The sequence below is a fragment of the Coleofasciculus sp. FACHB-542 genome, from assembly GCF_014695825.1.
Classification (GTDB): domain Bacteria; phylum Cyanobacteriota; class Cyanobacteriia; order Cyanobacteriales; family FACHB-T130; genus FACHB-T130.
In genome coordinates, this window is record NZ_JACJPB010000026.1 from 115,344 (window position 1) to 159,509 (window position 44,166).

Genomic DNA, 44,166 nt, shown 5'->3' on the forward strand with positions numbered 1-44,166 from the left:
AGAAACTAGCTTCTTTACTTCATTTAAGTCTCGATAGCCAATAATAAAGTGCTGACCCAGCTTTTCTATTTGGGATGGGTTGGCGTGGAATACACTTTGTTTCAGTAAATTGAATCTTATTTCAACTGTTAAAGCTGTAAAAAGACTTAGGCAAGCAATCACTAGGATTGTTTTATTTAAAAAATTTTTTTTGAGCTTCGAGGGAGTAAAGGCTTTGATTTCAGTAAAAATCAAAGCTAAATTGATTGCGATTAAACCTAAAAATAAATAAAACTTTATGCTTGGGAGGAAAGGCGCTCTTAAATTAAAGGCAAGGAATTGAAGTGCGATCGCTAAAAATACTTTAAGTATTTTAAGTAAATTAACCATTTAAACAAAAAAGCAAAACTAGACATAGTTTGACGATTATTTATCTTGATTGAGCGATCGCTCAATCAGTTCCCGAATCGCTTGGGCGGTGGCGGGTGCGAGTAAAACGCCGTTGCGATAGTGACCTGTGGCGAGAAGAACATTGCTGTAACCGGGCAGAAGACCGATAACAGGGGCGGGGCGTCCTTCGGGGCGGGGACGCAATCCCGACCAAGTTTTAAGGATTGTGGCTTCTTCTAGACTTGGGCAAAAAGCGATCGCTTGCTGTTTCACCTTCTCCAAAAGTGCTGCATCTGCCACTATCTCATCCCCATTGTTGGGAAACTCCACCGTCGCGCCGACCCAGTATTCTATGTCCGTTACGGGCACAATGTGGACATCATTGCCTGTAATTGTCGGCTGGAAATCTGCACGCCCCATTGGCTGCGCTAGGCGCAAGTGCAACGCTTGTCCCAATACCGGGCGAATATCAATCGGTTGTTTTAAAGACGCTGTGAGTGGGGTGGAACCAAGCCCCGCTGCCACAATTAACCAATCAACATCAACTTGCCCTGCGGTTGTTTGAATGTGGCGAACGTCCGTATTTGTTGCTTCCTCTTCTAAAACGGTGACGCCAAATTTAAAGGTAACGCCGTTGCGTTGGGCAGCATCAACCAGCGCTAAAGTCAGAGCAACCGGGTCGAGTTGCCGATCTTGGGGAGAATAAATCGCGCCGATTATCTCATGACTCAACTGAGGACAGCGAGACTGGAGTTGGGCGGCGTCCCAAATTTCTAGGTGCCAGCCTTGAGTGTGGCGAATTTCCACCAGTTTTTCCCAACGAGATAAATCTTCACCGGCAAAGCAGAGCATCAGAATTCCCTGGCGGTTGAAGGGGATCTGACGGTTTAAAAGCGCTTCTAGCTCTGGAATCAGGGTTTCATAGCGCTGGATGCTAGCCTGCCGCATTTTCCAGGCATTGCCCTTAATTTTGTGACTGATCGCGCCCATCAAGACGCCCAATGCAGCGCCAGTGGCGGCTTGTGCGGGTGGTTGCTTGTCCAAGACTGTAATTGTTAGCCCTGGAATTAGACTGAGTTCATAAGCGATCGCAGCCCCAACAACGCCGCATCCAATAATTACAACCTGACTCATCTGAGAGCGCATCAGAAAGAGCGCATGAGAAATGGGTAATCGGTAACGGGGTAATCGGTAATGACGATCAGCCCTGAATTCTGAGTCAGTAGCAACGAACTCATGACAAATGACCCAGGACTAATAACTTTTTCCCAATTACCCCTTAATTGGCTATGCCTTCGGAATCAAGTTCATAAAGGCGTCGAACTCTTGCAATACAGAGCGGAAATTTGTCACCGCTTGCTGATAATCCGCCTCTTTCGCAGCCTGATCGATTCTGACCAGATCGCTGAACAAATCTTTTGCTGCTTGACGCGCCGCCTGTTTGTCCTTAGGAGCCAAGCTATCCGCCACACGGTTCATATTCCGTCGCAAATCTCCTAGTGGCCCGTGAATAAATGTACCCACATCTACCCATCGCCGTTGTTGGATGAAGGTTTGCAATGTGTTAAGGCGATCGCGCTGTTCTTGAATTCCCGGAAGCGATTGCTGAATCTGCTCAATCTGAGCCGCCGTGTAGCTAGGAGCCGATTTCGTTGCCGCAGTCGCACTACCGCAACTAATCATAAATGTGGCTACCACTGCCAAAATTAAACCCAAAATAGACCGATAACGTGCCATCATGCTATTTTTTGAAACCATGAATCAAATTTCCCCTGTTATTTTAGAGAAAAATCGGGAAAACGCGAGAGGAGAAGAGAAAAAGAGATGATATCACCCATTATCCAATTGCCTGACGACGCAGAAACCCTTGAATCGCATCGCTGACTTTGTCCGACCAATGGTCTTGAGGATAATGCCCGACTTCTTCCATCTTCATGATTTCTGCCCTCTGGATGGAACTCGCCAGCTGTTGCGCTTGAGTGAAGGGAAGCCAGGGGTCTTTCATCCCCCAGGCAATTAAAGTTGGCTGCGTCCAGCTTTGAAAACCGGATTCTATTTCTGCCATCGACTGCTGAAGCTGGAGATTCCGCACGGTGTACAGGAGACTTCGCCCCGCATCCGAACTTTTGAGGTAGGGACGGCGGTAAACGTCTAAATCCTTATCTGGGATGACGTAGCGGCTACCACCTTCTAAGGTTCTGTCCACCAAGAGCGGGTCTTGCGTCATCATATCGCCGACAAAAGGCAGACCCAGTTGTTGAATCTTCCAAGGCAGCTTGGCAGTCGTTGCCACAGGTGTATTGAGGATAACCAAGCGCTCGATTTTGTCTGGATGACGCAGGGCGTACTGGAGTCCCACAGAACCCAAAAATCCCTGAACAACCAGATAGAATCGCTCGATTTCCAGGTGTTGGATGAATTCTGCTAGTGCGTTGATGAAGGTATCGGGTGTATACGCAAAGTCCCGCCGCTCTGGTTTCGCCGAGAAGCCAAAACCAATCCAGTCAGGCGCGATCGCTCTATACCCTTTCTCTGCTAATCCGGGCATGACCCCGCTCCAGCTATAACTCTGCGACGGCAACCCGTGCAGCAGCAGAACTGGCAGGTTATCACTTCTACCAATCGGATTCTCTTCTCGGTAAAACCATTCCAAGGAACCGATCTTGATTAATTGCTCATTGGTTGACACTATCTTTGCCTGCACATCTCCCGGTTGCTTGAGCTTACCGCAAAAGCGGGAATCTCCGGCAAAGCAAGTCAAGTTTTAATTTTAGTATTCTGGTTAAAATTGCATCTACAATTCTGCTGTTGAAATATTAGAATTTCAAGAATTTCATGATAATTTAGCAATTTTTTCTGGTATATTATTTGTAGTTTATATTTATTCTATATCTCAATTCTTTATAATGGACATTTAACCGCAATTTTAAAAAATGCACATATTTCTATTATTTAAATATACCTTAAAGAATCGGACTTGTATAGTATCCAAATTTACCATTCTTATCGCCTCAATGAATAAACTTAAAGAAGGATGCTCTACCAAGTTGCGAAATAGAGAACATCCTGTTATATTTAAACGCCAAAACAACTGAAAAAGCGCAAGTTTAGGGGAACCCAAGCGAAGTGAATGCAGCTGAACAGGCCACAAACATACAAGTCGCTAGTAAGATTGCTGCTGTTGTCAATCTCTACAAATCTGAGTTTCCTGATGCAAGAGCAGATTTAAAACCTTGGGCAAACGACCCGGATACTAGAGAGTTAGTCGATCCGGATTCAATTGATATCGGCTTCCATTTTCCGGGCAGAAGTCGCTTATTTCAAAGCCGCAGCATCTTGGTACAGATTCGCTTTTACGAAGACCCCGTGACTGGGATTCGCCGTGCTATCGGTGTCGAATTAGCAGGTTTTGACCATAAAGGCAAACAGTGGCTACTCTCGACCGTAGAGGAGTGGCAGTTTGTTGGAGAATCCCAGCCAGTGCCTGAAGTAGGAGAAAAGCTGAAGCACTTTTGTCGGCAAATATTTGAACTGTTCAACAGCGAAGAAATCGCTTAAGTCGAATGGGTAATCCCTAAGGAATTACTCGATAACTTGGGTTGTCTGAGCAATGACTACCGGCTTGCCTTCAAATTCGGCTTCCATTTTCTTCTTTACATTTAAATCATTCGTTAAGTTGTACTCTTTCTCAAAATCATCCAGGACGAATTTCCGAACTTGCCCTGTCACCGTAACATTCTTACCTTCAGCGATCGGAACTGTGGCAGAAACTGCATTCAAAACCAACACTTTTTCGCCACTGAATATTTTGTCGTCTTCTAACTGAAACGCTTTGGGACCAATAATTTCTTCAACTTCGCCACTGACCGTCACTGTCTGACCGATCAGTTGATCCGTGTTTTGAGCAACTTTTTCAACGGCTGTGGTAGGTTCAGGGGCAGCCGCTTCTTTCTGGACAGCTACGCAACCAGGAAGAAGCATGGCAAGCAGCGCTAATGCGATCGCGCCGCCACTGTTGCAAAATCCTTCGGAAAAGCTCTTTGTTCTATCGGCAACCCAATTATTCGTAAATCTCTTGTTCATTGCCCAAATCTCCTAAATCTACTTCGCAGCTAGTCGCTACAGCAGTAGATAACCCCCCGATCAAACCTTGATAAAGCTTTTTTCCCGCCCTTGTTAAATCACCGCCCCAAGCCAGCAATTGTAAAACCAAGCCACCAGCTTTTAAGCGGCGACTTTTCGCAACAGGACAGCGATAGCTAACTATTATTTTAAAAACGAAAACTACTGCCTAGCGTCTACCTGGGGAAGGAAAGCTTTGGCGAGAGTATCCCAATGCTTCCCCTCTACTTTTAGGGTGTTGCCTTGTTTGGGCGATCGTTTTCAGTTTCCCACCAAATGTTTTTGTGAGTTCTTATTCAGTAACACATCCCGTAGAACAAAAACTAGCTGGGTAACTAGATTGATAAGTAGAAGAACGTTTGCCAAAGATGGTGTAACGGTTATCGCGGATTTGTTCGTAAGTGCGATCGCCCATCCACTTCACCCCCGGTAAAGCTCGATATGCATCCACAAATACGCTCCCCATTGGCAACAATCGCCCAATTTCTTCTGCTGCATCACTTCCCTGCCACCGTCTCTCAGGCGTATCGGCATCAATCAAGATCATTCCCATTTCACAATCTTGGGATGTAATTCCAAAGTGCTTGAGGGCTTCTATATCTTGCATCGGGATGTACTGAAACATCTGCCCCTTATCTAAACTTTCCAGCAGTTGCACAAGGGTGACGCAGAGATTACAGTTGCCGTCATAAATTACGTGGTAAGTCATTGAGTTAACAGATTTTTTTATAATTAATTTGAGGCATACTTTCGGAGCGTATATCTAAGCTGTAGAGTTGATTTAACTTCAATGACTCAACATTTGAATAAGGAAGATACATCCTTTGATATCCACTAACTTGACGGTATCGGCTACGACGCAGTCGAGCCAATTTCTAGAGAATTACTAGGATAACCTAATATACCAGGTTGCTAATTCTCTCGAAGGGAAGACCTAGTCTTGAAACTAACCCATAAATAGTCATTAGAGCTAAAGTTCCCCAGGAAAAGCCGAAAAAAATAGGTAGCCATACCAAGCAATCCGTACGCGCAACAGCGCAAAAAAGAACTGAGTTTGACATCTTGCACTATTCTCAATTAGCTCCAAAACCCGCAAAGAAATCGATTTTTTGACAGATTTTCTTGGCGAGTTATCGTAAGTGGTGCTAAATCTAAAAAATTTCACAGCGCGATCGCCTGCATGGTGTATTCAGCGATCGTTCCAACCGCCTGAAGACAAGCAATGTCTTAGCGGTGTATACGGCTACAGTCCTTTGAGCGGAACTCAGTAAGAATATTCAATTGCACGAATATTTAGGCAGTGATTAGGCGGGATGAAACCCAAAATTATTGTCTGTGGCTTAGGTTTGACTGGGTATAAAATATTTTCCTTGCTAAGACAGCAGGGAGCCAGCGTGATTGGCATTCATGCCGAATCGATTCCGGGTGAAGATTATGATGTCGTAATTGGAGAATTACGGGCAGCTTCTACTCTAAAAGCAGCGGGGATTCAGGAAGCCCAAACGTTAGTGCTGGCTGGGGAAGACGAGGCGCTGAACTTAGCGATTCTTACCCAGGCAAGAGTTCTCAATCCTCAGATTCGGATTATCAATCGGTTGTTTAATACGAGCTTAGGCGATCGCCTTAACCAGACGCTTGCAGATCACGTCACCATGAGCGTTGCTGCCCTAGCCGCGCCCGTGTTTGCCTTTGCCGCCTTAGGAAGTCGAGCGATTGGACAGTTGCGGCTGTTTAACCAAACTTGGCCCATCCACGAAGAATATATCGATGAAGTGCATCCTTGGATCGGTCGCAAGTTAGCTGACTTGTGGGATGACCGTTCTCGGATGCTGATTTATTATTTGCCGGTAGATGGTGAGATGGATCTCATTTCTGCCGTCGTGTATGGGCAACTGTTACAAGCAGGCGATCGCTTAATTGTTGGTACCCAACCCAGCGTCCGCACCTCCGGCAAACCCGTACTTCCGAAACTTTTCAAAGTCCTGACCAACTTCCAACAGTTTCCGCAATACGGTCAACCGATAGCAGTTGTTACCCTAGTCCTCCTGATCACCGTTTTTGTTGCCACCCTCACTTATGTTTGTGTCGATGCAAAAATATCTGTCGTTGACTCCCTTTATTTTTCGGTTGGCATGATTACAGGTGCCGGTGGTAACGAGAAAGTCGCAGAACACGCACCCGACAGCATTAAAATCTTTACCGCAATGATGATGCTGCTTGGTGCCGGTGTAATCGGGATTTGCTATGCTCTCCTCAACGATTTTGTTTTAGGCACCCGGTTCAAACAATTTTGGGACGCCGCACGAGTTCCAGGGCGAAGTCACTACATTGTGTGCGGACTCGGTGGTATCGGAGTTCAAATCGTCAACCAACTCCATACCCACGGACATGAGGTAGTTGTCATCGAACGGGACGCCAACAATCGCTTTCTCAACACCGTTCGCGCTTTGAAAGTGCCCGTAATTCAAGGAGATGCCAGTTTATCTACCACCCTAAAAGCTGCCAATGTGGAAAAAGCAGACGCCCTCTTAGCTGTTACCAGCGACGATATGGCGAATTTAGAGATTGCCCTTAGCGCCAAAGGGATTGCACCAAAGTTAGCCGTCGTGGTGCGGAATCAAGACCCCCACTTTGCATCCCAAGCGCAAAAGGTATTTGAATTTGATGCCGTGTTGAGTCCGACTGAATTAGCCGCACCTTCCTTTGCCGCAGCGGCTTTAGGAGGACGAATTTTAGGTAATGGGATAACTGGCGATAGTCTTTGGATCGCCTTAGCCACCATGATTACACCAGGGCATCCGTTTTGTGGCAAGCGCGTTCAAGAATCGGCAATGGACGCCGACTTTGTACCTTTGTATATCGAAACCAACTGTCAAACGATTCACGGCTGGGATGTTTTGGAAACTTGCCTCAGTCCTGGCGATATTTTGTATTTGACGATGCCAGCAAATCGACTAGAGCAATTGTGGCGCGTGAAGCCTTCTCAACTTCTAGCCACTTGATGAGTCTGTACTAGCTAGAAGCTTTAGTCAATTATGTTTTGACGCTTTGTAGGGACGTACAGCCCTGCGTCCCTACAAAGCATCAAATTAACGTTGATAGAGTCTTAGATTAACGCAGCAGCACTCGACTCCGAGGCCCAATGGGTTGCTCAGATGTCGTCAGCTCCATGAGACATCCTGCCGTCTGCTCGTTGACAGAGGACGAGACATTAGTTGAGTTGCTGCCTTGATTGGGCGTACAACTGGTTGTGGCTGTCGTGGAATCTAAGACCACATGATTGACCGCAGTAGAGTCATTGCGGCTGAAGAGTGAGGGAGGCACATTTGTCCCGGATGGTGATGGGGATGGGGTTCCTCCACTGCTGACGGGTGCTGGGGCAGGTGCTGTGGCAGGTGCTGCGGCAGGTGCTGGCGCTGGCGCGGGTGTTGAGGAAGTGGGTACTGGGGCAGGCGCTGGTGCTGGGGCAGGTGCTGCGGCAGGTGCTGGCGCTGGGGTCGGACTAATCAAGACGGCATCCGCAGGCACTTTCACCTGTAATTTCACCGGCATACCACCGGCAGGGATAGTAAAAGAAGGGAGCGGTTTCGGCACGGTAGGTGGCAAGTTGTTGCCGAAATTGTATTCAGATCCAAAATCAAATACTGTGGGACTGGTGCCTCCATTGGCATCGCTATATCTAGGCCCTTGACCCCTAATTTCAAATACACCTTGATACTGTTGCCCGGTTTTTGGATCGGTGACAACGCCTTCCCAGAAGCCTCTGGCGACAAATTCATCCTGAATTGTTCCAAATAAGGTGGTTCCTTCTTGCCCGGTTTGCTTTTTGGGTTGAAGATTGCCGCTAGTTAGAACCGGAGAGGTAATCGTTCCATTCGTGGAGACAACGGGAATACCACGAAAGTCTACATAATGAGTGCCATCGGCTTTGGTTCCTACATAGCCAGGATTGGGTGCAGTGTAGACGAGGACGCCGTTGCGGAAATATTGCCCTGCGGCATTGGTGTCAACTCTAGTCGTGCTTTGGTTGAAGTTTGGGTTAGCCGGGGGAAGGGTAAAGGTACCTGTGACTGTGCCATTACTGTTAATCGTTACTTGGGCAAACGCCCCATTCGCTCCCAAGCCGACGATCGTAGCGGTTAAACTACTGCTAATCAGTAAGCTCAAACTCAGCTGAGTTTTGGAAGATAGCGATCGCATAAATATTCTTTCCGATTGGTATTAGCCAAAAAATAGAGCGATCGCATCATGGCAAAGCAAAGCTTCCGCCAGTTTGTGCCTCACTCAATCACATATACTGGGTAAATTTGCCGAAACCGCAACGGGTTATTTCATTTATCAGAGCTTTTTCGCTTTTACTAGCTTTTCTCCTTAAAACCGGAAAGTTGCTCTCATCGTTCCCACTACTAACGTGTCATTTGCCGCATTATGGTCGGGGTTGAAAACCACCAACACCCCTGGAGTCAGGAAAATGTTATCCGTCAATCTGGCTCGATAAAACAGCTCTAGGTGCAAAGCCGTGTCACGACGCCCTCCCGGCGTCCCACTCAAATTGGTCAAAAAGTTGGGAAGATTGAAGCCATCCGGCAAGGTACTGGAAGTAATTTTCGGCGGCTGTCCAAACAAAATTCCCCCCAAATTTCCTCTACCAAACAAGTCAGGAAACGCAGAAAATAACATCCAATTCGTAGTTTCCACAGAACCCGAAAGATTGACCGGGTCTGAAGAAGTCCACCCTCCCCAAGTCCCTAAAGTCAATCTAGGGTTGACGCGCCAAGCCAAAGTCCCTCCCACGGCGTGAGTATTAAAGGCAAAAGAAGTCGATGGCGAAATAATCGGTGCCAAGGGCGAAATGAGTTGATTGTCGCCGGTGCCGATACCCAGCAAACCATCGGGAGAGTGTGAATAGATATAGTGCAACCCGATATCTAGATTATTTGTAGGTGCAATGGTGAACTGCACGCCCGCACTGGTTCTACCGCCAAATAGTCCACCTTGGCTGCTATTACTGGTAAAGCCAGGAAGTTCAGCGCTGTAGACGGCTTGTAAACTCAGGCGTTTGTTAATTTGCCAGTCAAATCCAATGCCGCCCGTGCCGTTGCCAATTGACAGAATGGGGTTGCGCTGACCTAATAAGGAAATCGAACCATCTCCCGAACCTTCTAAAGGATTGATACCGCGAAATGTATTGGCAGGGTTAACACCAGCCGGACCAACAATAACGCCGAAGTTATCCGTGACTGGAAACCGATAGGAAAGGTCGCTCAAAACCAGGTCGTTGTTAGTTTCTAACTCAGTCGATAATCGACCCATATTGGTAAAGACAAAGGGTGCAGAAGAGGCGAGATTTCCACCCTGAAGCCCCGTCAGCAGTAAATCCTGTCCTGTAAAGGAGGTTGCCAGAGACAGTTGAACGTTACTTGCTAGAGTCAACTGAGCTTTACCAGAACGTTCCGGCACCCCATCTCTGGGGAACAAATCCACATCTACTTGATTGCTTCCCTGCAAGCCAACAATTGCTTGCCCAAATAGTCGAGTATTGGTAGAAAATTGGTGATTTTCGAGCTGTGCTGTACGACTTTCTAAGTTATCGACTCGACCTTTAACTTCCGCTAGTTCGGCAGCATAGTCTTGTTGAAGCCGTTGCAGAGTCGCTAAATCATCTTGAGGAATGCCTTGGGGTTGCGTGAAAATTTTTTCCAGGGCAGCATTGAGGGCGGCGGCAAATTCGTAGCGGCTAAGGGAACGGTTGCCGCGAAAGCTGCCATCCGGGTAGCCGGAGATGAGGCCATACCGTTCTGTCAGGTTTTTTAGGGCTTGGTAACTCCAATCTGCGGGAGTAACATCGGTCAGTTGATCGACGGATGTTAATTGACTCATCGGATCGGCTGATTCATCGCCGTCAGCGATATTTTCTAAGCCAGCATCGTTCGGCTGAGTTGCTGCGGGTATTGGTTCCGAGGCATTCCTAGAACTCATTTCCGCCAACACACCTTTGCCCCAACCCCTCTCTTGCAAGGCGGGGGGAGTCCTATTCCCCGTTCCCGCACTTCGTGCCACTTGACCAATAGAGGGAACGGGGCGGGGGGTTAGGTTCTCCAAGCGACTGTGAGAAGTCAAGCGATTGGAAGTTGAGAATTCTGGCTGCGTGACTTCAACCGTGACAGAAGAGGGCAAAATGGGTTGAGGCTCAGTTGCATTTAGCGATCGCGATCGCTCGGATGGCTGAGGCATTACTGCTGATGGCACAGAAGAGTTTTTCCCAGCAGTTAACAGTCCGACAACTACCAGGCTGAAGTCGCTCATGAGATTCTAGTCATTCTGGATACATAGCCGTTACCTTTGACAGCCGAAATTGCTAACTTCAGGAAATCAAGTCAAAAAAACGGCACCCCAGTTAGTGGGACTTAGGCATTTTCTAGCCCCTTTAGCGGCTGAAAACCTCTCTGAGCAAGGAAAAGAGGTCGATGACCAGAAAATGCCTGAAACCCTTGTGAATACTGGATTTATGCTCTTTCGAGCTGAGAGTCTTTCTCTGTCTAGGTTTGAAGCAATTTTTTTATCAGTTTTTGTCTAAGTCCCGATAGGCAGATTCCAAACAGTGCGCGATCGCTAAAGGCATCTCGCAATCATTGAGTATTGATCACGAAATGCCTTCTCCACGTCCGTTCTATACTGTCCGGATCTCCCAATAATAGGTAAGGTTGTACACTCCGCCGTGTTCACGGAATTCGACCGTTACCTCCGGGGACAGCTTAGTTCCGTCTCCCCAATAAAAGTCAGCCGAAGGGATCTCTAGAGAGACCTCTTGGGAAGGAAACACGTCATCCCTGATCCCTGCCGCGATCAGACCCTTTATATACTTGGTCACGCTAGGTTTGACTTCCGCCCAGATGAGACCCACAGCGATACTAGAAAGAGCGAGGCTCCTGCCCATACCTTGCTGCTTTTTGGCTGCTACCTCCTCAGTAATCTTTGTATAAGCTTTTTGTACAAAGTCCTTGAAGCCGCCCTGATCAATCTCAGCAAGAAATAAAACGCCAATGCAAGTTTTGGGAAACGTCCCACCATCCGGCACGTTCAGCGTCAAAAGCGTTTTTACTGGTGAGAATTTTTTCGTCTCGCGGTCATCAAAATTGTTGTAGACGGTGAAAGGGGACAACATGACAGTTTTCCCAGTTGCGTCAATCCCAACGCCCGCTAATGAAATTTCATCGTTTCCAGCTCTTTCAACATACTTACCGCCTGTTTCGTCCCTACAATAAACCCTATCAAGTTGAAGAAGAAGTTGTTGACCACTCATAGTTATATTAGCTCCTTGTTTGTTTGCTTAAGTTTCGTGTAACGGGACTTAGACATTTTATAGTCCCGTTAAGACAGCCGTTTTTGTACTAGGTTTACCAAAAAAATAACGGTAAAAATCAGATAAACCTTATGCCATCAACAAGATGCCTTTTCTTTATAATTTGTAACTGTTATTCCAGCAAGCCACCAGTCACTAATTCTTGTGAAACACATTTGTGGTAGCTCATCTGAGTGCCACTAATAGGTGCGTATTGACTGCCAAATACATATCTCTCCACTATTCTGTATTTGGCAATTAACACGTGACGTATTCTTACCTTACAAAGAGGGTTTGGGCTTGATTTGGGCTTGATATCTGTTTAATCCCCGTTAGAATGCCGTTGCAAAATCAGCTTTTCACGTCAAAAGTTACACATTTAGGCGCTATCTTTCTTCTGCGCTGTGCTTTTAACCCCCTTGTTCAAGAGGCGGTGGAGAAATCAAAAAGGGAAATCAAAAAAACGCTAACGCGCTTCCATCCAGGTAATACACTGCTGCATCTGCTGGCGCATCGTTTCGGCGTCAGCCTGGTATCGGCGTCCGTGACCGGGTAGCACCCACTCAAAGGAGTAATTCGCCAGTTTTCGCATTGATTTAAGCAATTCAGGCCAGGAGTACCAACAGGCATTGCGGAAGGCATACAGGTGGTTGAGACTCGGCGACCAAGCGAGATGATCTCCCGTGAACAGAAATTTATTTTTGTACAGTAAAACAGTGTGACCTTTTGTATGACCGGGCACTGGAATAATTAACAAATCTGGCTCCAACTGTACTGGCTCTAAGCCAGTTAGCTGAATTTCCACATTGCGAGTACCCGAAGAGATTTCGTCGGTGTGGAGAATTCGCTGACACCCAAAATGCTCGGCATACTTTTGATGATCCGCTACATCATCTCGGTGCGTCAGATACATATAGCGAATCTCTCCCATTTCCTCTAGCCGCTTCACCAGAGGAGGCGTAAAGCGGGGAGAATCAACTAACACATTGCCTTCCGGTCGCACAATTAAATAGCTAGCAGCGCCATAGGAATTTTCAGCATGATAGCCGCAATGATAGACATTTTCAGCGACTAAAATTGGAAAACTGTGCTGAGCATCTTTAACGTCTTTTGGCTTCTCCACAGTCCCAATGGAAGCCGTAGGACAAGACAAAAGAGCCTGCATTGCTTTTAATCTTTCAGCCTCATTTTCTGGCTGATGATAAACTGCTGACTGCTCATCGGTGCGATAAAACACCTCTGGAGTCATCCAACGACAAGTATCGCAATCAATACAAGTCGTATCAACGTAAAAATCGCCACTAATATTTTCAGGGTGACGCTGATTTAAGTGAGCCATAATCTAACCTAATTGGTTGTTTAAAAAAATCTTGTGCAAAATAAATGCCTTAAAGTGGAAGCTCGAAAAAGGGAGATAGAAAAGGCTCAATTTGCAGATCAATTTGCCGACATTGTTCAACTTCCTGTACTTGAGTCCATTAGTTCAAAAAACCTAACTTTAGAGAGATGATAAAAATAAGCTACTCATCCCTTTTAAAGGTGGGACTACAAAAATTGTAGGAACGCACTTGCTCGCGTCTGTCTAACCTAAAGCAAATAGATATAGAAATGGGATGCGATTGTGCTTACCAATCAATGGGTTGGCGATCGCGGAAAAAACCACTCGTGGGGCCATCATCTGGAAGAGTAGCCAGCCACACAATTGTTTCAACCCCTTGCTCTACAGACCGGGTAGCATTTGGGCCACCCATATCGGTTCTTACCCAGCCAGGACACACAGAATTCACTAAAATATTGGTGCCTTCCAACTCATTTGCAAAAATCCGGGTAAGGGCATTTAATGCGGTTTTGGACATTCGATAAGCGGGAAATCCAGTGTTCATGTCGGATAACTGTCCTGCACCCGATGATACGTTCACAACACGCCCATACTGATGCTCTTTCATCAGCGGAATTAATGCTTGGCAAAGCAGTAATGGGCCGTGTAAATTCGTCTCCATCGTTTCGTGGATGGTACTAACCTTGGTGTTGAAGATACTACTCTCTGGATCTCCTAAAGGATCTCTAGCAATTCCAGCATTGTTCACTAGAATATCTAATCGCCCGAATTGATTGCGGATGAACTGAGCAAGATGCTCAATACTCTCTGCACTGGTGACATCAAGCAGATGAGAAACTACATCTAAGCCTTCAGCTTGCAATTTCTCAACGGCTGCTTTCCCCTGTGCTTCGTCACGACTGGTCAGAATCACTTGGATATCTTGCTTTGCGAGTTGTCGGCAAGTTTCAAAACCCAGCCCCCGATTGGCACCCGTGACAATTGCGACTTTCTTCATCGGATTTTCTATACTTCCACTGCTCCCTCTATTTCTACTCTAGACTTTTTTGCTTTTATTGAGTGTTCTGCAAAAATTTCAGGACTGATTTATCAATGCAGTCTCAGCAGCTTTCTTAGGAAGTTGCTCAGAATCTGGTTAATTTCTTGTCATGGGTGGATGAACGTACAGAAGCAAAATTAGCAACGCGGGTACAGTTTCCTGTACGCATTAGGGCGCAAGCCACAAAGCAACATTACGCACATAAGTCTTGATATTTTCTAGGGCGCGTGGCTCTTGGTTCATGCCATCGCCGGGAGCCTCATCCACAAAGCTAGGACAACCTTTTTCGATGTCCCAGTTGTAATCGACAAAATGGTGAAAACTCGATGCAGCAACTGCACGCCCTAGGGTATTGCCGTCAGTGTCTTTTTCACTTTCGATAACAACAGCCAGATTAAAGGGACGACCTGTAATTAAGCTTTTGCCCATTGCAATCACACGAGCATTCTTTGCGTCTGTGGGAACTCCGATTGCACCCTCGTGGGGATGGGTGGGAAAATATTCGATTAATCCAGAAGGTGAATTGGGATTGCGTAGAAGTTCGTGAATGGGTTCGGTGGGGGTTATTTTTTGATAGTCGCCGTTGCGCCCAGAATGATAGTTAGGCCAGGAAATATAGGTTGTGTAGGGGTCGTCAATGCACCAGCGAGATTCGTCGGGGTCTGGATTTTTGGTGTTGAAAAAGTGGATCGCGCCGATGTCACCCAGACCGTACATGGAGCAACCCATATCTTGATGATCGCGGGTGGTGAGGATACCTCCACCGCGTCGGCGAAATGCATTAATTCCCGCACAATCTTTTTCCGTCAGACCTTCGCCAGTATCTAATGCAAATAGCCATAGCTGGTCAAAATCCGAGCGGTCGAGGGTACTTAAAATTGGGTCGTTGCCGTCTGCATCTGACACGCGATCGCGTTCCGTTACTTCAAACAGGGGATTCCCCGCCTCATCTGTCAGGGATGCGAGATAGTCGCGTAACAAAGAGAAGCGCCAAATGCTCCAGTCATCTTCTGTTGTCGGGATGGTTGTCTGGAGCAAAATGCGAATGGGTTGTGTCATCGTTTTTTACCTAATTCTTCTGGATCGGAAATCATCCAAATTTGGGGAAAGTAGACGGGATTAGTTTCAGAGAAATTAAATTCACGGTGGGTGATGCCAGCGCCAGCACTCATCATCTGTGCGTCTCCTGGATAAGTACCTGTCCGATTCCCCAAGCTATCTTGATGCTCCATAGCACCTTCTAGGACGTAGGTGAGGATTTCCATGTCATGATGGCTGTGGGCACCGAAACCAAAACTGGGTTAAGACTCTATCTTCGTGAATCAGCCTGAGAGTGCAAAATCTCATTGGCTCCGGGTCAAGCAAACCTCCTAAGGAAAAGGTGCGATCGCTATCCAGCCAACCTAGCTTGGTATAACCGCGATTTTGCCTGTCGTGGATTAAATTGAGCGTATCTTGACTCATCGCTTGCACCTCGGTTTGAGTAGTCAGACACGGATGTCAGTTCATGCGATCGCCTAACGCTAGCAGCTACATTGGCATTGTTGAAATTATCAACGGTTATTGTAATGAAGGCAACAGTTAATAACTGTTGTTAGCGCTACTAGGCACTGTAGCTTTTGTGAGGAAAGCGAGATAGTTCCATAACGAGGAATGCTAAATACTCTAGTTATCTCCTCGGATCTAAAGGGTCGTTTGCAACAAAAGTACTCATAGACTTTTCTATCGCCCTGCCAGCTTTAGAATGAGCGTGAATCTAGCTGATTTCCCAGATTGTTAACATTTGATTAATTGCAGAGGAACACTTATGGCAAAATCATCTGACAAAGAATTGGTTGCTAAAGCATCCCCGGCTCTTGTGGCTTTCTATCTTAGTCAACAGCCTGATTCAGAAGGACGGATGATCGACGAGATTTGGTCATGGAATTACGAAAAACTTGAACGGATTCATGACTATGTTCAGTGGCTTTTCCCCCTGAAAGATAAAAGTGGCTACAACCCTAATGCACTGGTTCTAAATGATGAAATTGTTCAAGCTTTTCGGACAGATCCCTTACTTAAAACACGTCTGCAAAAGTCATTTAAAATAATGCTCAGGTTTTACGGATTCAAATGCAACGAAGGAAACATCAATAATATTCAAATAACCAAATCTGACCAATATCAAGATAGAAAAAGGGCTTGGATTCAGCCTCTTAATCATAATTACCTCCGGATTACCAGGATTTTAAAATGTTTGACAACTCTGGGATTAGAAAATTATGCCCAAGCTTTTTTAAAATGTTTAGATGATATCTATTCAGAAGATAGTCAAAAAATTGGAAGTGACACTTATGCTTTTTGGAAAAGGGCAGTTGAAATGAGTTGATTTTTCGGGGTTTATTGCCTAAACGAGCGTCGCAATGAACCCCGAACATTCTCCTGAAAAACGACAATAAAATTACCTGTCCTTGGATAAGAGAGCGGGCAATCTTCATCTTCCTTGAAAGCCAGTCTAGTAGGAATATTGGGTAAAAAAAGCAAAATATAGAGTCAGCATAGGCAAAGCATTTGCCCCTACTGACTTCTTTATGGGTAAGCACAATATGTTGCTTTGATGAATACCGATTAATTACATAATCCAGTCGGTGCTTACACGGGATGCAGGTGAGTTTTAATCGTCACCCAAGGTGCTTTCGCGATCGCGTTCCGCATCGTCTCCTCGTCTGGGAAGGTTTCCGATAGATAGCGTCCTTCGCAAACCAGCGTCACCGCATTCTCTGAAAAAGGCCAAGGGCTTACCGCTACCTGAGTTGGATCGCCTGCTAGTGGCGTCAGCTTCAGGGTAATTTCACCCTCAGCGGTGGGAACCTTCTCTACTGAACGCTCTTTACTTAACTTCATGCACAAGATCAGCGATAAGCAATCCCAGATTCCCACTAACTGCCGATTTCGGGCGATCGCTTCTGGTGTGCTGTAGGGTGCGTAATCCGGATCGTTGCGGAGGGAGTCAATTAATTCCTTCTGGAAAGCCTGTTCGCGCCCTAGGAAGTCCTGCACAAGCTGGATATCTTCTGCGGAGTCGTTACTAGAGTCGTAATGCTCGTAGAGGCGCGTACCGTGCAGGGAAGCCAACAGCGCTGGATATCTTCCTTGGGCGATCGCTAATTGTCCGGCTTTTGACCAGATATCTATATGGATTTTTCTCGGTAATTCCGTAAAACTGTGCGGCAAACCAGTTTTTGGGTTGAAGGTGGGCGTCCTTTCCCAAGATAGCCAGCCAATATCATGTTGTTCGGCACCTAAGCAAACCTCTTTTCTAGGTTCCAACTTCCCAAAATACTCATTTCCCCACGCTTGTGCCAATTGACCCGATACCCACGCATGGGCAAGCTGCGCGATCGCTATCAGCCCCTCTGGTTCTTTGCGATATAGCATTTATGGTTCCTACCGCATCTTCCTAACTATAGTCGTGATGAGTTGGATGCTCCTCATCACAGCAAGCCGTGCTTTATCCATTTAAACCGCTCGCGCCCCACGAGTCTGTCCGCTCCGAGATTGATTTCCACGAACGGGATCGGCGGTGAATGGAGTAATCCTAATTTCCTTTTTTTTCAAGGAAGGCAAGAAAGGATCGGAGAGGTTGGATGTAACTTTAGGTGAATCAGACGCGAGGGGACGCGATCTCGAAGCGAGTGCGATCGCGTTCCCTCAAATTCAGCACCTTAAATTCAGCACCTCAAATGCACAAGTCGGCGCAACGACAGTTGAACCAGAAGTTTTACTGACTAAGTTTTATTGACTGCTCAGCTGCGCCAACCAATCCAAAATCAAAGGATTCACCACGTCCGGTCGTTCGTCATGGGGACAGTGACCCGTTTTGGGAATGCCGACAACCTTCACGGGTTGCCCATTCTCACTTAGCTCTTTATAAATCGTCGCACCTTTAATCGGCGTCCAGGGGTCATCTTCTCCCCAAAGTACCAGCAGCGGGTGTTGTATTTTTGGCAACAACTCGGCTGGGCTAGGGCCAGGGGGTGCCGTGAGAATTGAGGCAAAAACCTGCTGAGCGCCCGTGTCACAAGAAGGATCGTAAAGCATATCCACCAGTTCATCCGTGATAGCTTCAGGGTTCACGTAGACCTGTCTGAGCGTGCGACGGAGACGATCTTTGTGGCGGATGCGGTTAAATAGGAACGGGCCAGCGACTTTGGAACTGACCAGCTTCGTGAAGGCTCCCATCACCAGCCGCAGGGGGAAATTCAGCTCATCAGGGCGATGATTCAAGCCCCCGGCGCAGTTAATCAGCACGCCACCAGCGGAAATTTCTGGAGAATTCACCACTACCATCAAGCTGAGTAATGCCCCAATCGAGTTGCCGACAAAGACTGTCGGTTCCTGAATATGAGTTTCCCAGAAATCCTTGAGTAGTTCTTCCCACAATTCGAGAGTGTAATCGAGGGCTGGCTTGTCCGAACCGCCGAATCCGAGTAAATCTAGGGCAAATACTCGGTAGCCCTCAGCGGCGAGGACTGGCATATTCTTGCGCCAGTGTCCAATGGAAGCGCCAAAGCCGTGAATCAGCACTAGAGGGCGACCTGTGCCCATGACTGTGTACTGAATCCGGTAGCCGCGCCAAGTCCAGTTGAGTTTTTCAAAAGTGCTTTCTGTTTTTAGCTGCTGAGTCGTCACGATAATTATTAAGATTCCTTAACTATTTTTCTATCGTAATAGTCTCTATCATTAAAAAGAGATAAACCAGGGAACATCTAACCGACTGGAAAAGTCACGCTACCCGTTTTGATTAGGTGTGAGAAGAGATTAATGAAGCGAAGTTCCTTGGTATTTTTAGGCAGCCTGGTATTTGCGGCTGCCGGTTTAAGTATGACAACGGTTGCCCCTGCGATCGCGCAAGTTGGACAAACAACGGGCAATCTGCCTTTATCGGGTCGAAATCTGCTCAGCCAAGCAGAAGACGATACCGCCCAGCTGCCAACAGCGGTTGCTGAAGCTGTTTTAAAGGATGCTGCCCAACGGACAGGAATGCAAAGTTCTGACTTAACCATCCTTCAGGTGGCGAAGCAAACTTGGTCAAATGGTTGCTTGGAGTTAGCAGAAGCAGGTGTTGCCTGCACCGAGGCACTGGTTCCCGGCTGGCTGGTACTGGTCGGTAGCGCCAAAGAACAGGGATTTTGGGTTTATCGCACCAACGAATCTGGAACGGTGGTGAAGTGGGATGAAACAGCGACCCAAACCTTGACGGCTCGACTCCGGTCGGAAAGTACCACCACTGGGCAACAGACAACAACCCGTCGCACGGAAACCACCGAGCAAAGGAGTACCGTCCGCACAGAACAGCGGTCTACGGTGGCAATGACCGAATCCGCAGGCAACTTTAGTCTTGCCGTTCTGCAACCCGCAGGCAGCCTCACAGAGGTGATTACTCGCGTATCGGTGAAGTCGAAACAAGGCAACAGCTATTCCCAAGAGCAGTATCTTGGCGACTTCAGATACAAAATCAAGCAAAAAGCGAAGTTTGTCAAAGGTGTGAATCCGGGTGATCGCGTGGTCGTGCGTCTATACGACCAAAATCGCTTGATTGGGTACAGCGAGTTTGAATGCTTGTCTGAAAACGCCGCCGTTAACCTAATTTTGTCAGAAAATCCGTCTGAAACCCGCGTAGTCCGGACTGTGTACGGCATTGATGCCGACATGGATGGCAACATCGACAGCGGTACCACCGCCTACAACTACTACACCCAAATCGACTCTCAGGAACGGGTAACATTCCTGAGCAGCGTCGAGCAAATTAACGTCAGCCAGTTCCAATCGAGCGAGATTTCGACTTCGGCGGCGACTAGCGTTTATTCCAGCTCATTTACCAGCGGTGAATCAATGCTGGCGGGTGAGACGATGAGCGTTTACAGTTCAGGAATGGCTGCCTTATTGACATCAGCTCCCGGTCAGTTGGTGCAGGTGATTGGGGTAGAAGCCGAGAACGCGACCTACGAAGTCAGCCAGCTGCTGGCAAGATATGCAAACGTGGGAGTCACTCGAAACATCCAGACGAGTTTTCCCGATGTTCCGCAGGGATACTGGGCAAAAGATTTTATCGCCCAACTGGCGGAGTTAGAAATTATCGAAGGCTTCCCCGATGGTCGCTTCCGACCGGATCAGCCGGTGACTCGCGCCCAGTTTGCGGCGATGCTGCGGAAAGCGTTTGAGATGAATAAAGTGCGGAATGCGATCGCCTTCCGCGATGTCTCCTCTGATTACTGGGCGTACAGTGCTATCCAAGAAGCCTATGAAATGGGCTTTTTAGGCGCTGTTTCCAGCAATGCATTCAACCCCACCCAAAAGCTTTCTCGTCTGGATATCTTAGTGGCATTGGCAAAGGGAATGAACTACTCTTCTGCCAGTACCACCACCCAGACGCTACTGCAAGTTTACAGCGATGCCGCTAGCATCCCTAGCGACGTCCGCAGTTTGGTTGCGGCGGCGACAGAACGGGGTCTGGTGGTGAACTATCCCAATGTCCAGTCACTCAAACCCAATCAAGTTGCCACCCGTGCAGAGGTGTGTGCTTTCCTCTACCAAGCCTTAGTCAGCACTGGGAAGGCTCAGAACATCGCCTCGCCATACGTGGCGGGAGAAGGTGCGAAACCCCCCACAGTGCGCGAAGTTGATACTCCCAAGCCAGAAAACGTCCCTGGCGATAACCGTGAGGTAGAGGGGAACGAACGAACCAATCAGCGTCAGAATTGCAACCAAGGGGTCGGTAATGGGCCAGAAGGTTGCGATCCAGGCAATTCCAATCGGAACCAGCCCAGTAACGACGAAGGAGCAGGCGCAGCGCCTGGCAGTCCGGGTCGTCAGGGTCGGTAATCGTCGGTAATCGTTAGTCTGACGACTAAAGAAAGCCGCAGCTATCCAATTTGGATACCTGCGGCTTCTATTCGTTCAGCGTTTATGTTACTCATTAGCAATATTATTTCCCTTCTGGTTTACATAAACTTCTCTACTTGGAAAAGGGATAGTAATTTCTTCTTGTTGATAGCGTCGGTGTAATTTTTTGATAAATTTATGCTTGGCAATTCGTTGGTTTAGAAATTCATTAACTCTAAGAAACACTGTAAAATTAATACTAAATTCTCCAAAGTTTTGATATAAGATAAAAGGCTCAAAATCAGAAATATCGGCTGCTAATTCTTGCATTACTTCCTTAGCAACTTCAACCGTTATTTCTTCAACGTGTTCCAAGTCGCTATCGTAACTGACACCTACTTGAATCGGTAAAGTTATTTCTTTCGCTGGTAAATGGTAATTCGTAAAAATGGCAGAAGCCAGTTTTGTATTAGGTACAACGACTAGATTATTTGGCAGTTCTCTAATCACGGTATTCCGCCAAGTGATATCAGTAACGTAACCTTCTTGTCCCGTCTCTAGTTTTACATAGTCGCCAGTTCTGACTTGTCCAGAAATAATCAAATATAATCCTGAAAATAAGTTAGATAGGGTATCCTGAAATGCTAAAGCAACTGCCAAACCGCCAATTCCCAAGGTTGCCAAAATAGGTGTAATGGAAATCCCTAGCGTTTGCAAGATCATCAAGATTCCCAAAACCAGAACGACAATTTTGGCTAGGTTAGATAGTAATGAAGCTGAAACTCCGGGTGTTCTTTGACCAAATATCGTAACAAAACTCGCCGTCAGTCTGGCTAAAACTAAGGTGACAGAATAGAGGAAAATAACAGTCAGAATATTCTGAAAAATGCCAGAAATCCGGTCAGGAATAACCTGATTTAGTTGAAGGGTAAAAATGGCTCCGTAAAAGCCAGCAACAATAAACCAAATTTTGGGGATGCCACGCAGGGAATGAAAAACGATTTCATTCCCTGGCAACCGAGTTTTAACAGCTATTCTTTTGAGTCTAGGAAGAAAAAATTTATCAAAAATTATCCCAACGAGAAATCCGCTAAGAATAAAGGCAATCGGGACAATCCATTGCTTCATGTTGATAGTTTTATCTCAAATCTACTTGTATATGTTATGAGACTGGCGTAGGGGCAACCTTCAGGGTTGCCCCTATCGCAGCTAGACAATTGTAGAGACACGATTTATCTCATCTGCTGGCGCGACCTCTAGAAAAAAGATACAGCGTAGTTACGACAATTGTTGCTTCAACTGATCGATTAACTGTCTCAAATTTTCTGGACTGAGAATGGCTTTCACTTCTATCTGTTGCTGAGTATCCCGCAGAGTTAGGATGTGGTTTTCGCCTTCCTTGGCAGCAAATTGCAATTGGGGATGTTTAAATTCAATCTTTTGATAGATGGTTTCTGGTATCCCTACCCGAATGACCAGTTCTCTTTGAGATTGGGGATAGATATAAAGTTGCTGGCGAAGGGTATCGAGTTCGAGTTTGGTAGGCGTAGTGCTGCGTTCTCGATCTTCGTTGATTTTGCGCCAGTAGAGAGTGATACCGCGAATCTCAGGGATTTGAATCTCAAATACTTCGTCAAAGCGTTGGGGTTCCCAATCGAGTTCGGTAGCATCGCCCGTCTGGGGAATGATTCGCTGTCGCCACGTGATTTTATTGTCGATGAGACTTGCCCACCATTCGCGGATGGTTGCGAAGTTGTTGGTATTGTCAGGATTATTGCTGCCCTGTTCCCAGACGATTTTGTGTTGCATTTTCTCTCTTCTCTCCCCATCGCTTGCTGATTTCTCTTCTCTCCATCCAGTTTAAACTTCCTCCCTTGCCGGGAGTTGCTGTGACACAAAGATGTCGAGGTGTTGTATACGGCGTATCTACAGCGATCGCTCGTTTGCCCTATCTTCAAGTCTAAAACTGGCTGAATCCTGCGCGGGTAAGAGATGCTACGCCAGATTTTGCGATCGCTTCTAAATCTACCTTGAGCAGGTTTCGTCATACACTTTATATTGGTTCTCAGTCCGCGCCAGCGGGCTTTGTTTAAAAGTTCTCGCAACTTCTACTTCCTTGCTTCTAAAGTAGGGTTGGCATAGCTGTGATTTAAATCGCCAGGTATGGTAGCAATATGTTTACTCTTCCGATGAACCTCTTATTTCTTCCTAACCTGGATCTATTTGTTTACCACCTGAGAAACGGCTTGGGAGACGATGCAGAGCAAATCAACCAAAACCAGCTCACGTTTTGGGATAACTTCCCGTTAGAATTGCAAAGAATTCTTGTCGCTGCTGACGATTCAAATTATAACGAGCCAGAATATTTAGAATTATTGCGCCTAGCGGGGGAAACTGAAGCTTATTATACTTTTCAAGCTCGCACTGAAGGATATCCAGTCAAAGGCTTTTATTATCCCGTGCGATTTAGCGATAGTTATGGGCTTTTGTTTAATTGCCATATTAACGATCGAGACTATCTGCAATCTTTTAAATGCTTTCCTACCCTCAAACATCTTGCTGCTGATAAACAAGGCAATCTTGGAAAAACCTGGATCGTGTCTGGGATTTTGCCTCGAAACTGTGAAACCCCTTTAGAATGTCTCGCCCAAGAAGCTTACGAAACTTTGAAGTTTGGGAGATGGAAACAGCAAAAGCCAAACAAAGGAAAATTTTTAGGGGCAACCGTTTTTGAAGTTTGGCTATCTCCCCAGCGTTGGGACATGGAAGAAAATCACCATGTTTTGGTTATCTTTTATCCCGATGTAGCCGCCGAAACTGAAGCTGCTAAATATTCTGAGGTCTGGATGCAGTTGTTTTACTACCGCAATAAAATTATTTGGTCTTATTGTGAAGCTCAGAAACTCAGACAACAATTGCAAGAGAATTTCGGCTATATTTTTCAAGCGGGTGAAATGCTCAAGCAGCTGCCGTTAAAAGAATTGCAGAGAATTTTAGAAGTAAATATAAAAATATTGTCCCAGTATGCTTCAGACTTAAATCATCTAGAAATTCAATTGCACGCGATTGAAACCTATCAGAAAAAATATCAAGAACATTTAAATTACCTGCTTCAAGAAGCTAGCAAATATGGAGAAACCGAGCTGGATTTTCTGGCACAATTTAATCAAATAGTCAAGCAATACGAAATTCAAATTCAACAAGATCGTGCCAGCTTTAGCCCTGCATTGAGAGTGCTAGAAGATGTGATTAACACGATTCGAGGCATCGTCGAGATTGAACAAGCTAAGCGCGATCGCAATCTGGAAAATATTATCGCCGCTGCCAGTCTGGGAGTGGGAACCGCCTCAGTCGCCGCCTCTGCTTCCTCGGCGTTGGTAAAAGATTTTACCCAGCCTTACCCTAACCAAATCGACAACCAACTATCCGCAGTCATCCCCTTGGCGAATCTGGTTATTGTCATCTTGTTCAGTATTGGTTTAGGTTGCCTGGTTAGTGGGTTTGCCTGGAAAATTTTGCGATCGCGTAGCGTCTGAGGAAAATTGCCTCGGAAATCCTCTCTTCCTTTGCCGCTTGGCAGTTCAAAATTTTAAATATGGACTTGCCAATTATTTACCACCCGGATTATGTCGTACCTCTCCCAGAAGGGCATCGCTTCCCCATGCCCAAATTCAGCAAACTCTACGAAATGCTCTTAAGCGATCGCGTAGCGCATCCAGAGCAAATTCATCCGCCCGAACCTCCTCCACTAGCGTGGATAGAACTCGTTCACACCCCAGAATATGTCCGAGCATACTGTGAAGGCACCCTCGATGCCAAAGCCCAGCGAAGAATCGGATTGCCCTGGAGTCCCGCATTAGCAAATCGTACCTGCGTGGCAGTAGGCGGTACGATTCTCACCGCTAAACTGGCACTCAGTCACGGTTTAGCTTGCAATACTGCGGGGGGTACTCATCACGCCTTTCCCGGTTATGGTTCTGGTTTCTGTATTTTCAACGATTTAGCCATTGCTGCCCGCGTGCTTCAACATCTGGGACTGGTGCGTCAAATCCTGATCGTGGATTTAGATGTCCATCAAGGAGACGGTACCGCCGTGATTTTCCAAGAAGATAGCAGCGTCTTCACCTTCTCGATGCACTGCGAAGTTAACTTTCCCGGAACCAAACAACAAAGTGACTTAGATGTTCCTCTCCCGATTGGGATGGAAGATGACGCCTATCTGCAAACCTTGGCAAAATATCTCCCAGATTTGCTCTCACAAGTCAAGCCGGATCTTGTTTTATACGATGCTGGCGTCGATCCTCATGCTGGCGATCGCTTGGGCAAACTCGCCCTCACAGACACCGGAATCTTCCGCCGGGAAATGCAAGTTTTGAGTACCTGTGTGGCACTCGGCTACCCAGTCGCCTGTGTGATTGGCGGGGGTTATGCTGACGATCTTGACTCCCTCGTTTATCGGCACTCCTTGCTACATCGAGCCGCCACCACTGTCTATCATCAGTACCAACTTTGATGCCAGACTAAGGGCAGAGGAGCCATTTCGTCTTCCTCGATACACTTTTTAACGGTAGCGATATCCCGTGTCCGTACTTCGTACTCACCCATCTGAGGAAAAACCCCTTGCTATCAAAAGGCTTTGAAATTGAAATGTATACCGGCACCCCCAATGGTGACATTGTGGGTTTATCCGATCGGATTGTGGCAGACCTAGACGGGTTCATGCGGGAGCCGGATAGCCGCAACGTGGAATATATCACAGAACCCTTTTATTGTTACGACCGATTATTGTGTGCCTTGCTACGCCCTAGACGGCAACTCCGAGAGTATCTAAAACGCCTGGGAAATTACACCCTGATTCCGGGGAGTACGCTGTCTTTAGGCGGCAGCGATCGCTTCTGGCGATCTGACCCTAGCAATCCTTACCACGACTACATTGAGAACACTTACGGCACCAAAGTTGTCACCGCCAGCGTCCACATCAACATTGGCATCAGCGATCCCGAAACCCTGATGCGGGCGATTCGCCTTGTCCGCCTAGAAGCACCCTTATACCTCGCTCTCAGTGCTTCTTCCCCGTTTTTGGATGGGAAAGCCACTGGCTATCACTCGACTCGCTGGGGACTGTTTCCAAAAACCCCAGCCCACGTTCCCTTATTTGAAAGCCACGCCCACTTTATCCAGTGGACGAAAGCCCAATTAGCCGCCGGGACAATGCAAAATGTCCGCCACCTTTGGTCATCCGTGCGACCAAATGGCAACCAGCGCCCCTACGACCTTAATCGCCTAGAACTGAGAATTTGCGACCTAATCATCGATCCGGTTGCCTTGTTGGCGGTTACAGCCTTGCTAGAAGCGCGACTTTTGCAGTTGATTGATGACCCCAGCCTCGATCCCCTAGAAATGAGTCAATTGTCTTCACAAGACTTAATTACCCTGACTGACGCCAACGAAGACGCCGCCGCCCGTCAAAGTTTGGATGCAACTCTGAGACATTGGCAAGACGGCAGACCGATTCTGGCGCGGGATTGGATTGAAGAAATAACCGGCGAAGTTTGGGATCTGTCTAAACAGATGGGCTTTCGCTGTTTCTTGTCACCCCTGAAAAAGATTCTCCGGGAAGGAAATTCGGCTCAGCGATGGTTAAATCTCCAAAACCAAGGTTTTGACACTTCCAGCGTGATGATTGACGCCATTCAAGCGGTGGCAGACCAAGAGCGCGAACTGGAAGACAAATTGTGCGAGAGCCTAGTTGCCTGAAGCACTTGAAGGATCGAGAATGAAGCTTGAAGGCAGAGAATTATCCTAAAGCCTTCATTCTTTATCTTCGATCCTTCCTAGCCCCTGATTTCTTTTTTTGCCTTTTTATGGCTTAATTTATTGGCTAAAAAGAATCATTCGGGAATTAGAATATTTAATCAATTTGATCTGGGTGAGTCATATAACAAATATGTATAGGTTCATGTCTCTTTGGGTATAATTTGAGTTTCCAGCGTGGATTTTAGTGTTAGAGCCAGAGTAATTAGTAAGTCTCATGCCGTTTGTTGTTCTCTACAAGCCGCAAATTCCGCCCAACACCGGCAATATTGCCCGTACCTGTGCTGCCACTGGGACGGAATTGCATTTAGTTGGGCCGTTGGGTTTTGACATTAGCGATCGCTATCTGAAACGTGCCGGTCTGGATTACTGGCCCTACGTCAATCTGCACCACCACATTGGTTTAGAGGATTTTCAGGCATTCCATCAGCAGCGAGGGGGACGATGGATTGGCTTCAGCGTTTCGGGAAGCGATAACTACCTGAAGTTCGAGTTTCGGGCAGATGACTGGCTATTATTTGGTAGCGAAACAACTGGATTACCTCCAGAAGTTCTCGCCCTTTGTGCCAATACTGTCTATATTCCAATGTCACAGCCGCACGTTCGGAGCCTGAACCTTTCTGTTAGTGCCGCAGTCGGTTTGTTTGAAGCGCGTCGCCAACTGGGGATTTTGTCCGGCTGAAGGAGGCAAACAAGTCCTTTGCTCATTGCGAGTTATCAGTCTTTAAGTCAGGTGTTCGCAGATTGAGTTAAAGGTTAGAAATTTTGTTTGACCTTTTATCTAGGAATCTCAAACGTGATAACCGGCAACTGTTTGTGACTATTTATGGCTGAGCTTTCCCCATGACTTCTTGCTCAACACTCGGTGACGAATGACTCTTTTCCCTTTCTTGAGAGAGTTTCTTTTGCGTCCTTCAGCTATCTAGAATACCGAATGAGCGCGGCTTAGATAAGAAATTTCTATGAACAACAGAGTAACAACGGGAAATTGATTGATAGATTTTTTTATCCAAAATCTTTCAGTGCTGAGCCTCTAAAACAACCTCGAATCAATCTTTAGGAAGATTTTTAGTAAATATGCGTCGGTATGCTCTATGCCATTTGTCAGAGTTTTCTCCATGATTCTACGGTTGTTATTCAAGGCAAAATCAGCTTAAAGTCTCATGTTGTAATGGATCAACAGCAGGATGCCAACAACGAAAAAGTTGTTTTCTCAGTCTTCCGGAGTAAAGCAAGTCAAGCAAGTATGTTCCAATATGCACGCCTTAGAAAGGAATACACCATTGACTTGCCAGCTCTTGACAAAAGGCTCCTGATTAACGCAATGATGAAGTCTTCAGCAGGGTGGGTCAAATGTAGGTCGTGCATGATTAAATTTTCCCAGTCATGTAAACTTGTCTAAATCAAAAAAGCAGGGTAATCTTGCCTAGGTATGATTACCGGCAGTGATCCTAATCACTTTTTGATGTGATTTGTCCCATTGACTGGTAAAAAACAATCATTCAGGGACAGTTAAGCGCTCGTCATAAGTAGGAGGTCGTGTTTGAAACGCCCATTCACGCACAAGATTAAATCAGTTCCTTCCTGTGCAGCAGACAAAGATGCGAAAGCGAATCTGTCCGCAGGAAAGCTTTCCGGGGGAGAGTCAGGTTTATTGAAGCCAATTTCTCCAGAGGTTAACCGTCGGGCTCGCACCTCTGCCGCCATGATTGGATTGGCAATCTCAATGGGCACCTCCAGCCTATTGCTGCCGCAACAAGGCGATGAAGCAAAGGCAGCCGATCCGGTCGCCACAGAGCCGACTGTTACCAACGCTCCGGCTGCAACAGATATTGCTGTTGCCGCTCCTGCCTCAAAAGTAGAGCCAGAAACAACTGCTTCAGTCGCAGCAATAAAGCCGGAATCCAAATCTGTCGCTGCTTCCCCAAAGGTAGTAGAGCCGGAATTCACATCTGAGGCCGTTTCCCCGAAGGTGGAGCCGGACGCTAAAGCAGAATCGAAACCAGCACCGCGCGTTAGCGAACACAAGGTGCCGCAGGGCCAGACAATTTGGCAATTGTCGAAGAACTATGAGGTAGAATCTGGCGCGATCGCCACTTCCAACAACATCAAATCCAGCTCAGCTCTTCCAGCTGGACAAGTGGTGAAAATTCCTTCAGTGAACGGTATTGTTCACGAAGTTAAGCTGGGCGATACCGTCGAAAAGCTATCTGAGTCTTATGGTGTTCGCCCGATACAGGTGCAGCAATCATCTGGAGCGACAACATCGGATGGACTGCCGGTGGGTCAATCAGTCACGATTCCCGGCAACGTAAATGAGCTATTAAAAGCAAGACAAGACGCTGCCATGAGCCGCTTAAAGGAGCAGCGGAGCCGCTTGCAGAGCAGTCTGGCGGAGTTGCGGTCTGAGGAGACGACAAAAGCATCTGCTGGTCAATTAGAAGTCACTGAACCAGCCCAAATTGATAGCTCTAAAGCTGCTGAGGTAGAAATAGCTGCTCCTAGAGTGCAAATTCCGGTCGCAGTGCAGATGCCAGGGGAAAACGCCCCCAATCAGGTAATCAACCAAGTACCGTCCGTACCACGCAATATCGCGGTGCAGATGCCAGGGGAAAACGCCCCCAATCAGGTAATCAACCAAGTACCGTCCGTGCCACGCAATATCGCGGTGCAGATGCCAGGAGAAAACGCCTCCAATCGGGTGATTAACCACCTCCCATCGGCACAGGCACGGGAATCGCTAGAAGCATCCCCGCAGCCGATAGGGGTGAATGAAAGCGTACCAATCCTAGTACCGACCGCGACTAACCAAGCGCTGCCAATCCAGACAGTGGCACCCGTACCGATTGCCGTCGTCGAACCTAATGGGGTAACGGCAGATGTTTACCAGGTCAAGGCGGGAGATACGGTGGATGCGATCGCTCGCATTCACGGCGTTTCCAGAGGAGAACTGCTGCGGATAAATCAGTTAGATAACCCGAACATGATTCGAGTGAATCAAGCACTGAAAATCCCGAAAAAACAGACTGTAACTGTAATTCCTGGTTTGAACGCTGCACTTAGACAATCCAAGTCTAATGTTGCTGTACCGAATCTCTCCGTTCCTACTTTGCCAACGGCTGTTCCCTTACCCGTCGCAGCAACACAGGTACGGGTGCAAAGTAGTGCTAACGTACCTATCGTCAAACCAATGTTAGTAGCGGGTAATCCGTTACCCATTGCCACACCCGCTGCCACACCGATTGCCGAGAGGAACCAAACTCAGTCTGCTGGCTTGAAGCAAAACTCTGAGTACAGCACCCAGATTGAGAAACTACGGGAAGACATCATCAAACTACGGCAGCAGTATCGTACCCAGCAAAACGGGGATACCGCTAACTCACAGAACGTTCCGGTTGCTAACATCTCGGTGCCAGTGACTCCCGCATTCGAGCCGGTTGCACCTGTCGTCAACAAACCGTTGCAACGTTCTGAATACTCGACTCCGATCAATCCAGAATTCAGCCCAAATCGTTATAACGAAGCCGTACAAGCAGAAATGCAAAAGCGGCAACGGCAACAACAGCGATCGCAGGCGGCAATCGAAATCAAAGTGCCCCCACCTGCTGCACCACGGGCTAGAACCCAGAAGCCATTGGTGGCAGCAGCGCCCTCCGGAGCGGACACTTATAACCCGACACTCCGGCCCCCCTTCGGGCAACAAGTTGCTCCAGAGTTACCGCCCCTCCCTGGTCCAAATCCCTACCTGCCGGATAGCCAAATCCAATTCAATGGCTACATCTGGCCCTCAAAGGGCGTTTTGACCTCTGGTTATGGTCGGCGCTGGGGACGGATGCACAAGGGGATTGATATTGCGGCTCCGGTTGGCACACCCGTCGTGGCGGCAGCTCCTGGTGTCGTAGTCTATGCACGCTGGAATTCAGGTGGTTATGGAAATCTGGTGGACATTCAGCATCCGGATGGCAGTTTGACTCGCTATGCCCACAACAACCGGCTCCTGGTTCGCGAAGGCGAAGCAGTTGAGCAAGGTCAGCAGATTTCTGAGATGGGCAGCACCGGACGCAGCACTGGACCTCACCTTCACTTTGAGTTACATCCATCTGGAAAAGGAGCTATCAACCCAATAGCTTTGCTACCTCGACGCTAAAAAAAGGCAAAAGACAAAGCAAAAGACAAAAGAAAATATATTTTCTTTTGTCTTTTTTCTTTTCTTGCGTGAGGGATAGCAATAATCACGCCAGTATGCTAGGATGATAAGGTTGTTCAAGAAAAATTGGCTCTGTAGCTCAGTGGTTAGAGCAGGGGACTCATAAGCCCAAGGTCGCAGGTTCAAATCCCGCCAGAGCCATTTTAAAAGTTATATATAGCAAGAGTTTCAGGCAAATAGCTACAGACATAAGGTAGCTTAAGCCTGAATTTTTTTGTTTTGACTATTGATTTTGACTATGAATCGACTATGATTGGTTAGAGCTTAGGTCTTAATAGTCAAGGCAATAATAATGAACACAACACAGAAGGCTTCTAAGGGTTCTGTAGGTATTGAGTCTTTTCAAGAACGATTACGGCTCAGATTACCTAGACAACTTTATGGGGGTAAGCAAAAATACTTAACGCTTGGGCTATCAGATACGCCAGAGAATCGCAAGGCAGCAGAGGGTAAGGCAAGGCAGGTAGAGCTAGATATTTTAGCGGGTTACTTTGACCCTACGTTGGCTAAATACAAGCCTCAAACTCATTTAACGTTGCTGAACCCTAGTGAAGAGTCTCAGAAGCCTCTAGCGCTTGCTGAACTATGGGATAGATATACAGAATTCAAATCTACCCAGCTAGAAAAAACAACAATTCTACGGGATTACGGGAAAATTCAAAAGCGTATTCAGAAGCTACCGACACAAGACCTCAGCAAAGGAGTAGAAATTCGGGATAGTTTACTTAAAGCCTATTCACCCGAAGTTACTAAACGGACACTGAAACAATTCAATGCCTGCTGTAATTGGGCTGTACGTTCCAAGCTGATCAGCTCTAACCCTTTCGATGGCATGGCGGCTGAGATTATATCTAAAACAGCCAGTAGCAGATCCAGAATGTCTTTCACTAAGGAAGAAAGAGACGCTATTATTACAGCTTTTGAAGACAACACTTACTCATCTAAGTTTTCACCAGTTAGTCATTCATACTACGCAGCATACGTTAAGTTCTTGTTTCTAACGGGATGCCGTCCCGAAGAAGCAATTGCTCTAAAGTGGAAACACATACAAAACAATCGTATTGTCTTCTGTGAAGCAGTAGCAACAGACCTAAAAATCCGGAAGTCTACAAAAACTCACGTTATCCGTACTTTACCGATTAATACACAATTACAATATCTTCTGGATGAGATTAAGCCAGAAGAGGTTAGTCCTGAAGCATTAGTCCTTCCAGCGAAAAATGGTAAAGAACTTGACGCACATAATTTCTTAAACCGAGTTTGGAAACCTGTTGTGCAAAACCTAGTCAAGGCTGCAAAAGTTAAGCAGTATCTACCTCAGTACCATACACGTCATACATTCATTACAATGGCTCTAGAAGCCGGTGTAAGCGTCGTACAGGTATCTAAATGGGTCGGTAATAGTCCGGAAATAATAATGAAGCATTATGCTGGCACCATTCGACAAGTACAAGTCCCTGAATTCTAAATTTCACTAATATCTAAAAGCCAGAGAGGATAGTACAGGCGCTACTATCCTTTTTTATTACTCAAAATAGCCGATATTTTAGTGTTTTTGGCATACAGAAATTGCTGGGCGATGTTTATATCGTCTAATTAATTTAACCTCTGAAAAGCATTAAATTTGAGGATATCATCTGAAATTCTAATAAGTTATGTTCGTATCAAATATCAATAGGATAGTAGCTATGTTCTACTGTCCTTTTTTTATTTTTAAAATCCCTTTAACTATTGCGAAATATGGAATTGATATGCTTAATCATATTTATTCATTATGATTAAATATAAGTTATAATTATCTAGTAAAGACTATTTATTAAAGATTTTTATGAAGAGAAGATTACTATCAAATTGGAAACCAATTACAACAGCAGTTCCAGTTGAAACTATTGATAAATTGAATATTTTTGCAGACAACGAAAAAGTTAGTCGTGCAATAGTTATTAGGGCAGCCATTGATCAATATTTAGCAACTAATGCAGGCAGTAAATAAAATTTTCTACTATTTTTTATATTCAACAATTTTATAGGAGAATTTAGAATGTCTAAAAATGTCAATGATTCGGAAGCTAAAAGGGTATCTATTCAATTAAATATTGAAGATTATCAAGCTTTCAAAGATAGCGCTAAAGAGATTAATGTAACTGTATCAAAACTACTAAAAGACCTAGCTTTAAAGCACATTGAGAAACGTCGGTGGAAGAATATAAGCTTGTTCTAGAAAAACAGGCAATAAAAAACCGTTGAATATATAATCAACGGAATCAATTATGTGTTTTATTTTTAACTTTAATTTTTTTTAAACTTATAGGTAAATAATAGCATGGAAATCAAAACATATTCAGACACTAATACAAATACATTAAAATCCACAATTGCAGAAGGACATAATTCAGGATTATTAGTAAACCAGGAAACTGAGAATGAAAGCATATATGAAAAAGCATATAAAGCTCTATATAAAGATAATTTTTGGATTTGTTTTCAAGGAAATCTTTATTACTGGAACGTAAATTATTATAAACGTGCTGATATTAAAGCAGAAGAAAAACGAATTCTTGATTATTTAACTACAGGTAATATCCCTAAAAAAGATGTAAAACCTAAAGTAGTAACAGACATTTTGAAATGGACTAAAATACGTTCTTATATCTCTCCTGAACAAATTAATCCACCGGGTATAAATTGTACTAATGGAGTAATAGAAATTATCTGGGATGGAGATATACCTGAATTTCAAATTGTCAAACATCATCCAGAGAAACATTATTATATCTACGAACCATCTTTTGCTTACAATCAAACTGCTGATAGTAAATACTGTGACCAGTTATTAGAGTGCTTAGATCAAGATCAGCAAGATATTTTCTTAAAGACTATTGCAGCTTCTATAGATTTGAAAGTTGTTAGAAAACATAAAGGTAGAACAGTAAAAGCACTACTACTCAAAGGTAATGGCTCTAACGGAAAAGACTCATTAAGAGAAGTAGTAAACCTTTTCTATGGTAAAGAGGCACTAACAGGTTGTTCATTTCAAGATTTTAAACAATACGATACTGGTAGAAAGTTTCCTCTAGCTAAATTATCTCGTAGCAAAGTAAACTGGTCTAGTGAAAATAGCGATATTATTCAACTAGACAAACTCCAAAGCTTAAAGATGGCAATTACAGGAGAATCAATAGATATTGAACTGAAAGGAGAAATGGAATATTCTATTAATTCTAATGCTATATTTCTATTCAACATTAACGATACGCCTAATCTTACTGCTAATACGGAAGCTATTTATTCTAGATATGGAATTCTTGAATTTACCAAAACTTACAAAGAGAATCCAGAGAAAGGAGAATTAAAGGCAGATTCTAGATTTAAGTACGATATAGAATTTTTAAAAGCTGAAGTTTTACCAACTTTCTTAAATAAGTTGTTGATATATCTTCCTAAGTTAATGACAGAAGGAATTGATTATTCATGCACTAATCAAGTTTTAGATGAAGTTAGAGAAAAAGCAAATCACCTGTATTCTTTTGTTAAAGATACTGGTTTGCAATATGAATCAAATTCAAAGATATATATAGGCGACATTTACTCTAAACTTGAAACCTGGTACAAAAATAATGGAATATTGACCGAGAATGAAACAGGTACAAAAAAATGGAGCGACTCAGAAATTAGTACAGATAAATATATAAAAGCACCTAAACATTTAACAGGCAGAATTTCAGAAATTTTTCCTGATGCTAAAAAAAATAAAGACAAAAATGGATGTTATTTTGAAGGAATAAATTTTATCGATTTTGAATAGAATCAATTGATGATGCTAAAAATATTTTGATGATGCTAGGTGAAGCTACGTGATGCTAAACGTGACGCTAGAACCCTTATCAAGTAAGGATTATGAGGCTAGAGCTATGTTTTTTAAAAGTTGTTGAAAAATTTATTTAATCTAATAAGTACAACTGTAATAAGCATATAAAAAAATCTTTATAGATTTGATTAAAAACACCTTTTAGCGTCACTTCCTTTATACAGCAAGGTTTTTAGCGTCACCATAGCCTCATTTTAGAGTCACTGTAGCTTCATTCTAGAGTCATAAATTAAAAGCCAGAATATATATTCAGGCTAAATTAAAAGCGTTTGAAAATAATAACTAATAAAAAATTTAACTAACATATATAACTTAACAGGATCAGACTATGAGATTTTTAGGTATTCAAACAAACAACAATCGAAATAAACAACGAGAATCTACAGCAGAAAGGAAGAGAAGAATACAAAGAGACAGAAATTTGAGAGCTAATACAAGAACAGCAAGACAAATATCATCAGAGACTAGAGCATGGATTACTTTACTTCGTTAGCATCCTTTCAACTAAGCTTCATTAATTCTGCATACAGTACAGTTGTAATAACATACACTCTGGACAGTAGATCATGATCTCTACACTCGGATCTGCTGTAGAACGTGTGTGAATTTCTGAATATGAATAGTACGTATTACACTTCAACCTGTCTTATGAAGCTTCTGACTGTCATTCAGGAGACATACACACATAATCTCTAATAGTTACTGTGAATCTTTATCGAGCCGGTACACATTTACCAGAATTACAGGACTAATCTCATAAATGCATGATCTTCTATTGCTTTGTACACATTTCTGTGATGTGTGTCTGTACGATCTTTAATTTCTACATATATTCCTCAGTTTTCTATATAGAACATCTGGACTATCCTATATCTCGATCAGAATTCTAGACACTCCAATCAGATTTCCTGTACTTCTGTCATTTTCTCCATAACTTTAACTTTATAGCTTATGAACTGTGTAATCTTCTATATTGCATACACTACCGAACTCTAGATCATGCTCATCATGCAGGATTTACAGTTGTACTAAGCGTTGAGCAGCCCTACAACAGCAGTAAATTCTATAGGTATGTATCTTATTACACTTTCAACCTGCCTTTATGAGCCTTCTACCTGCCATAAAGAGCATTTACCCATGTCATCTCTGATAGTTCCTGTATGCATTGCTTAATTCTGCATAGATCAGAAATTAAACGCACCTTACACAAAGTAAATGATATCAATCATTAATATTTGTGATTGATATCACAAGGTTGAATAGTAACTGTAACTTCTAATTTGGGAATATTACTAAAAGAGGTACTACAGAGGTTAAGTTAATGAATGCTTTCCAAATAGTTCAGCTTTATAAGGCAGGTAAGACTGCATACAAAGCAGGTAAAGAAGGTAAGAAAATTTATGAAAAACTGCTTCACGGAGGTAAAGATCGTGTAGGTGAAGTTCTAATTAGAGATAGCCGATATCATCTTTGGGAAGTGAAAGTACGCCAAACAGGTAAGCGAGGAAGATATCTCAAAATAACTTCCGAATTACATGGAGACAAAATTCTCGCATCAGCAGATAACTACAAGATCGGAAAATATCTTTCTATTACATCAGAAGAATGGGAAGTATTTGCTATATGTACAGAGCATGATAATGATGATGAGAAAATTAATAAATGCGCTCAGGATATTCTCAACAGACTTGTGAAATAGAACAATAAACCTGCTTTATCTCTGCTTATACTTAACTACCGAGAATGGCTTTTTAAACACTAGATACTTAATAGAACTTCAAAGCTATTCTGGATGTTATATGATTGACTAACATCTTGCTTAACTTATAAATGGTATATATATGATGGAAGTTTTTGCTACTAAACAGTTAACAGATTTTGAATTAGAAGTAGCTCAATATTTAGCAGGATTACCTTTTCCTGGATATTCTTTAATAGATTTTACATATACTAATCCTTATAATCTAGATCTTTATGAAATTGATTGTGTTGTAGTTTATGAGCCAGGAATAATCTGTTGTCTTGAAGTTAAGGGTTATAAAGGTATATGGACGGGCGATCTTAATTCAAAATGGAAATCAGACAATAAACTTATTAAATGTAGTAATGGAATCAATCCTTATCAACAGGTTCTAAGCTATACTTTTAACGTTTTAAAAAACCGCTTAAAAACCCCATTTATTCATTCATATATAATTGTTCCTGATGAAGCAACAGTCAAGATTAAAGAAATTCGAGTTGATGAAAACAAGGATAAAGCTTATATTTTTCATTTATCTAAACTTAAAGAATCCTTTGATGAACTAAAGGATAGACAACCTAAAAACATTAATTTAGAAGGTATACTTCATGAACTTCTTAATAAGAAATTAGAGAGAGTTAAACACGAATGTTTCGTAATCGAGCCAGTAATCGAGCCAGTAATCGAGCCAGTAATCGAGCCAGTATGCCCTATTCGGTTTGAGCCTGTATCTTTATCGCCTAATCATTTTATTAAAGAATTGTTTGATGAGAGGCAAAAGCTTTTAGCGGGAGACATTGGTAAAGGACATCGTGTACTATCAGGAGTAGCTGGATCAGGAAAAACCCTTATTTTACTTACTCGTGCAAAAAAACTTGCAAAACTTCATCCTGAATATAGAATATTAATTCTTTGCTTTAATATCTGTTTAGCTTCTTATATAAAGGCTAATTTGCATCCTACAAATCCAAATCTTGAAGTTTACTACTTCCATGAATGGGTGAAATCTGTTTCTAATTTGGACTACTCCTCAATTCGGGGAAAATTGGGATACAATTTAAATCAAGAATTAGATCGCAATCCTACAAAAGAAGAGATTGAGGAAAGAATAGATAAATTTTTAGGAGAAGAACTATTAATAAAAATTCAAGGAAGTGAATCAAGCTTTAAATGGGATGCTATTTTAGTCGATGAAGGGCATACTTTTCATCCCAGTTGGATCAAATGCTGTGTAGCAGCTTTAAAAGATCCTGAAAACAGCGATCTAATGATTGTTGTAGATGTGAATCAAAAAATTTACAAAACTCCTGATTTTTCTTGGTTATCAGTAGGTGTTAAAGCTCGTGGTAGAACGATTACAAAAGACTTTTATTTAGATAAGAATTATCGAAATACGCAGCAAATACTCTCTGCTGCATGGACTATTGTGCAGCCTTTACTTGCGTTAGAAAAAACTACTAAAAATGATTTTCTTTCAATCATTCAACCTGTAGCTAATCGTCAAGGCTTACATCCTGTTCTTCATATTGCAGATTCACCCAGTACAGAAGTAGACTTTCTTATTAAGAAAATTCAAGAACTTCATAAATTTAAATATGATTTAAGAGATATTGCCATTCTATATCGGTGGAGAAGAAAACAAGAATGTCCCATTTTTAAAGAAATGATTCGGCAGCTCGGTAAACTTGGTTTAGATACTTATTGGGTAACGGAAAATAATCAATCAAAGAAACAATATAACAATATAATTCCTGGCGTAAGGATTATTACTACTCTTTCTTCTTTAGGTTTAGAGTTTAAAGTAGTTCTAATTCTATGGTTACAACAATTTGATGATTGTCTTTCTAATGAAACTGAGCCAGCCATTCTCGCTCGAAGACAGCTTTATGTAGCAATGACTAGAGCGCAGGATGAATTGTATTTATTCGGCTCTGGCAATTCAGCTTTAATAGAAGAACTCAAACAGAGTAGCGCTTTTGAAGTTTCAAATTAGGAATCTTTTTTATTTTTAAGTCTTTTCTTTCTAAGTGTTACTAGAGAGAATTCATGGGTTGTTGTTATCATACAGGACAAATAAATAAACCATCTGTCGAAAAAATATTAAGATATTGGAGTTCCTATGAGTGAATGTCGTGTATGTTTGAATTTACCTCAAGCTGGTGTTAAGCTTTGTCCAGTTTGTAATTGGGATTTAAGCATTTACCCGCTTTCTCCTGATGGTCTTAAACAAGAACAAGAAAGTAGGATTTCTTGGTCAAAAGAAGTTTGGGAAGAACTTATACTTCTTAGAGAAAAACAATGGCTGTATGAGTTGTTATTAGAAGAATTTCAAGATTTAGCAAGAGATTTGGCGGTGGAGTTAGCCAAAGAGCGGGTAGAGGAATTAGAAACTGAATTGTCTCAAAAGTTGGATTTATTAAATAATAAATATTCTCAAAAATTAGATAAAGTAAGTAAGGAGAACGAAGCTTTGCAAAATGAAGTTAATGAAAGTAAAGAATCTAGAAGAAAAAAGAATATATCTATTGATAGTTCCTGTAAGGATTATGCTGATTCAATTGGAAAAAACTATTATATAAATTTGCCTAAAACGATCGGAGAGGGTATTGAAAGTTGCACTAAAAAGAAAAGTCAAGGTACAGATGGTCAAGCTTATTGGTTTAGAAGGGCTATAATTCATTATGTTGTAGTAGAACTAGGATGGTTTGAGCGAGGCAGCTAATTAAAGTGCCGCTATTTTTTCTTTACTATGTCAGCTATTCTTAGTGGATAAATACTCTACATTCAATGCTTGATAGTGTATTTTTCTTGCCTTTGCTATTACTCTTATAGTGAGTCTTTTTCTTATAACTGTATATAGTTGAGATGAGTAAAAAAATACTATAGTTTCAAGTAATACTATAAATATTATTATTTATTAATGTATTGCTTATAATTACTTAAGTTATCTATGAAATGCGACTATTCATAAATCATTTATATATTTATGTATAACAGTATGTTCTACTTTTGTATGCTAATTGTAGATATTGTGTTTGTATTTAATTTCAATAGTATTGTGTTGAAAGCTTGAATTAGCGTTGTTTACATCAGTTGTATGTGTCTTTCCATAGCAGAAATTGTAAAATTACATCTGCTATATGTTTGTAGTTATAGAGCTATTGGATTTGTATATGATTAGCACTCAAGAAGTGATGATCATGAGTATAAATATAGGTATTGACTAGGATAGTTAGCTATAGTATATGATCCACCCTTAAGCCATAGTTCTGTTAGCGCTATCTGTATTCCCTCTAGAATCGTCTGTAAGCACGATAAGCAGGATTCTCTTTACAGACGGCTTACTTGACTAGGTGCATACATCTAGCAGCTACTACGCAGGCACATGAACGAGCATGATCCTAACGAGGAGTGGAAACAACAAGAAACTGTAATTGCTGTAGAAGGCGATACTACGGGAGAATGGAAGTATGTTACTTACCCAAATTGGGATGAAGCAATGGCTGCTGTAGAGGATGCAAAAGATAAAGGTAAAGCAGCAGTTATCTATTCAGGTGCCACATTGCCCGTTCCACCAAAGTTTTGACTATGAAATGACTATGTATTAGGTTGACTATTTTTGACTATTCATAACTTACAAGGGATTCAGCCATTATTACAGGGGACTCATAAGCCCAAGGTCGCAGGTTCAAATCCCGCCAGAGCCATTTTAAAAGTTATGAAAAGCTAGGACTGAAGAATGAGTAGGCTTGCGATTGTACTCATTCCTCGGTGCTAATCAGTCAGAGTAGTGCCGGATGAGTTCGGCAACAGACCAAGCTTGAGCGATCGCCCCTTGAGCTGCATGAGGCGGATCGCCATCAAAAATTTCCGAGACCGAACCTAGGCAGGCTGAGGACTGCAAGTGTTCAATCATCGGCTGCCAATCAAAAGGGACGGGTTCTGAAGCGTAGAAGCGCCTCCTAGCTCGAATAAAGGGGCCAATCAGCCAGCTCCAAACTGTGCCTTGGTGGTAGGCGCGATCGCGATATTGAGAATTCCCAGCATACGTCCCCACATAGCGGGGATCGGCGGGGTCGAGACTGCGGAGACCGTAGGGTGTCACTAAGCGATCGCCTGCTACCTTGAGGACAGACCGCCCTTGCTCGGTAGGAAACCCGCAATGATAGAGCGAGAGCGCCAAAACTGCATTCGGACGAATTGTGGGGTCTCGCACATCATCCGGTGCGATCGTATCGTAGAAATATCCCAGCGTCGGATTCCAGAACTTTTGCAGCGATCTCTTCACCTGTTGCGCCTGCTGAATATAGCGTTCTCGCTGGTTAATCCGCCTCTGTGAATTCGCGCCTCCTTCCCTTAATAACAATTCTGCCCATCGGCTAGCCCAGCACAAAGCAGAGTACCAGAGAGCATTAATTTCTATAGGTTTACCCCGACGAGGCGTTACCGGCTGACCATCAACCACCGCATCCATCCAGGTAAGCGCCACTCCTGGCGCATCCCAGGTAACTAGCCCATCCGTGGCATCAATCCGGACATTGTACAGGGTGCCAGCCATAAAGCTTTTGTAAATCTGCCGCACCACAGGATATTGCTGAGCCAGAAAATCCCAATCCTGCGTTGCTTCTAGGTAAAGACCCAAAGTTTCAATCCACCACAGCGCAGCATCAATACTGTTGTAAAATGGCTCAGCTCCAGTATCTGGAAACGCATTCGGAATCAAACCATTCCGACAATAGCGCCCAAAAGTTTCCAGCAGTCCCTTCGCTAACTCATAGCGCCCAGTCGCTAAAGCTAGTCCTGGTAGAGCAATTAGCGTATCGCGTCCCCAGTCATTAAACCAGGGGTAGCCAGCAATCACAGTCGGGCCAGCAATGGAAGCGCGGTAGACAATAAATTGATCGCCTGCTCGCAACAGCTGCTGCCAAATATCATTGACAATGTCATTGTCAATGTCATTGTCAATGGTTGAGGGTTCGTTGCCATGAACCCTCAACAAGGGACGGCGAAGCGCTTTCAGTCGTTGTTGCTCAACCTGCACTGCTTGCTCAAAGTCTAGGGAACTGAGCTGTGATTGTTTGGAGTTGCATAATCCCACTTTCGCTTCTAGGGTGAGGGAGTCTCCCGGTTGTAGGGGCACTGTCAGATATCCTGGGCTGTAAAGGTCTTCCTTGTCGCCCAATCCCCGCCGCTTCTCTTCTGGATAGTAATAATGCCAATACCAAACGGTGTCTGGTTGATAGCGACCCTTACTCCAACGCAACTGCCAGGGAGTCCCAGTCCAGTCAGGACGCATCCCTTGCAAGCAAATTTGCTTTTGACCGACTAATTGCGAGAAGGACAATCCGGAAGCGCCGGATTGCTGGTGGTGAAAGTCGCGATCGCCAATTACCGGGCGTAACCTCAGCGTAGCGAACTCAGTGCCTTCATAGCGGTACTGAATCAAAATCCGGTGACAAAACTGGGGAGTGCCTAATTGCTCAGTCTCCTTCCCGCTACCTATGCTCTGTGAGCTACTTTCTACTAAGCCATAGGGCATCACCAGCTGCCTGCTTAGCTGCCAGTTATCTTCACCCCAAACCCAACGGGGAAAGGGGTCAATGTCAAAAGAACGCAATAACTCGTAGCCCAAAGGGTCAATTTTTCCATCTATCCAGAAATTCGTCCCCAGTGCAAATACCCGTCCTCCTACATCCAGACTGGCATCCAGGTGAGACAGTAATAAAGTGCGCTGACTCGGCGGATCGAGGGCGGCAATTAACCAACCGTGATAAGTCCGAGTCCGAGCATCACAAACCGTTCCACTGGCAAAACTTCCTAACCCGTTGGTGAGCAGCCACTCGCGCGTATCCAAATTCTTCATTCCTACTCAAACTCGTTATGAGTATGATATAGTTGTTACAGTTCGTAAATGTGCCGTCGTTGCGTCTAGGGTAGACCTCAACTAGATTACCCTTGACTCAGCACGAGTCAATGCAAAATCTATTCCATTTAAGGAGAATCTATTCATGACCCACCACACAGAAGGCTGTCTTCGGGTTGGACAAACCGCCCCGGACTTTACCGCAACCGCTGTGGTCGATCAGGAATTCAAGACCATTAAACTGTCTGACTATCGTGGCAAATATGTAGTCTTGTTCTTCTATCCTCTTGACTTTACATTCGTTTGTCCTACAGAGATTACAGCTTTTAGTGACGCTTATCCAAAATTTCAGGATCTCAACACTGAAATCCTTGGCGTCTCTGTAGACAGTGAATTTTCCCACTTGGCATGGATTCAGACAGACCGCAAGTCCGGCGGCGTTGGCGACCTAAACTATCCCCTCGTTTCCGATATCAAGAAAGAGATTAGTGCTGCTTTCAATGTCCTCGATCCAGAGGCAGGCATTGCACTCCGGGGGCTGTTCATCATTGATAAAGAAGGCGTGATTCAGCACGCTACGATTAACAACCTGGCTTTTGGTCGCAACGTCGATGAGACTCTGCGGACGCTGCAAGCAATCCAGTACGTACAAACTAACCCCGACGAAGTTTGCCCCGCTGGTTGGCAACCCGGTGACAAGACGATGGTTCCCGACCCCGTCAAGTCAAAGGTCTTCTTTTCTGCCGTCTAACTTCCTAGTGTCGAGTTAGTTTCAGAACTGATTCAGTTTTGAATTAATCAAAAACCCCAACACAAGATGTATTGGGGTTTGTTTTTTTAGGCTTGCGATCGCGTTAACTCCTGTAACGCTGCTTGCACGATATCTAGATGCTGGTGATTGTATGCGATCGCTTTTTCATAATTTCCCAAGGCACAGCAAGCATTGACTAGCTTGACTAAAAGCTGCTCCTCTCCTCGGTGGTCTTGGATTTGCCGTACAATAGCTAAACTTTGCTCGTAGCAATCGATTACTTGGTTATATTCGCCTAAAGAATAGTAAGCACTTCCGAGACTTCTTAGAATTAAATCTTCGCTCTGACGGTTTTGAGTTGCTCGTGCAACTACCAAACTCTGTTGGTAGTATTCTACTGATTTAGCGTACTTTCCCAAAGAAGAATAAATACTTGCCAGACCTGTCAAAGCCGTCATTTCTCCACGACGGTAATAGAATGCTCTTGCAAGAGTCAAGCTCTGTTGTTTATACTCAATTGCTTTGGTGTATTCTCCCTGAAAATCGTAAACAAGTCCTAGACGTTCCAAGGCTGCAATCTCCCCTTGGATGTCTTGCCTTTCTCGTGCTATTACCAAACCTTGTTGTTGATATTCAATTGCCTGATTGTAGTCTTTCAAGGCACAGTAAGTAAAACTCAACCTTGCTAAAGCAAACTCTTCTCCTTGTCTGTCTTGAATCTCTCGTGCAATTACTAGGGCGTGTCATCAATTAGATAAGCTAGAGCAACAGAGAGAAGAAAAGGCTGAGCAATGACACGACGGTATGCCCTGCGCGATGACCAATGGGAGCGGCTCAAAGACTTGTT

At 44.3% G+C, this 44,166-nt stretch carries 40 protein-coding genes, 1 tRNA gene and 1 riboswitch (1 of these 42 cut by a window edge); of the genes, 21 read left to right on the top strand and 20 right to left on the bottom strand.

What is annotated here, in order from left to right; all coding sequences use genetic code 11:
* From H6F52_RS08495 to H6F52_RS08510, 4 genes are all read right to left on the bottom strand, one after another.
* Window positions 1–369 carry the 5' portion of a glycoside hydrolase family 3 protein gene (locus tag H6F52_RS08495; protein WP_190533686.1) on the bottom strand. 981 nt of this gene lie to the left of the window's left edge, so only the first 369 of its 1,350 coding nucleotides appear in the window; its start codon is at window positions 367–369; its stop codon lies beyond the left edge, outside the window.
* Between the two features lie 36 nt (window positions 370–405).
* Window positions 406–1,503: an FAD-dependent oxidoreductase gene (locus H6F52_RS08500; RefSeq protein ID WP_190533689.1), complete on the bottom strand. Its 1,098-nt coding sequence runs from the start codon at window positions 1,501–1,503 to the stop codon at window positions 406–408.
* Between the two features lie 153 nt (window positions 1,504–1,656).
* A complete protein-coding gene (psbQ, locus tag H6F52_RS08505; protein ID WP_242033880.1) occupies window positions 1,657–2,127 on the bottom strand; it encodes a photosystem II protein PsbQ in 471 nt (156 codons plus the stop codon).
* A gap of 79 nt (window positions 2,128–2,206) precedes the next feature.
* Window positions 2,207–3,058, bottom strand: a complete 852-nt coding sequence (locus tag H6F52_RS08510; RefSeq protein WP_190529229.1) for an alpha/beta fold hydrolase — start codon at window positions 3,056–3,058, stop codon at window positions 2,207–2,209.
* 437 nt (window positions 3,059–3,495) lie between these two features.
* On the opposite strand from H6F52_RS08510, the gene H6F52_RS08515 reads away from it, so the two are divergent.
* On the top strand, window positions 3,496–3,927 hold the full coding sequence (locus H6F52_RS08515; RefSeq protein ID WP_190411960.1) for a hypothetical protein: 432 nt from the start codon (window positions 3,496–3,498) through the stop codon (window positions 3,925–3,927).
* Window positions 3,928–3,951: 24 nt separating this feature from the next.
* On the opposite strand, the gene H6F52_RS08520 is transcribed toward H6F52_RS08515, so the two are convergent.
* Together H6F52_RS08520 and H6F52_RS08525 are read right to left on the bottom strand one after the other, a co-directional pair.
* Entirely contained in the window at window positions 3,952–4,452 is a 501-nt protein-coding gene (locus H6F52_RS08520; RefSeq protein ID WP_190533692.1) for a hypothetical protein, read from the bottom strand.
* Between the two features lie 331 nt (window positions 4,453–4,783).
* Window positions 4,784–5,200, bottom strand: a complete 417-nt coding sequence (locus H6F52_RS08525) for a DCC1-like thiol-disulfide oxidoreductase family protein (protein ID WP_190533696.1) — start codon at window positions 5,198–5,200, stop codon at window positions 4,784–4,786.
* Between the two features lie 430 nt (window positions 5,201–5,630).
* Here H6F52_RS08525 and H6F52_RS26050 point away from each other — a divergent pair, with 430 nt between their 5' ends.
* Together H6F52_RS26050 and H6F52_RS08530 are read left to right on the top strand one after the other, a co-directional pair.
* Window positions 5,631–5,762, top strand: a complete 132-nt coding sequence (locus H6F52_RS26050; RefSeq protein ID WP_277877539.1) for a hypothetical protein — start codon at window positions 5,631–5,633, stop codon at window positions 5,760–5,762.
* A gap of 42 nt (window positions 5,763–5,804) precedes the next feature.
* Window positions 5,805–7,493 (top strand): NAD(P)-binding protein, encoded by a 1,689-nt coding sequence (locus tag H6F52_RS08530; protein ID WP_190533699.1) that lies wholly within the window; start codon window positions 5,805–5,807, stop codon window positions 7,491–7,493.
* 109 nt (window positions 7,494–7,602) lie between these two features.
* Here H6F52_RS08530 and H6F52_RS08535 read toward each other — a convergent pair whose 3' ends face one another.
* The 8 genes from H6F52_RS08535 to H6F52_RS25195 form a co-directional block, all read right to left on the bottom strand.
* Window positions 7,603–8,691: a hypothetical protein gene (locus tag H6F52_RS08535; RefSeq protein ID WP_190533703.1), complete on the bottom strand. Its 1,089-nt coding sequence runs from the start codon at window positions 8,689–8,691 to the stop codon at window positions 7,603–7,605.
* 171 nt (window positions 8,692–8,862) lie between these two features.
* Complete coding sequence (locus H6F52_RS08540; RefSeq protein ID WP_190533706.1) at window positions 8,863–10,797, bottom strand: iron uptake porin; 1,935 nt, start codon at window positions 10,795–10,797, stop codon at window positions 8,863–8,865.
* A 364-nt stretch (window positions 10,798–11,161) separates the two neighbouring features.
* The gene (locus H6F52_RS08545) at window positions 11,162–11,794 is read right to left on the bottom strand and encodes a hypothetical protein (RefSeq protein ID WP_190533710.1); all 633 of its coding nucleotides are present in this window, start codon (window positions 11,792–11,794) and stop codon (window positions 11,162–11,164) included.
* 505 nt (window positions 11,795–12,299) lie between these two features.
* On the bottom strand, window positions 12,300–13,172 hold the full coding sequence (locus H6F52_RS08550) for an MBL fold metallo-hydrolase (RefSeq protein ID WP_190533714.1): 873 nt from the start codon (window positions 13,170–13,172) through the stop codon (window positions 12,300–12,302).
* A 286-nt stretch (window positions 13,173–13,458) separates the two neighbouring features.
* Entirely contained in the window at window positions 13,459–14,169 is a 711-nt protein-coding gene (locus H6F52_RS08555; RefSeq protein ID WP_190533717.1) for an SDR family oxidoreductase, read from the bottom strand.
* Window positions 14,170–14,379: 210 nt separating this feature from the next.
* On the bottom strand, window positions 14,380–15,270 hold the full coding sequence (locus H6F52_RS08560; protein WP_190533719.1) for a hypothetical protein: 891 nt from the start codon (window positions 15,268–15,270) through the stop codon (window positions 14,380–14,382).
* Window positions 15,267–15,476 carry a pirin family protein gene (locus H6F52_RS25190; protein ID WP_199300478.1) on the bottom strand — a complete coding sequence of 70 codons (210 nt, stop codon included), beginning with the start codon at window positions 15,474–15,476 and terminating at the stop codon, window positions 15,267–15,269. Before H6F52_RS25190 ends, H6F52_RS08560 begins: the two co-directional genes overlap by 4 nt.
* 1 nt (window position 15,477) lies before the next feature.
* Window positions 15,478–15,675, bottom strand: a complete 198-nt coding sequence (locus tag H6F52_RS25195) for a hypothetical protein (protein ID WP_199300479.1) — start codon at window positions 15,673–15,675, stop codon at window positions 15,478–15,480.
* Window positions 15,676–16,018: 343 nt separating this feature from the next.
* On the opposite strand from H6F52_RS25195, the gene H6F52_RS08570 reads away from it, so the two are divergent.
* Window positions 16,019–16,579 (top strand): opioid growth factor receptor-related protein, encoded by a 561-nt coding sequence (locus H6F52_RS08570; protein ID WP_190429736.1) that lies wholly within the window; start codon window positions 16,019–16,021, stop codon window positions 16,577–16,579.
* A gap of 263 nt (window positions 16,580–16,842) precedes the next feature.
* On the opposite strand, the gene H6F52_RS08575 is transcribed toward H6F52_RS08570, so the two are convergent.
* Complete coding sequence (locus H6F52_RS08575; RefSeq protein ID WP_190533723.1) at window positions 16,843–17,628, bottom strand: DUF3891 family protein; 786 nt, start codon at window positions 17,626–17,628, stop codon at window positions 16,843–16,845.
* A 205-nt stretch (window positions 17,629–17,833) separates the two neighbouring features.
* Here H6F52_RS08575 and H6F52_RS08580 point away from each other — a divergent pair, with 205 nt between their 5' ends.
* Window positions 17,834–17,992, top strand: coding sequence for a hypothetical protein (locus H6F52_RS08580; RefSeq protein ID WP_190533726.1), 159 nt, complete (start codon window positions 17,834–17,836; stop codon window positions 17,990–17,992).
* On the opposite strand, the gene H6F52_RS08585 is transcribed toward H6F52_RS08580, so the two are convergent.
* Window positions 17,986–18,882, bottom strand: a complete 897-nt coding sequence (locus H6F52_RS08585; protein ID WP_190533729.1) for an alpha/beta fold hydrolase — start codon at window positions 18,880–18,882, stop codon at window positions 17,986–17,988. The two genes, H6F52_RS08580 and H6F52_RS08585, sit on opposite strands and share 7 nt — an antisense overlap.
* 132 nt (window positions 18,883–19,014) lie before the next feature.
* Between H6F52_RS08585 and H6F52_RS25670 the strand changes: the two genes are divergently transcribed.
* The gene (locus H6F52_RS25670; protein WP_190533732.1) at window positions 19,015–21,075 is read left to right on the top strand and encodes an S-layer homology domain-containing protein; all 2,061 of its coding nucleotides are present in this window, start codon (window positions 19,015–19,017) and stop codon (window positions 21,073–21,075) included.
* Between the two features lie 87 nt (window positions 21,076–21,162).
* Here H6F52_RS25670 and H6F52_RS08595 read toward each other — a convergent pair whose 3' ends face one another.
* Together H6F52_RS08595 and H6F52_RS08600 are read right to left on the bottom strand one after the other, a co-directional pair.
* Complete coding sequence (locus H6F52_RS08595) at window positions 21,163–22,203, bottom strand: mechanosensitive ion channel family protein (RefSeq protein ID WP_190533734.1); 1,041 nt, start codon at window positions 22,201–22,203, stop codon at window positions 21,163–21,165.
* Window positions 22,204–22,353: 150 nt separating this feature from the next.
* Window positions 22,354–22,884 (bottom strand): hypothetical protein, encoded by a 531-nt coding sequence (locus tag H6F52_RS08600; RefSeq protein WP_190529150.1) that lies wholly within the window; start codon window positions 22,882–22,884, stop codon window positions 22,354–22,356.
* A 365-nt stretch (window positions 22,885–23,249) separates the two neighbouring features.
* Between H6F52_RS08600 and H6F52_RS08605 the strand changes: the two genes are divergently transcribed.
* From H6F52_RS08605 to H6F52_RS08670, 14 genes are all read left to right on the top strand, one after another.
* Entirely contained in the window at window positions 23,250–24,611 is a 1,362-nt protein-coding gene (locus H6F52_RS08605; protein WP_190533737.1) for a hypothetical protein, read from the top strand.
* Window positions 24,612–24,670: 59 nt separating this feature from the next.
* Window positions 24,671–25,588: a histone deacetylase gene (locus H6F52_RS08610; RefSeq protein ID WP_190429743.1), complete on the top strand. Its 918-nt coding sequence runs from the start codon at window positions 24,671–24,673 to the stop codon at window positions 25,586–25,588.
* Window positions 25,589–26,325: 737 nt separating this feature from the next.
* Window positions 26,326–26,410: riboswitch (cyclic di-GMP riboswitch) on the bottom strand.
* Entirely contained in the window at window positions 26,404–26,832 is a 429-nt protein-coding gene (locus H6F52_RS08615; protein WP_190429744.1) for a hypothetical protein, read from the top strand. (Overlaps the previous riboswitch by 7 nt.)
* Window positions 26,833–27,106: 274 nt before the next feature.
* Entirely contained in the window at window positions 27,107–27,571 is a 465-nt protein-coding gene (locus H6F52_RS08620; RefSeq protein WP_190533740.1) for a tRNA (cytidine(34)-2'-O)-methyltransferase, read from the top strand.
* 861 nt (window positions 27,572–28,432) lie between these two features.
* Window positions 28,433–31,036 carry a peptidoglycan DD-metalloendopeptidase family protein gene (locus H6F52_RS08625; protein WP_190533743.1) on the top strand — a complete coding sequence of 868 codons (2,604 nt, stop codon included), beginning with the start codon at window positions 28,433–28,435 and terminating at the stop codon, window positions 31,034–31,036.
* A gap of 128 nt (window positions 31,037–31,164) precedes the next feature.
* Window positions 31,165–31,237, top strand: a tRNA-Met gene (locus H6F52_RS08630).
* Between the two features lie 151 nt (window positions 31,238–31,388).
* Window positions 31,389–32,564 carry a site-specific integrase gene (locus tag H6F52_RS08635; RefSeq protein WP_190533747.1) on the top strand — a complete coding sequence of 392 codons (1,176 nt, stop codon included), beginning with the start codon at window positions 31,389–31,391 and terminating at the stop codon, window positions 32,562–32,564.
* A 360-nt stretch (window positions 32,565–32,924) separates the two neighbouring features.
* Window positions 32,925–33,089 (top strand): CopG family transcriptional regulator, encoded by a 165-nt coding sequence (locus H6F52_RS08640; protein ID WP_190533750.1) that lies wholly within the window; start codon window positions 32,925–32,927, stop codon window positions 33,087–33,089.
* 48 nt (window positions 33,090–33,137) lie between these two features.
* A complete protein-coding gene (locus tag H6F52_RS08645) occupies window positions 33,138–33,317 on the top strand; it encodes a hypothetical protein (protein WP_190533753.1) in 180 nt (59 codons plus the stop codon).
* Between the two features lie 102 nt (window positions 33,318–33,419).
* A complete protein-coding gene (locus H6F52_RS08650; RefSeq protein WP_190533756.1) occupies window positions 33,420–34,901 on the top strand; it encodes a DUF5906 domain-containing protein in 1,482 nt (493 codons plus the stop codon).
* Window positions 34,902–36,285: 1,384 nt separating this feature from the next.
* Window positions 36,286–36,663, top strand: coding sequence for a hypothetical protein (locus H6F52_RS08655; RefSeq protein WP_190533758.1), 378 nt, complete (start codon window positions 36,286–36,288; stop codon window positions 36,661–36,663).
* 142 nt (window positions 36,664–36,805) lie between these two features.
* Entirely contained in the window at window positions 36,806–38,698 is a 1,893-nt protein-coding gene (locus H6F52_RS08660; RefSeq protein WP_190533760.1) for a nuclease-related domain-containing DEAD/DEAH box helicase, read from the top strand.
* A gap of 126 nt (window positions 38,699–38,824) precedes the next feature.
* Window positions 38,825–39,427, top strand: coding sequence for a hypothetical protein (locus tag H6F52_RS08665; protein ID WP_190533763.1), 603 nt, complete (start codon window positions 38,825–38,827; stop codon window positions 39,425–39,427).
* Between the two features lie 663 nt (window positions 39,428–40,090).
* Window positions 40,091–40,291 carry a hypothetical protein gene (locus H6F52_RS08670; protein WP_190533767.1) on the top strand — a complete coding sequence of 67 codons (201 nt, stop codon included), beginning with the start codon at window positions 40,091–40,093 and terminating at the stop codon, window positions 40,289–40,291.
* A gap of 192 nt (window positions 40,292–40,483) precedes the next feature.
* On the opposite strand, the gene H6F52_RS08675 is transcribed toward H6F52_RS08670, so the two are convergent.
* A complete protein-coding gene (locus H6F52_RS08675; RefSeq protein WP_190533770.1) occupies window positions 40,484–42,568 on the bottom strand; it encodes an amylo-alpha-1,6-glucosidase in 2,085 nt (694 codons plus the stop codon).
* Window positions 42,569–42,713: 145 nt separating this feature from the next.
* On the opposite strand from H6F52_RS08675, the gene H6F52_RS08680 reads away from it, so the two are divergent.
* Window positions 42,714–43,319, top strand: a complete 606-nt coding sequence (locus tag H6F52_RS08680; RefSeq protein ID WP_190533772.1) for a peroxiredoxin — start codon at window positions 42,714–42,716, stop codon at window positions 43,317–43,319.
* 86 nt (window positions 43,320–43,405) lie between these two features.
* On the opposite strand, the gene H6F52_RS08685 is transcribed toward H6F52_RS08680, so the two are convergent.
* A complete protein-coding gene (locus H6F52_RS08685) occupies window positions 43,406–43,999 on the bottom strand; it encodes a tetratricopeptide repeat protein (protein WP_190533776.1) in 594 nt (197 codons plus the stop codon).
* Window positions 44,000–44,166 lie beyond the last annotated feature (167 nt).

Coding starts and splice junctions, on each gene's coding strand:
- H6F52_RS08575 (WP_190533723.1), bottom strand. CDS start 17,628: ATGCTATATCGCAAAGAACCAGAGGGGCTGATAGCGATCGCGCAGCTT.
- H6F52_RS25670 (WP_190533732.1), top strand. CDS start 19,015: ATGAAGCGAAGTTCCTTGGTATTTTTAGGCAGCCTGGTATTTGCGGCT.
- H6F52_RS08680 (WP_190533772.1), top strand. CDS start 42,714: ATGACCCACCACACAGAAGGCTGTCTTCGGGTTGGACAAACCGCCCCG.
- psbQ (WP_242033880.1), bottom strand. CDS start 2,127: ATGGTTTCAAAAAATAGCATGATGGCACGTTATCGGTCTATTTTGGGT.
- H6F52_RS08610 (WP_190429743.1), top strand. CDS start 24,671: ATGGACTTGCCAATTATTTACCACCCGGATTATGTCGTACCTCTCCCA.
- H6F52_RS08645 (WP_190533753.1), top strand. CDS start 33,138: ATGTCTAAAAATGTCAATGATTCGGAAGCTAAAAGGGTATCTATTCAA.
- H6F52_RS25195 (WP_199300479.1), bottom strand. CDS start 15,675: ATGAGTCAAGATACGCTCAATTTAATCCACGACAGGCAAAATCGCGGT.
- H6F52_RS08545 (WP_190533710.1), bottom strand. CDS start 11,794: ATGAGTGGTCAACAACTTCTTCTTCAACTTGATAGGGTTTATTGTAGG.
- H6F52_RS08560 (WP_190533719.1), bottom strand. CDS start 15,270: ATGACACAACCCATTCGCATTTTGCTCCAGACAACCATCCCGACAACA.
- H6F52_RS08525 (WP_190533696.1), bottom strand. CDS start 5,200: ATGACTTACCACGTAATTTATGACGGCAACTGTAATCTCTGCGTCACC.
- H6F52_RS08500 (WP_190533689.1), bottom strand. CDS start 1,503: ATGAGTCAGGTTGTAATTATTGGATGCGGCGTTGTTGGGGCTGCGATC.
- H6F52_RS08540 (WP_190533706.1), bottom strand. CDS start 10,797: ATGAGCGACTTCAGCCTGGTAGTTGTCGGACTGTTAACTGCTGGGAAA.
- H6F52_RS08650 (WP_190533756.1), top strand. CDS start 33,420: ATGGAAATCAAAACATATTCAGACACTAATACAAATACATTAAAATCC.
- H6F52_RS08600 (WP_190529150.1), bottom strand. CDS start 22,884: ATGCAACACAAAATCGTCTGGGAACAGGGCAGCAATAATCCTGACAAT.
- H6F52_RS08635 (WP_190533747.1), top strand. CDS start 31,389: ATGAACACAACACAGAAGGCTTCTAAGGGTTCTGTAGGTATTGAGTCT.
- H6F52_RS08605 (WP_190533737.1), top strand. CDS start 23,250: ATGTTTACTCTTCCGATGAACCTCTTATTTCTTCCTAACCTGGATCTA.
- H6F52_RS08620 (WP_190533740.1), top strand. CDS start 27,107: ATGCCGTTTGTTGTTCTCTACAAGCCGCAAATTCCGCCCAACACCGGC.
- H6F52_RS08520 (WP_190533692.1), bottom strand. CDS start 4,452: ATGAACAAGAGATTTACGAATAATTGGGTTGCCGATAGAACAAAGAGC.
- H6F52_RS08670 (WP_190533767.1), top strand. CDS start 40,091: ATGAACGAGCATGATCCTAACGAGGAGTGGAAACAACAAGAAACTGTA.
- H6F52_RS08535 (WP_190533703.1), bottom strand. CDS start 8,691: ATGCGATCGCTATCTTCCAAAACTCAGCTGAGTTTGAGCTTACTGATT.
- H6F52_RS08570 (WP_190429736.1), top strand. CDS start 16,019: ATGGCAAAATCATCTGACAAAGAATTGGTTGCTAAAGCATCCCCGGCT.
- H6F52_RS08595 (WP_190533734.1), bottom strand. CDS start 22,203: ATGAAGCAATGGATTGTCCCGATTGCCTTTATTCTTAGCGGATTTCTC.
- H6F52_RS08655 (WP_190533758.1), top strand. CDS start 36,286: ATGAATGCTTTCCAAATAGTTCAGCTTTATAAGGCAGGTAAGACTGCA.
- H6F52_RS08550 (WP_190533714.1), bottom strand. CDS start 13,172: ATGGCTCACTTAAATCAGCGTCACCCTGAAAATATTAGTGGCGATTTT.
- H6F52_RS08530 (WP_190533699.1), top strand. CDS start 5,805: ATGAAACCCAAAATTATTGTCTGTGGCTTAGGTTTGACTGGGTATAAA.
- H6F52_RS08660 (WP_190533760.1), top strand. CDS start 36,806: ATGATGGAAGTTTTTGCTACTAAACAGTTAACAGATTTTGAATTAGAA.
- H6F52_RS08675 (WP_190533770.1), bottom strand. CDS start 42,568: ATGAAGAATTTGGATACGCGCGAGTGGCTGCTCACCAACGGGTTAGGA.
- H6F52_RS08640 (WP_190533750.1), top strand. CDS start 32,925: ATGAAGAGAAGATTACTATCAAATTGGAAACCAATTACAACAGCAGTT.
- H6F52_RS08555 (WP_190533717.1), bottom strand. CDS start 14,169: ATGAAGAAAGTCGCAATTGTCACGGGTGCCAATCGGGGGCTGGGTTTT.
- H6F52_RS08665 (WP_190533763.1), top strand. CDS start 38,825: ATGAGTGAATGTCGTGTATGTTTGAATTTACCTCAAGCTGGTGTTAAG.
- H6F52_RS25190 (WP_199300478.1), bottom strand. CDS start 15,476: ATGGAAATCCTCACCTACGTCCTAGAAGGTGCTATGGAGCATCAAGAT.